Genomic DNA, 57,671 nt, shown 5'->3' on the forward strand with positions numbered 1-57,671 from the left:
TGCGTTTGAGTGGTTTCGCTTTATAAGTCTTGCGACTAAGCTGATTGACTGCTTTCATACGGCGTGCATCTGTGTTCCAGATGACACCATCTATTCCAGGCGTTTTACTGCCTTTGTTTTGAGATACACGCTTAACCGCAAGAAGCTTAGCTGAGCGAGAATGAGTTAAGAGCCACTGTAAGGAGTTCACCTTACCGTATTTCTTTTCTCTAGTTGCTTTTGCGATACGCATTTGAAGCTTTAATACGTGTGCTTCAACGGATTTCCAGTCTATTGACTGCCATTGAGCACCGTCAGAAGATGCACTAATCTCTTTCGAGATCATCATTTGCTTTTCTCCTTAAATAAAGTTCTTCAAACTATCTCGCAAAGGGAGACCAGTCGGAAGTGGGCTCACTTTCGTGATCAAACATGAGTCTGTATCTACATCATTACAATGTAGCTTTCGCTTTTTCCGACCTCCTATACCTGCATCACTATCGGCCACTAAGGCTTTCCCAAAGGGAATGATACAGGCTTACCCTGTTCCGTATGTCACGTAAAATGTCAGCTTAGATGCCCACTATAGTGCGGAGAGTACTGCGATCACGAAAGAATACTGTCCAACTTCTTTCCGACTCTCATTGCCATTTTGGCCACAGCGTATTAACCACTTCCGCTGCTTCATCACATAACGCACCTTGGATGGATTCACATACGTTCATCATACTGACTACCTAGCACTCACCCGACTTGTGGTTTTCAGGAGGAACGTCCTCTCACGATTCTTTTCCCACTCAGCCCAACGGCCAAGTTTCGTTACATTGTCCGAGCCGCTGCTTTATTCAGGCTCGTAGGTTCATCTGGTGATACAGACGGTTCACTCATAAAGCGGTGAACAACGCTTCATACGACTTCAGGTCGCACGGACAGAAGAGTGTTAGGTTATTGTTCTATTTGGGGTGCTTGATATTAGGAAAAGTAAGTGCAATGCACTACTTTTAATAACAGTCTTCATGCTATTTCTAATATTTTCTATCAAGTGCTTATAATAGGTGTCGACTTCGCAAGAAAAATCGCGCTGTTAGGCACTTGGTTGCCAATAAGTAGATCTCAACATTTTTCCGAGTAACTCATTAACTTTCACATAATCGTACATAGCTTTTGAATGATATTTAGTCGCCTCATGCTCATCCTTTGCCATTAAACATTGGATACAAACGTCTTTAAAGGCTTGTAAACTAGTTCTAAGTTCATCATCAGAAATTCGCTGAATCAAGAGAGCTGTTTTGGCGCTTAAAGTGCGATTTTTATCGTCTAGTTCTTCAGGTATAGATTGACTCCACTTTCCTGTATCTTCAAAATTAATTTTATCGTATCTATAAATTTGACAACAAGAACGAAAATATTCAAAAAATTCAACCTGTAGATCAAGGATAGTCTCTCTTTGAAAAGCGTTTGCTACTTCTTGTCTTTCATGTTCTTTAGCTTTATTACTCAAAATATGAGAATTCCAGCTAGTTAACGCTGTTGTTGCAATACTTGCTAAAGCTCCAACAATTGTTCCAACAAAACCCCACGTAACAGCTTCCATTATCGTTTCCTAAATATTTCTAACGCCAAATTAATATGTTAAATACACCACTACCTAATCTATAATTCAAACAGATTCAAAACCAGAATATCCAACGTTGTGAGTCTGCCTAGATAGATGTCAGATCCGCGAAACATATCCTTATCTGTGATGCGACTAGACCCACCTAACCTTGGTGAACGCTGGGTTGGATGTCTTTATGTCACTACTTAATTCAACGAATAGTGCATACAGATAATGAAGATCTTTTTAATACGCGTGAAGCTTAATTATATCATTACTATTATTGACTCGTTATGACGACTTTTTGAACTCAATTACAAGCCAGTTATAATCATTACTGACTCTATGGTGAACAATAATATCCGGATAAACTGTCATTGCATTATCATCGTAAACATCAGTTTGTTCTGTACCAATATACAATTCTTTTGGGTCATGCCCATCTCTATTAAATTCACAGTCAACATCATAATGATCGAATTGGGCTTGCAGATACATTCCTATTCGATGAGTCAGAGAGCGTTCGTTCGCATTAACTTCTAACAAATATCGGTCACGAGCGATAAACTGCCTAAAGGAATTAATTACAAGCTGTGAAACTTCAGGGTTTCCTCTAAGCTTTGTTTCAATTTCTTCGTTCATAAGTTCTCAATCGCATAACGCCAGCCATAGTTTCATTGTGAACAATTTTTCAAGATCACCAAACTTCATCAAAACTACCGATTGTCAACTTGATGACCCTGTTATGGCTACTTTTTAGAATATAACATTTGCTCATTTAACTCTGTGTATTCTGATAAAATATCAGGGGAATACGGATACACCATAGTCCCTCCGGTTTCGGGTCGACGAAGAGCTATTTTTTGCATCATAGAAAATAAACCTGGCTGTTTGGCATAATAAAGACCGGGCCTATTATTGGGTGAGTTAATGACAGTGTTGAGAGTATGTTCGAAAAAAGTATAAACATGATCTTCTTGATCAGATTTAAGTTCAAATGCCTCATAGATGAACTTGACTTGCTCTTGTGGATAACCTCTGATTGTTCGTAAAACAGCCCCTGTACCTAAGACGAAAATACCATCTAATGAAGCTAGATTTGCGGAATTAGATTGAGGCCAGTGCTTTCTTGTAAACTCAATACGCTGTTCAATAGATAACTGCCCATCAACATCGTTCTCATAGAAATCATGAATAGTATCAAAATAGCGGAGCGGAAAAGAAAGATCGCTGCCATAAGCAAAAATGTACTTAGATATATTTATATTTTGTATATGAGGTGTTCTAACAAAATCAAATATACCATCGGAAGCTAACATTGCTTTCTTTAACGTATCGCTAGTTAATGTACTTTTTACTTCTATTACAACTCTACACGCTTCAGGAGGTACAATGACAAAGTCACCATCACGGAAAATGGCAGCATAGTCAACTGAATCCCAAACAATTATATCTTGCTGCTTAGATTTTATTTCTTTTCCATCAGGGTCAAGCGCAAGAATGAAGCCTGTACTAATTTCATATCTTTTGGGTAAAAGTTGTTTTAGTAAGATCCGTAGAAGTTCTTCTTTATAATTTCCAACCGATAACCAATGATCTCTACCAATTAGGAAATCCAAACGTTTCATTTTACTCTGGAGCTCATGACTATGAGAGCTAAAAAAACTCGATACATTACCTTCCAATGAATTCTCCTGTAACCATAAACAGTATATTAATAAGCATTCTTACTTTCGTACAAAAATATACGCATAAAAAACCTTTATCATACTAGATATAATCTATATATATCATGAAGTTGATAACAATTTTCACGCCTGACGCTCAATGAGAGGATGTGAAAAGTAAGAAATGTATTTAATCAGCCTTATTTAAAACAAAACTAATCCGAAACCACGTTAATATACTATGAATGAGTAAAAGGTCTAACGCATAAAGGGGCATTAACGAGTTTGAAATTGCTAACTCAACAGTTCTTTCGGGTAGCTATTCCGCTTATGAGAGTTACTAGGTGCCTCGGTGAACTGCCTCATGTCATCACTACTTCCAACGATATGAATTTCACTTTCTGCTCTTGTAATTGCCGTATAGAGCCATGCTCTATCGACTATTCTGCCATTTTAAGCCCTCAATTAGATTAGAAAATACAAAGAGTTGCATTTGGGTCTTTATTTACTTTCTTCTATACTCCGCATCGCCCTTTGAAAAATAGCCATTACATTTGGATCGCTTTGACCGATGTTGGCGATTTTTTGAATAAACGCTTGTAGATAACCGATTTCATCTTTTGCTACTTTTAATTCCGCTTCTAGCTGAATGATTTTTTCTGCTAAATCAATATCTTTTTGTAGATAGATAAGTAGATCAGTATTGTCAGCGGAAACAGGTTGCCCCTTGAGTGAGCGTTTTCTATCTTTGTATTCATTTTTTATATTGAGATATTTATCAAGTGTTTGCCGCGTCGTAGTGATCGCAAGGCTAGACTCAATTTTCGTGACTAATAAATCCCAAGTCAGCTTTCCTTCCCAACTTCTAATTAACGCTTGAATGGAGATTTGTTGATCAGTGTCTAATGATTTAGTTGCCATGTGTATTTCCCTATACTGATCCCAAAAAGCCTAAAAAGTTATCTTTAGCTGAGTCAGCTGAGTCGTTATTTGTTTGGGTTGTTGCAGCAAGAGCCGCTTGAAGAGCTTCTTTCGCATCAGGTAGCGATAGCTTACGTTCTGTTACTGTCTTGGTTTCTAAATCTGTAATTCGCATGACATTTGAACGAGTCAAAAAACGAACAATAGCCCCTTCTTTGATGGAGTCATCTGATAGCACTTCAATAAGACTCTTGAGCATACAAGTATTTTGGTAGTGGGTTTCATACCATTGCTGCATTCCTTCACTGGTTGCAAAGTTAATGGCCTCCTGAACTTGCTTTAGGTTGTGTTTCTGGATTGTTAAATCCTTATTTAGCAGTTCAATCGCATCTTTATCATGCGCAATATGGCATGAGGATGAACAGAGTGTGCATTGTGTTTCAAATTCCGTCATGTAAGTGCAAGGAATTAACGTTAAATCTTGGGTGCAAAAGCCGACCTCATTGACAAAAGTTGGGCTTAAGTTATCGGTGGCATCATCGTATTGAGCTTTACTCTGTAGGCGTTTGCCAACCTTATCTTGTACTTCTTCCTCGGTTTCTTTTTCATATAGAATATCACTGATCACTGAGGCATTTTGGGCATTAGTCGTATGAATATAGGTGAGTGTTTGCGCAGGGTTTTTACGGCCAGACAGCATCGTTATGAGTAAGTGGGGCAACCCCTTATTGGCTAGGTAGTTATTTTGCCAATGCCTGAATTGGTGAGGGGTGATTGCGAAACCTGTTGAGAAACCATGCCGCTCAAAGATGGTTGTGTAACCGTTTTTGCCTTTTTTGATGTTTCTATCAAAAAAAGTACTTACAGATTCGATGGGAACTAACAGGAAGTGAGAGGCTTGCTGAGTGCTTAATTGTTTTTCAGTATAGGTAAATAAAGCTTGCTCATAATCGACACGCTTGGTCTTAGCTTTATTGTACCCTGACATAGCTTGTTGATTAGTTGTAATGTAATGGTTTTGAAATTCTGCAACCGTCATTTCTGTTTGACCATTGAAATATTTACTCAATTGGCTTTTTATTTTGACACTAGCACCAACAAGTAAGGATGGATAAGGACATTGGCTTTTAATTTCTAGTTTATCGAATGGCAACAGCTTGGTGATGTGTTTGATAAATACAGGGGAATTTTTACGTTTTGTCGCATCAATCGCACCCTTGGTATCGCACGTAACACGGGCATAGCCGTCGCTGTCATCATAAAAGCCCAATAAAAAACCAAGCTGGATCAGGTTGGTCGGTTTACTGTCGTTGGGTTTGAGTGCATCTAGGTTTTTGGCACTTGGCTTAAACTCACCTAACACTTTTTTTAAACTTACGGTTGGGTTTTGATAAAACCTTGCTAATACTCTCGCTGGCTCAGTTACAAGAGCGGTATAGTGTAATGCTCGGTCTAGGCTTTCGGCCATTTCAGCATTGATATGATTCTGATAGTCTTTATATCCTTTTGAACCTCGCCAATTAAGGTAGTAGACAGTATTAATGTTGTTATTGACCACTTCATTATGGGCTTTCACGCGTTGCTTGGTTAGTAACACTTGCTCTGGTGCCGCTCGATTGGGGGACGACATCGCAAGTGCTGACATGGTGCAAACATAACTATCGAGTTGACTCGTTGTTGGATGAATGAGAGTAGCCCAAGAATTAGTATTCTCTTTATTCTTGATGTCTTGATAAGGCGGGATTGCATCATAAAAGATCGCCCCGAGTGCCAATAACGCCTTTTCATCAGGCAGTTTACTGTTTTCAGCCTCGATAGCGTCATCACCGCTTTTGTTTCTTGTCCCTTTATACTCTCTCGTTAGGTTCGGGAATTGACTGACAGGAAGCATCTTATGGGCTTTTAGCCACTCAAAAAATCCAGAAAGAGGCTTGATATTGTTCATTTCATCGATGGTGTTTTGAATCTCATCCAGACTGGAAGAAGCGATATCTTCATTAAGAGCAATAAGAAATTTTCTTGCCGCAGTGATTTTACCTCTCTTGTACTTGTTAGAATTATTTTCTTTTAGTACATCAAGAGCAAAGGCAAAGAGTAGATGGTGCGTATGTTCATCGAGCCTGTCTTTATCGGAAAAAGTTGAGTTAATATTGGCGCGGGGTTGATTATCGTTATTGAAAAGGAGGTTAATAGAGATGCCTTTGTTGCTGGTAAAGGTAACAGCAATGTCCTCCCACGTTGCTTGCTTTCCTGATGGCGCGGTAAAACCAAGTAACGGCTGTTTTTTCTTTTCGGCGATATAAGCGTGTTGATTGGTTATGTAACGGTTGAGTGTGTTCATTTTTCATCTCCAAGCTTAGCCGATTTTCTCTCTTCACAAATGGCTATAGTCGCCTTGATGTAAAGAATGATTTTCTTGAGGCGTTTGACTGTCGCAGGGTGTGCTGATTGACTATTTATCACCAGTTTTCTTTCCGCTTTATCAAGATATTGTTGATGGTTTGCCGTTTCTAGAGGTCTAAAGTTGTCGCAGGGATAACAGGCCATAGGCGCACCGCCTTTTGACTGACAACTGGAGCAGTTAGCAGGATTGAGTTTATGGCCAATTTCTTCATCAAACCTGCTTTTTACTTTGAAATCATCGTGCACTTGTAACTCTTTTACCGACAGGCTATCAAATCGCTTGATGATATGGTTCCCAGCATACGCCTCATCAACTTTAACTCGCTCTGAGGTTTTCAAATCAAGATAGGGGGTAATCGCATCAATGGTGACACCTGTTATAGCAGCAAGGTGGGCAGGGCTTAACCCATATTTTGCACCTTGGGTGAGAATGGTGTGTCGCCAGCGGTTGTTACCAAGTCGCAAAGAATCGTTTGGACATCTATCGCTGTTTGGCTTGAGTTTGCTTCCGAATAAATAACGTATATTGCTTCTAAGGGTGAGCGAAGTCATATGATAGGCTTTTGAGGTATCGCTATTGGAGATAAACAGTTTGGCTTTAGATTCGAAATTAGAGCTAAATAAGCTTTTGTCAGGCAATACAGGTAGGCGTCTCATGAGTTCTTTAGTCTCATCTTCACCTAATGTGATGTGTTGTATAGACAGCGAATGTAAAAGGAAGTGTTCATAAACCTGATAGTAACGCAAAAGCAGTCGAGAAAAGTCTGACTCTAGGCGGTGTGAGCGTGATTCCGCATCACCTCGAAATTGTCCATCCTTGCCTTTAAAGGTGCGAACGTGCAATTGCTCCACATCTGAGAACAAGTGTTGAGTAACGGGTTTCCAGTTAAGGTTCGGTTCTTTATGAGATAAAAAGGTTTCCCCTACAGGTAAAACATCACACCATTTAAGTTGCACAAGTTGGGTTGGTCGTCTTATCAGGGCGAGAAGTAACTGACTGGCTATGACATTCCGTAGTGCGGTAAACTTATTTTGCGATAGTATTTCCCCTTCTAATACTTGCTTCGTTTCAATTCTTAAGCTTTCAAGAATATTGTCGTGCTCAACTTCACTGTAAGCACCCGTTTTTGGGTCAAGAATGCTTTTCATTACACCTTGGCGCTTTAAATTTTCATCTTTAACTGTGTCATATAACGGTTGGAGAGTATGGCAGGTATAACCATTTCTTGGGTGGCATAGGGCGTATAAGCCATCTCTGACATTTTTCTTGTAAGTATCTAGTGTGAGCCACCACGCCTGAAAATCGTGAATGTCGAGATATTTTACAATGGATTTGAGGATGCTAACGTTGCTGTTTAGAGACTTATAAGTGTAATGCTTTGCGGCATGTGCTATTGCTAATCTTAAGTCCAGATAAGTATTGGTATTTAATTCATTCATCCAATTTAGATATAAATAGGATTTATAACCAAGCTCCCACGTATCTGAAAGCACATCAAAAGAGTAACCATCTTCTCTTGCATTGAATATGCGCTGACCATCGTACTCCTTTTTTAATGTTGCGATATGGCTATGACTCATGACCACCTCCTAACCTCGGAACAGCTTTAGATTGGGTTCTAGCGGAAATATCAGCCACAGTGACCGCCAGTTGATATTCGTTATAGACGGATGCCATTTTCGAGTCTTCAACCCAGCCCATTGCATATTTGCGTAAATCTTCAATTTTTTCAGGTGTTAACCCATGCTCTCTCGCCTTATCTTCAAAAACTTCATTCCATTTATGACGAAGCTTGTGAGGGTGGAGCTTGATACCTAATGCCTCACCAAATTTATCTACGATTTTGTGAATGGATTTATACGTGAGCGGTTGCCCTGATGTTGTCCCTTTTTCTGAGATGAACACAAAGTCATGTTCACGGGCGGTTGTATTTTCTGCTCGTACAGTTTGTATGTAGAGCTTGATAAGCTTCATTAACTCTGAGGAAATAGAAACCGATAGCGCTTTGGTTTTATTTGATGGGCGTTCTAACCTTGGATCAGTCGGATCATTGGGAGTTCTGGTCAATAGGAAGCGAGGGTTATCCCAATCGTCAATCAAGTCACTGACTTTTAGCTTTAAAACCGCACCAACACGAACCCCTGTGTTAATTAGGATTTGCATGATGAGTTGGTTTCTTAATTTGCTGGATTTAAATGGGTTCTCAGGTGAACTCTCTTTGATGATTTCAAGCAAATAAAAGAACTTATCTGAAGGTATTACCGACTCAAATGCATCTTTAACGATGGTGTTATTTTTACGTGTGCCGCCAATAAACGTGTCTATGTATAACTTAAACTTATTGAATTGGTCGTCCACTCTGGCTTGAGTATTAGTTGGCTCTTGATCATAGTGGTGGCAAACGAACAAGTATTCGATATAAGCCCTCAGTCGAATTAAGCGCTGACGTAATGTGTGTGCGGAAACTTGTGGTTGGCTATGTGAAGTCGCATGGATGGCATCTCTTATGCGCTTGTCAGAAATTGCTACGGTATTACTTTCATCAATAGTGCTTTCATTAGCATAAAGCTTGCACGATCTAACAAAATCATCGACCTCTTGCCTTGAAAGAAATTCACCAGAGCTGACACGCTCAACAAGATCGATACCTTGCTCGATAAAATAACAGTATAAAAATTTCAGCTCATAGGCGTATTTTTTTAGTGTATGAAAAGCTGGAGCTTGAGTGCTTGCTTTATTCTTTCTTGCCGAAAGTGGGGAGTTATGGTTTCCGTTAAGATAAGCATTAAGGTACAAGCAAGCGGGAAATACACCAGATCTTACAATGAGGGGAAAGCTGTACCCATCGGCATCTTTATAAATTTTTACTGCAACATTTTCACTTAATTCATTCATTACAAAATCACAAGTTGGTTACATATTAATCTAATATAGTTACACTTGGTGATTTTGTAAAGTAAAAAAAATGGCTCATTAAAGAGCCATCAGTAATTTAAGTGTATTTATTTCTTCTTTTTCTTTACACTTTCTTTTGGTGGAGAGTACTCACAGAGGTCCTCGATTAGGCAGCTGCCACAGCGCGGTTTTCTTGCAATGCAGGTATAGCGTCCGTGTAAAATTAACCAATGGTGAACATCAACTTTAAATTCTTTTGGCACAACCTTTAAGAGTTTCTCTTCAACTTGGTCGACGTTTTTCCCCATGGCAAATTTAGTTCGATTACAAACTCGGAAGATGTGAGTATCTACTGCAATTGTCGGCCATCCAAATGCCGTATTTAAAACAACATTTGCGGTCTTTCGACCAACTCCAGGTAGTGCTTCTAATGCTTCTCGGTTTTCTGGGATCTCGCCATTATGTTTATCTAAGAGAATACGGCAGGTTTTAATGACATTTTCTGCTTTAGAATTAAATAACCCAATGGTTTTTATATATTCTTTAACGCCGTCAACGCCTAAGTCGTAAATAGCTTGAGGGGTATTAGCAACAGGATAAAGCTTGTCGGTTGCTTTATTTACGCTGACATCGGTAGCTTGAGCTGAGAGTAATACCGCAATCAATAACTCGAAAGGCGTGCTCCAATGAAGCTCTGTTTCCGGGTGTGGGTTTTCAGCGCGTAAACGTTCAAGAATTTGGACGCGTTTTTGATTATTCATTTTCTATTCCAAATAAGGCTTATTGCAATATAAGTAGGGAGTGACAGAGTGAGCATCTGTCGTTGCAATTAAGCATTTTACTATTCCATTATTTTGTCGCGATATGTAATAAAAAGAAACCCAATAAGTATGATACTTATTGGGTTTGATCTTTAGTCTACGCTAGTGACGCGAGCACGTTCAACCGTTGGCTTTGATGCTTCTTTAGGCTGTTTTTGTTGACGGCGTTTATCAATCACATTTTTGGCCGCAATCATCAAACCGACACCAAGAAAGGCACCCGGTGGTAACATTGCAAGCAAGAACCCTGAATCAAAATGGAATACTTGGATTCGTAAAACTGATGCCCAGCTACCTAGTAGGCGATCAGCACCATCAAATAAGGTTCCTTTGCTCAATAGTTCTCGCATTGCGCCCAGAATGAATAGCGCAGATGTCATGCCTAACCCCATCCATAAACCATCGAGTACTGCTGGTAATGGTGCATTTTTAGAGGCAAAGGCTTCAGCGCGACCAATGATAATACAGTTGGTTACAATCAAGGCGATGAAGATCCCTAATGATTTGTATAAACCAAAAGTAAAGGCATTCATCAATAACTGTACGCAGGTTACGAGTGAGGCAATGATCATTACAAACACTGGAATACGGATCTCAGAGGGTACCCAGTGACGAATTAAAGACACAATTAAGTTTGAGCCTATCAGTACTAAAGTCGTCGCAAGCCCCAAACCTAAAGCATTTGTCACCGTTGATGAAACGGCAAGTAAAGGGCATAGGCCGAGAAGCTGAACAATGGTCGGGTTATTTAGCCATAAGCCATTTGCCATTAACTCTTTATTAGTTGTCATATCACTCACCTGCACAATCAAGTGGTTGGTTGATGATTTTATCCTGGTTTTGATCCCAGTATAACGAAATATTTTTTACTGCTTTGACGACGGCTCGCGGTGTTATGGTCGCACCTGTGAATTGATCAAATTCACCACCATCTTTACGTACTTTAAATGATGGGTCGTTATCACCATTTACCCGCTTACCATTAAAGCTGTAAATCCAGTTACTAACAGTGGTTTCAATTTTATCACCCAATCCTGGAGTTTCGTTTTGTTGTAATACACGAACGCCAGTGATCACGCCATTCATGTCTAAACCAACAATAATTTTAATTGCGCCGCTATAACCGTCAGGGGCAATCCCTTCAATTGCCACACCAACAGGCTTATTATCTTTTTTAGCGATATAAGCAGGCATCTGAGCCAATGTACCTAAACGCTTATGATCTCTTACTAAAGTACAACTTTTGTAGAGTAAGTTATCGTGGCTTGCTACGGGAATCACTTGGTTTAGAGTATCCAGTAACTGTACCCGCTGCTGCTCTGCTATACGATCTTCTGTTAGGTAGTTCGTCAGGGCTACTAGCGCTGTCGCTAAACACGCAAAAGTGGCAAGAATAGCACCGTTTTTTTTCATTGCATTAAACATGGCTGCTCTCTTAATTAGTGCCCGTAAGTACGAGGACGAGTGTAGTAATCAATAAGTGGTACACATAAGTTACCCAGTAAAACGGCAAAGGCAACGCCATCTGGGAAGCCACCCCATGTGCGGATCAGATAAATCATGACACCGATAAAGCCACCAAAAATTAAACGGCCTTTTACCGTCGTTGATGCTGTTACTGGATCGGTGGCAATAAAGAAAGCACCTAACATGGTTGCACCTGAGAATAGGTGCAACAACGGAGAGCCAGTCGTATCAGGATGAACAATGTAAACAAGGCTACTGATCACAAATAGTGACGTTAGCATAGCAACAGGGATATGCCATTGAATAACACGAAGCTTTAATAAGATTAAACCACCAACAAGGAAGCCCATGTTAATCCACTCCCAGCCAATACCTGCAATCGCGCCGTAAACAGGTTTTGTCATTGTTTCAGCCGTTGTAAACCCTGTGTGTAACGCTGTTTTTAGTGTATCTAGCGGTGTTGCCATCGTGTAACCATCAACTGACATTTTCAGTTGTGGAACACTAAATCCATCTTGAGTAAAGCCAGTAAAGATTGCATAAATACTATCCATAAAGTTAGCTGGTTGTGCACTCAATGATGCTGGTGGTAACCAGGTTGTCATCTGTACTGGGAATGAAATGAGCAGTACGACATAAGCAATCATCGCGGGGTTAAAGAGGTTTTGTCCCATACCGCCATAAAGGTGTTTTGCAATGACTATCGCAAAGAAAACACCAATAACAGTTAACCACCAAGGTGCTAATGGTGGGATTGATAAACCAATTAATACGCCAGTAAGCAGAGCTGTATTATCTCTTAAATAAGGTACAACAGGACGTTTACGCAGTTTTACAATAATCGCTTCAAATATGATTGCAGAAATAGATGCTAATACAATTTGGATCAGAGTACCGAAACCAAAGAAGTAGCATTGAGCAATAACGCCAAATACCGAGCATAATATAACTGTACGCATAATAGCGCTGGTGCTTCGGCGGTTATGGTCATGGGGTGAACTGGCAATATTAAACGCCACGGTTAATCTTCCTCAATGTTTTGTTGTTCTTTGGCGGCTTGTTGTGCCGCTTTTCTTGCTTTAGCGCGAGCGACGGCAGCAGCAACAGCGGCTTTTTTCGGATCAACGTTTTCAGCTTCAACTACAGGTTCAGGTGCTGATTCTGCTTGTGCTTCTGTTTGTTGTGCGGCTTTTCTTGCTTTAGCACGAGCGACGGCAGCAGCAACAGCGGCTTTTTTCGGATCAACGTTTTCAGCTTCAACTACAGGTTCAGGTGCTGATTCAGCTTGTGCCTCTGCTTGTTGTGCGGCTTTTCTTGCTTTAGCGCGAGCGACGGCAGCAGCAACAGCGGCTTTTTTCGGATCAACGTTTTCAGCTTCAACTTCAGATTCTGGTGCTGATTCAGCTTGTGCTTCTGTTTGTTGTGCGGCTTTTCTTGCTTTAGCACGAGCGACGGCAGCAGCAACAGCGGCTTTTTTTGGATCAACGTTTTCAGCTTCAACTACAGGTTCAGGTGCTGATTCTGCTTGTGCCTCTGCTTGTTGTGCGGCTTTTCTTGCTTTAGCACGAGCGACGGCAGCAGCAACAGCGGCTTTTTTCGGATCAACGCTTTCAGCTTCAACTTCATATTCTGGTGTTGATTCCGCTTGTGCTTGTTGTGCGGCTTTTCTTGCTTTAGCGCGGGCGACGGCAGCTGCGACAGCATCTTTTTTACTGTCATTTTCAGTAGCGGTTTGGTTATTTGCTGTAGCTTCTTTTTCAGCCTTACGTTCACGAGCTTGACGCTTACGCTCTTCACGTAATTTCGCCATTTCACTGTTATCTGGCAGGCTTTCTGAAGTTGCACCTTGTGCTGAAGCTGCTTGTTTTGCTTTTGCTTTTGCAATCGCTGCTGCAACAGCCGGTTTCACTTCTGCTGTATCTGCTTTAGCGGCTGCTGCTTGTTTGGCTTTTACGCGGGCAATAGCGGCAGCGACTGCATCATCACCCCCAGTTTTCGCCATTTCATCACGACGAGAATCAGCCGCTTTTTTAAAGCGGTTTTCACGTTCAGCCTTATCACGTTCCATGCGTGCTTGTTTGGCTTCAAAGCGTTGGCGAGCTCGTTCTGCATTCATTTCATCTTGGCTACGTGCCCAGATCTCAGCTTTTGCTTGGCGATAGTACTGAACAAGAGGGATCTCACTTGGACAGACATATGCACAAGCACCGCACTCAATACAATCTTGCAGATTATATTCTTCACACTTGTCGTAATTTTGATCCTTGGCGTACCACTGTAATTGCTGTGGGAGCAATGATGATGGGCAAACATCCGCACAAGCAGAACAACGGATACATGCCATTTCATAGGTATGTAATGGGAGTTCTTTGCGTTTTGGTGCCAAAATACAGTTTGTTATTTTGGTGATCGGTACATTGGAATGTGGGAGTGTAAATCCCATTAACGATCCACCAATGATCACACGAGGATGTTTTTTATCGGCTTTATAGCCAAACTTATCTAATAAGTAGGCAATCGGCGTACCTAACATAGCAAAAACATTACCACGTTTCTTAAAGGCTTCACCGGTTAGCGTAACAACACGCTCAATTAGTGGTTCACCGTCGATAATGGCGCGTTTAATTGCAAAAGCAGTACCTATGTTTTGCATGATAACGCCAACAGAAGTTGAACGTGACTGACTTGGTACTTCTCTGCCTGTTAAAATTTTAACTAACTGCTTTGAGCTACCAGATGGATATTTTGTTGGTACAACACGTATCAGAATGTTGTCTGCTTCGGTGACATGCTGCTCAAGGGCTTTAATCGCTTCAGGTTTGTTATCTTCAATACCGATGATTGTTAGCTTTGGGCTAATAATATGGCGAAGAATACGAACCCCTTCGATCACTTCTTCAGCATAATCGCGCATGAGTCGGTCATCGGCAGTAATATATGGCTCACACTCAGCCGCGTTGATAATTAAAATATCAACATTACCTAAACCGCCTTGAAGTTTTCTTGCGGTAGGGAAACCAGCACCACCTAATCCAGCGATACCACTCAAACGGATTGTTTCGATCAGTTCTGCGGGATCACGATCTTGATAATCGGCATAGGTTTTTTTCTCTCCCCAAGTATCGGTGTGATCTGGGTGAAGAACGATACATAAATCGCTTAAACCTGAAGGGTGAGCAGTCGTACGTTGTTCAATGGCTATTACTGTACCAGATGTAGGCGCATGCACAGGGACACACATTGCAATGTCACCTTGTGTCAGAGCTTGACCTTTTTGTACTTTGTCGCCAACAGCAACAATAATGTCACCTTTAGAACCAATATGCTGCTTAAGTGGTAAAACGAGTTCTTGTGGAATACCAGCACTAACGATAGGTGCTTGATTTGAGATTTTTTTATTTTCAGCGGGATGAATACCGCCGTGGAAATCCCACAACTTACCTTGTTTGATTTGCTCAATGATAGATAGCATAACTACGACTCTACCTTTTCTGTACTCGGTGCATCACTGATATTTACGATTGGAATTTGGTTTAGTTGCCATTTCCAATTATCAGGCGTTTCTTTAACTGGGATCATTTCGATACAGTCAGTAGGGCAGGGAGCAACACAGAGATCGCAACCTGTACATTCGTCTTTGATAACCGTATGCATAGATTTAGTGCCGCCAACAATGGCATCGACAGGGCACGCTTGAATACATTTAGTACAGCCAATGCACATATCTTCATGAATAAATGCGACTTTTTTAATGTTTTCTTCTGTACCTTGGGTTGAATCAGGAACATCAACACCCATCAAGTCAGCTAATTTTTCAATAGTAACTTGACCGCCAGGAGGACACTTATTGATCACATCGCCATTGGCAATCGCTTCTGCGTAAGGGCGACAGCCAGGATAGCCACATTGACCACATTGGGTTTGCGGAAGAATACTGTCGATTTGTTCAACAATAGGATCGGCTTCAACTTTAAATTTAACCGAAGCAAACCCAAGAATTAGTCCGAAAATGGCAGCCAGAATAACGATGGCAATGACTGCGATAAGGATCCCACTCATTACAATTTCACCAATCCAGTAAAGCCCATAAATGCAAGAGACATTAGCCCTGCGGTGATCATCGCAATGGATGCGCCTTTGAATGGCTCAGGTACATCAGCGGCAGCAATGCGTTCACGCATAGAAGCAAATAAAACAAGCACAAGTGAGAAACCCACTGCAGCACCAAAACCATAAATAACGGATTCAATAAAGTTATGACGCTCATTTACGTTTAATAAGGCGACACCTAACACCGCACAGTTAGTGGTGATAAGTGGTAAGAAAATACCTAATAAACGATAAAGCGTTGGGCTTGTTTTATGTACGACCATTTCTGTGAATTGCACAACAACGGCAATGACTAGAATAAAGCTTAGTGTGCGTAGGTACTGAATCCCTAATGGATCCAAAATGTAAGTTTCAACAAGATAAGCACAAACAGAAGCAAGCGTCAGCACAAAAGTGGTTGCTAAGCCCATTCCAATAGCTGTTTCTAATTTTTTAGATACGCCCATAAATGGACATAAGCCTAAAAATTTAACGAGTACAAAGTTGTTAACCAACACAGTACCAATAAGTAATAGGAGGTATTCAGTCATACCGGCTTCATTATTATTAAAAGAGATCTAAACATTATCTGATTTTGTTGCCGTTATAACAACTCCTGTGGTGTAGGGTTTTAGTGATTATTGTGTTTTTCATAAAGATAGATCATGAAATATAAGTTTTTAATTTAGTTACTACGGCTTTGTTTAGCTGTGCGATCAAAAAACACCCACTGCATATGACGCAGAAGTTATCAGTTTTTGGTTTTGTGTTTATTAATTGTTATTTGACTGTATGCCTTAGCCAGAAAGCTTGTGATGATGAGTTAAGTTTTCGCAAAATATGTTTGGATAGCTTGTAAAGCCGTTTTAAACCTCGTTTTATGTAAGGGCACTTGTGATCATCGTGTGAGATGATGGCATCATTGAATGAGCATAGGATAGATGTGATGGATATTTTATTATTGAGTAACGGTAAAATTGCAGGTAATACCCATGTAATGGAATTTGCGGGTGATGCAATTGTTGAGCAAGTTAAGCGAACTGGCGCTAAACATTTTCTTGTTATTCCTTATGCTGTGATTCGATCGAGTCATGATGATCGTGTGGCGATGGTACAAGCGACATTTGATCGTTTAGGTATTGATTGTGTTGCAACAGGTATTCATCAAGCAGCCGATCCAGTTAAAGCCATTGAGGAAGCTGAAGGAATTATTGTAAGTGGTGGTAATACATGGGTTTTAAATAAAAAACTTCATGACTTAGGTTTAGTTGGACCGTTACGTAAGGCGGTATTAGCGAAAGGTATTCCCTATATTGGTTGGAGTGCAGGTACCAATATTGGTTGCCCAACTATTCGTACCACTAACGATATGCCGATTGTCACCAGTGCAGTGCTAAGCTCACTTAACTTTGTTCCTTTCCAAATAAACCCGCATTATCTAGAAGCGTCGGTTGAAGGTCATATGGGAGAAACCCGTGATGAGCGTATTCAAGAGTTTTTAGAAGTGAATAAGCATGAGCCGGTTGTGGGGATTCCAGAAGGAACATGGCTGCAGTTATTAGATGGAGAGTTAAGCTACCACACAGCAAATGGTAAGCCATTAAAGCTATTCCAGTATGACGTTGAGCCTGTTTATTTTGAGGAAGGGCAAGATATTCAATTTATGATGGAATATAGCTGTTAATACATCAGACAATATTCTACTAAAGAAAAGCCAGCGTTATGCTGGTTTTTTTATAGTGGTTATGTGGAAGGCTTTCATTTTACAAAATTGCTCCCAGATGCTTATAAAATAATGCTTGATTTTTAGAATAGTAGATTTGACCAGTGTTTAACTTAGTTATCCACAAAAACTGTGGATAAGTGTGTTGATTTCATCTTGTAAACGTATTGGAGAGTGGTAGTTTGCATTCATCACTTTGTTATGTTTGAGAGGGATGATGATAAAAAGGTACTAATTTCAAATACTATTATTGACTAGATGCATATCTATAAGAGCCATTGTTAAGCAGACAGATATTACTGATGGTTGCTTTTCATTGAGCTAAAAAATTGAACAGAATAGGTATAAGCTGTGGATGTAAACGTTAATGTTTAATTGTTTTTTAAAGGTTAACGGTATGAAGCTTAGATGTTTCTTTGAAGGGGAGAGCATAATACGTGTTACAACATGGTCGGTCAATTGATCTGGATTCATTTTTCTGCTTTATATTAATATTTAGGTAATAATTTCATAAAAAGAGATAAAAAAAATCATATATTTTTTAATTTTTTTGCTCATTGTGAAATTCACCATTTAATAATATTAAATACAATATTGTTATTAATTAATGAGTTATGGTTTTATTTCTGCGGTGGTAAACATCAATATTCTGAAATTCAGAACGACATATAACCCTGGCTTATTTATCCTTCATTTATATTCACGTGGTAACTTTTACCTTGCCTGCCCTTCGCTTTATGATTCATTCCACATTAAGTTCCTGGATTCGAGTCAGGCATTTAAACTTATGATTTAAGATAAGGGTACTTAATGCCTACACGTCAAATTTAGCTTAACGTTTTGCTTATAAGTTGAGTTAGCTTTTTACAATATAATGTTGTTTGCTTCAATATTAGTTAGTTAAGACCCAAAGGGGGCTATTTACAGACTGTTGTAAATAGTTGTGGTCTTTTATTCTGTGAGTCATGTTTGGTGTTCAAACTCTTAGTATTCACTTAACTAATATTGAAGCTATTTTTTTATCTGCAATTTAGTTTCTTCATCGCAAGTATTTCCAGTAGTTGACATTACTAATGGTCTATCCACAATGTAAACAGTAATTTATTGCTGGATATGTAATTTATGAGCGACTTATTTTCTCTTGCTTCTGAATATTCACCATCAGGCGATCAACCTACCGCTATTGCTCAATTGGTTGATGGTTTAGATTCAGGACTAGCGCACCAAACGTTACTTGGCGTAACAGGTTCAGGTAAAACTTTTACCGTGGCTAATGTTATTGCCCAAGCTAATCGACCGACTTTGATCCTTGCACCAAATAAAACGTTGGCAGCACAGTTATATGGTGAGATGAAAGAGTTCTTTCCAAATAGTGCTGTAGAATACTTTGTATCCTACTATGACTATTACCAGCCCGAAGCGTATGTGCCTACAACGGACACATTCATTGAAAAGGATGCGTCGGTTAATGCGCATATTGAGCAGATGCGACTATCAGCAACCAAAGCATTAATGGAACGACGCGATGTTATTATTATCGCTTCTGTGTCTGCGATCTATGGTTTGGGTGATCCTGATTCTTACCTAAAAATGATGCTACATGTTCGGCGTGGTGATTTTCTTGATCAGCGTGACATTCTTCGTCGTCTGGCTGAGTTGCAATATACCCGTAATGATATGGCCTTTGAGCGCGGTACTTTTCGAGTTCGTGGGGAAGTGATTGATATTTTCCCTGCAGAGTCAGAAAAAGAAGCGATTCGTCTTGAGTTATTTGATGATGAAGTGGAATGTATTTCATCCTTTGATCCCCTGACTGGCAGTATCACGCATCGTGATATGCCGCGTACTACTATTTACCCTAAAACACACTATGTGACGCCACGAGAGAAAATCTTAGACGCGATTGAAGGGATAAAAAAAGAACTGGTTTTGCGCAAAGAGCAGTTTTTAGGAAACAATAAACTCGTCGAAGAGCAGAGAATTAGTCAGCGCACACAATTCGATATTGAGATGATGAATGAGCTAGGTTTTTGCTCTGGTATTGAAAACTACTCACGTTATCTTAGTGGGCGTGCTGAGGGTGAGCCACCACCAACATTGTTTGATTACTTACCTGCTGATGGCTTACTGATCATTGATGAATCACACGTAACTGTGTCGCAAATTGGCGCGATGTACCGTGGTGATCGCTCTCGTAAGGAAAACTTAGTTGAATATGGATTCCGTCTTCCTTCTGCGCTTGATAACCGACCGATGAAGTTTGAAGAGTTTGAATCGTTAGCGCCTCAAACGATTTATGTGTCAGCCACACCGGGTAATTATGAGATTGAAAAGTCGGGTAATGATATAGCAGAGCAGGTGGTACGCCCAACGGGATTACTTGATCCTGAAATTGAAGTACGCCCTGTTGGTACACAAGTGGATGATTTGCTTTCTGAAATACATATTAGAGAGAAAAAAGGTGAGCGAGTATTAGTTACAACCCTTACTAAGCGTATGGCAGAAGATCTCACTGAGTACCTTACAGAGCATGGTGTGAAGGTGCGTTACTTACACTCTGATATTGATACCGTAGAGCGGGTGGAAATTATTCGCGATTTACGATTAGGTGAGTTTGATGTGCTAGTGGGCATTAACTTATTGCGCGAAGGGTTAGACATGCCCGAAGTGTCATTAGTTGCGATTCTAGACGCTGATAAAGAAGGTTTTTTGCGATCTGAACGTTCATTAATACAGACGATTGGTCGAGCTGCTCGTAATATAGAGGGTAGAGCGATTCTGTATGGTGACCGTATTACAGGTTCAATGGCGCGTGCAATTAACGAAACCCAGCGACGTCGTGAAAAGCAAATTGAATATAACCTTGAGCACGGTATTACACCTCAAAAGTTGAATAAGAAAATTGGTGACATTCTTGAATTAGGCGCTCCAAGTTCACGAGGAAAGTCGCGAAATAGAGCGGCAGATCTTCACAAAGTGGCAGAAAGCAAAGGAACGTATTCAGCGCTTTCGCCACAAGAGCTCGAATCACAAATTCAAGTACTGGAAAAACAAATGTACGACTTTGCACAAAATCTTGAATTTGAACAAGCGGCAGAAACACGCGATAAGATCCATAAACTAAGGCAGCAATTTATCGCCAATAGTTAATTGGTTATTGGCTATTTTTCTTGTGGATCTTGAATTTTGGGTAAAAAAAAGCCAACCGATAAAAAAGGTTCGGTTGGCGTCATTGTTTTAGTGAAAAAAATCCACAAACAACGTCAGTTGGCTAGGTTGACTCTTAAATTAAGAGTCACGTTATATAAAGCATGTAGTGTGCCAACTTTTAAAAGTCGTATTTTTTTATACAATCCAGCGTGTTTTCTGTCTTTGGGTAGCACTTATTTGCTTGTGCTACAGCACAAATAAAAACAAATATTCGCAATTTGCGAATCAATTTGCGAGTCAATATGAGATAATTGAAAAAAAAGAAATCTATCCCCCATATTTTTTTCTATTGATTACAATTAGTTTAAGGGGCTTGTTTTAGGAGGAGCAATGGAGAGCAGAATGCAGCAACGCCAAGTATTAATGGTTGAAGATACAGCGTCAGTTGCGGCCTTGTACAAATCTTACTTAAACCCTCTTGGACTTAATGTAAGCATTGTTGGTACAGGGAAGGAAGCACTGAGCTTTATTCAAGATATAATTCCTGATCTAATTTTATTAGATCTCCGTTTACCTGATATGACGGGAATGGAAGTGCTTGAACGTGTGAGAAAAGAGCACGGTAATGTTCCTGTTGTAATAATGACTGCACATGGTTCGATTGATATAGCGGTTGAAGCTATTCGTTATGGCGCACAAGACTTTTTAATTAAACCTTGTGAGGCTGATCGATTACGAATTACGGTAAACAAAGCGCTTAAAGCCGAAAGTAAATCGAATACCAGTACTCAATCCAAGCAATCAGATGGAGCACAATACCAAGGATTTATTGGTAATAGTTTACCAATGCAGGCGGTATATCGCGTTATTGAATCTGCAGCTTCAAGTAAAGCGACGGTATTTATCACGGGTGAAAGTGGTACGGGTAAAGAAGTGTGTGCAGAAGCGATTCATGCAGCCAGCCCACGTCATGATAAACCGTTTATTGCTCTAAACTGTGCTGCTATACCTAAAGATCTCATTGAAAGTGAATTGTTTGGCCATGTAAAAGGTGCCTTTACAGGAGCTTCAACGGAGCGACAAGGTGCCGTTGAAATGGCACATCATGGTACGCTAATGCTTGATGAGCTATGCGAAATGGATCTTGATTTGCAAAGTAAATTGCTACGATTTATTCAAACTGGAACCTATCAAAAAGTCGGCTCATCAAAAATGAGTAGTGTTGATGTCCGTTTTGTTTGTGCAACTAACCGAAACCCTTGGGAGGAAGTGCAAGAAGGCAGATTTCGAGAAGATCTTTACTACCGTTTACATGTTATTCCTATCTCTTTACCGCCGTTACGGGAGCGTGGCGGAGATATTATAGAGATTGCTCATGCATTATTAGGTTTGATGTCGTTGGAAGAAGGTAAAAGCTTTAGTCGTTTTTCTGAGCCAGTTTTACGGTTATTTGAGTCCTACTCTTGGCCTGGTAATGTACGTGAATTACAAAATGTGATCCGTAATATTGTGGTTTTAAATACTGATGATGAAGTCAAACTTGAAATGGTTCCGCCGCCTATTAATTCAATTAACGGTGTAGAAATTGCATCTTATCCTAAGGCTCTACCTGAGAAAGTACAGAGAGAAAGCCTTGCTGATGAATCTATTTATTCACATGATCATCATAAAAATAAAATTGAGCCGCTCTGGGTTGTAGAAAAAAGAGCGATACAATGGGCGATTGATGCTTGCGATGGCAATATTCCAAGAGCCGCAGGCTTACTAGAAGTCAGTCCATCAACGATATATCGTAAATTGCAATCTTGGCAAGACACTAATACCAGTGCTAGGGAGATGGATTAAATGCCAACAACGATAAATTCTGAGACAATTAAACGCCTTGCTGATGAAGTTGGTGAGGACACCGTGTCATTGCTATTAAATGTTTTCAGTGATGAATTAGAACAGTATTCAAAGCAATTATCGGCACATCCTTCCGTTGATCAAATTGGCGAAATTAGCCATGCAATAAAAAGTAGCGCCGCAAGTTTTGGCGCGGACGATTTAGCATTAATGGCACAAGAATGTGAATATCGAGTAAAACAAGGACAAGATGATTGGATGATTGACCATTTGCCTGAATTTAGACAAATGGTCGAAGGTATGGTGGTTGAATATAAGCAACTAGCAGGAAACAATGAGCTTATCAACCGCATGCTTTAACTTGTCTCGGTCATGTCTCCACTCATGATTACTGGATGCAAGATCTTCAATTTGCAGATTAAATTTATTGTTTAAATCTGTATGAAGTTTATCGGTCAAGATTGTATCTATCTTGCGTCCATTCATTGCTCTTTCACACCAATGTAACATGGTCTCTAGTGACATTTTCCCAGCAGGGCCATGTTCCTTATCTAGGTTAGTAATAAACACGATTTGTGCGTTACTGTTTTTTAACGCGATACCTAAATCACGTAACAGTAAGATAGGCATAACGCTTGTTAAGAAACTACCAGGGCCGAGTAATATCAAATCAGCTTGATTGATTGCGTTTAAAGCTTCTTTTGTTGCCGGCACTGCGGGCTCAAGATAAAGACGTTTAGGTACTTCTTGTAATTCATCAACACTGGTTTCACCATTTATAATCTCGCCACTGTAGGTAATGGCAGCGAGATCTGATGGGTGTTCTGACATTGGAATGATCTGAGTTTCAACATTTAGCATATCTCGGATCAGATTAATGGCATCAAGTGGGCGAATTGAGAGGTTATCTAATGCTGTAAGCATTAAGTTACCGAGGTTATGACCATTCAACTCACCATTACCTTTAAAACGGTATTCAAAAATCATCGAACCAATCGATGGCTCTGTAATTAATTGATTAATACAGTTACGCATATCGCCCCAAGCAATACCGCCTTGGCAAGCTCTAATACGACCCGTTGAACCACCATTATCGGTTGTTGCGACAATACCCGTTACTTTTGAACCGTAACAAGAAAGCGAGGATAAGATCCGTCCTAGGCCATGACCGCCACCGATGGCAACAATATTCTTTTTCAATTTATCTGCCTTAAGTATAGTGTTGGCTTTTTAATATTGCTTATAAGCGTTCAGGTTATCAAAAAATGTATTGTATTGCATTTTTTGCTGTGTAAATTACCTGTGGTATCTCACTTAAAATAGATTAGTGGCTTGTTTTAATCATACTCATTAAATAATCGTAAGTATTCAAACAGGTTGGCTTATTGAGTAAATGCTGCTTATCGATAGTAGGTAACGGTAATATTTCTAACCAACGTTGACATAACCAGCTGAGGTTATTGAAGTCTTTGGATTTGTATAGCTCATCAAGATCAGGGAATTTTTCAAACATTTTCTTCAGCCGAATCGCAAGTAATTGTTGCTCTTTATTGATTGCGATTTCTTCCCAGCAGGGTAAAGGCGTCGTTTCTCCCCAAAAAACACCATCGGTTGTTTGTTTTATCGACTGGATCTTAAAGTTATTATGACCTGAAACGGTGAGTTTTATAAACGGGGAGCCTTGCTCTTGGTTGAAATCATCAATCGTGACACGAGTACCGATATGAAATAAATGTTGAGCTTCCTTTCGATTGCTATACATACAAATACCTAACCCATCTTTTGAAGCGAGTGCCGCTTTCAAGGTAGGTGTTTGATCGACTGGCGAGATATAGATTTGCATCCGACCAGTAGGAAGAACATGGCGCTTTTGAAAAAGTAGCGGTAATACTTTAGCCATAAGGAACTCCATAGTAAGATTAGCAATGCCTAGCTATGTAGACAATGCAAAACTAATGCCGACTAAAAGTTAAGGCGTTCACGTGGCTTTATCATTGAGTTCATGAGCTTTTAATCAAAGTGTGTCTGCTTTTGACTTAATTTTAAGTTAATCAAGCTTAATGTTGATTGCAGTTTGAAAATCAACATTTGCAAAATAACATTAGTTCAGTGTTATTTTTGACGCTCAATTATTGATAATGCCGTGTCGGTAGGAAGCAGTTCTAAATGCCCTAACTCATCAAAATACCAACCTTTTATGAGCCCTTTATCACGCATATCTATAAAACCATCAATGACTTGCTGAGCAGCATTTTGTGCTGACTCTGCATCAATACCGTCTTCTCGCTGTAAATAGAGAGCGATATCTTCGATTGAAGCCGATTCCATTATATTTGCCATAATACCCTCACTTTTATTGGTAAATTGTGGCTTAAATTATTAACTAGTATTGTCGTGATCTTACTCGAAAGGTAGAATACAGAGTGTTTTTTTCCAATATTTGTCAAATACGGAAAAACTCTGATACTTTTATATTAAGAAATGCTGTTGTGTAATATTATTTCAAGGAATGATTTGCTTTGCATAACTGCCATAACTCCGAGCATTTTTCACTAAGTTACTAAGTGATGTTGGACATTATATATACGTCCAAAAGTTGATAGGTGATTAATGCCAGTGACGATTTGTCACCAGGGTTTATTTAGAAATGAATTGACCTCCCGTATTTGGAAAGGTGTTCCGTGGCGAAACAATTAGAAGATAGTTTCCATCGTAAGTTTTACTACTTGCGACTCTCTGTTACAGATGTCTGTAACTTCAAATGTACCTATTGCTTGCCAGATGGCTATCATCCAACAGAAAAGAAAAAACCTTCTTTTCTAACATTGGATGAGATTCAGCGAGTTGCATCAGCGTTTGCTGAGTGTGGCACCAGTAAAATACGTATCACAGGTGGTGAGCCGAGTTTACGTCGTGATTTTACTGATATCATCAAAACGGTAGCTGAAATTCCTGGGATCAATAAAGTAGCGACAACCACTAATGGTTATCGTATGGCTAAGCACGTCCACGAATGGCGCGATGCTGGCTTAACGCATATCAATGTGAGTGTTGATAGTCTTGATCCTAAAATGTTTTATCAAATTACCGGTGAGAATATGTTCCATCAGGTAATGGATGGCATTGATGCGGCTTTTGATGCTGGCTTTGAGCAAGTTAAAATCAATACGGTACTTCTTAAAGACCTTAATTCACAAGAGTTACCTAAGTTTTTAGAGTGGATTAAAACTCGCCCAATTCAATTACGTTTTATTGAATTGATGCAAACTGGCGAAATGGACAGTCTTTTTCAAAATCATCACCTTTCAGGGGTGAGTATTCGTAATCATTTGATCGCTAATGGTTGGCTACTGAAAATAAAAGGTAGTAATGATGGCCCAGCACAAGTTTTTTGTCACCCCGATTATATGGGCGAAATTGGCTTGATCATGCCTTACGAAAAGAATTTCTGTCAAAGCTGCAACCGTTTACGAATTTCTGCGAAAGGCAAATTACATCTTTGTTTGTTTGGTGAACAAGGTGTTGAGTTGCGTGATTTACTGGCAAGTGATGATCAAAAAGAATTATTAATTGCACGTATTCAAGCAGGGCTAGGTGAAAAAGCGGTAAGCCATTTCTTGGATGAAGGCAAAACAGGTATGACGCCAAACCTAGCATCCATTGGCGGTTAATTCTGTCTACTTTTCCTAATTTTAGAGAACCTAGTTGAGATAAATATCTCTACTAGGCTTCGTATCGCTTCGTTGAGGAACGATTAAATAATGAATCAATTTACACACATTAATGCATCAGGTGAAGCCAACATGGTTGATGTTTCTGCTAAAGCGGAAACCGTTCGTGAAGCACGTGCAGAAGCTTTTGTTCATATGGCAGCAGAAACGTTAGAGCTGATTGTGTCAGGTCAGCATCATAAAGGTGATGTGTTCGCAACAGCGCGCATTGCTGGCATTCAAGCGGCCAAAAAAACATGGGATCTGATCCCACTTTGTCATCCGTTGCTACTTTCGAAAGTTGAAGTACAGTTAGAAGCGATTCCAGCTGAAAACAAAGTCCGTATTGAGTCTTGCTGTAAGCTAGCGGGTAAAACGGGTGTAGAGATGGAAGCATTAACTGCTGCTTCTGTTGCTGCATTAACGATTTATGATATGTGTAAAGCGGTACAAAAAGATATGGTAATTAGCCAAGTGCGTCTGCTAGAAAAAACAGGCGGTAAATCAGGTCACTTTAAGGTAGAAGCATGATTAAGGTTCTCTTTTTTGCTCAAGTAAAAGAGCTTGTAGGTACTGATAGCCTTGAAATTGATATGGTTTATTCTACAGCTGATGCGCTACGTGAAGCATTGGCAACACGTGGCGATAAATGGCAATTGGCATTAGAATCAGGCAAGTTACTTGTTGCTGTCAATCAAACTATTTGTTCACTAGATACGCCATTAACTGATGGTGATGAAGTCGCATTTTTTCCACCAGTAACAGGGGGATAAGTGATGATTTCTGTTCAGTTTGATGATTTCTCGGTTGCTGATGAATATGAAAAGTTAGCAGAAGGCACAGAAGCTGGTGCCGTTGTAACTTTTATCGGTAAAGTACGTGATTTTAACCAAGGTGATGCCGTAACGGGGCTATCTTTGGAGCATTATCCTGGAATGACGGAAAAATCGCTTCAAGAGATCGTTGATCAAGCACACCAACGTTGGCCATTGCTTAAAACACGTGTCATTCACCGTGTAGGTGATTTGGCATTAGGTGATCAGATTGTGTTTGTGGGTGTAACAAGTGCCCACCGTGGCGCAGCTTTTGAAGCGTGTGAGTTCATCATGGATTTTTTAAAAACCCGTGCACCTTTTTGGAAAAAAGAACAAACACCAGAGCAAAGCCGTTGGGTGGATGCTCGAGAAACGGATACATCAGCCGCTGAACGCTGGAAATAGCAAATGAATAAAAGAAAGGAGCCGCAAGGCTCCTTTTTTTTACTTATAAAGCAGTAGATGGTTCTAGGTTATTGCGATTGATCATTCTTCTTGTTTTTATCACGTGTTATCACGCTAGATGGTACGTAATTAGGGCGAAAACGTGATGGGCTTGGGCGTGACGCACAACCTACTGGTCTCATAGAATACTCTTTAAAATGGAATTAAGTGGGTTATTCTTTAATATTTTTTAAATAAAGCATAAATACTTTACATTAATAATATTACCCCTCTTTTTTATGTTTTGTATGTAAAATCATGGATAAACATGTCGATATAATAAAACTATCTATCAGTGAAATTGTTAATCATTTTTAGTTATTTAAAAATAAGAAATAAAGTTTTATGGCAGATTAGAGGCGAACTGTGTAGATGTGTGCCATATTTTAAATGCGGTTAGTTATTAAATAGAAATTAGTTGCTGGTGTTAGACCAAGCAGGATAAGTGGTAATTGAGGTCTACTGGCATAGCTTGACAGCGGAGGGTTCAATGAAGCACAGACGCGTATCTAATAAAAAAATGAAACAAATTATGCATGATATTGGTATGACAGATCAGCCAGAGGATAATGAGTCGCAATTGTTATTAGAGCAAAGAGAGCAATCAGTAAGTGACGATAAACAATTGATTCAGTTAGATAGCGAAAATAAGTAATTTCCACATATTTCTTATAATAGTTGAATAAAAAAGCATCGATAGTATCGATGCTTTTTTGTGCGTGAAACAAAAATGTAAATATAATGTTGCTTTAGTGTTTGGTTTTTTAGGTTTCATAAGCTGTATTTTGGGTTTTTATTGAGTTTATTTACTGCTTATTTGGTTATATGTTGGTTTTATATAGTGTTATTTTCTATTTTTTGAGTGTTTATAGAAATGAAACGTTAATTACATTGTTATTAATAGTATTAAAAACTAATGAATAGTGATCTTATTAGCATAAAGAAGCTTTTAATTGTTAAAATATGGTAAATATATTTATATTCTGGTAACGTTTTGAATAATTCTTCGGTTTGATCGGCCTGTTTTAGGATAAAAACTAGCCAATAAAGCTATTTAGAGTAGCCAAATGAAGAACGTCACGGACGTAATAAACTGATGTATTGGAGTAATGCATGTACAAGAATAAAATCACTCAAGCACTCATGATGAGTGCAAGTTTTGCCGTAGCCGCCACTTCTTTTTCTTCTTTTGCGGCACAAGTTCCCTCTGATGTAAAACTTGCTGATAAGCAAGAGCTTGTTCGCGGTAATGGAACCGAGCCAGAATCGCTAGATCCGCAAAAAGTATCAGGTGTACCTGAATCAAATGTTATTCGTGATTTACTTGAAGGGTTAGTAAACCAAGATAGTAAAGGTAACTTAGTACCAGGTGCCGCTAAGTCGTGGGATACAACAGATAATAAAACTTGGATCTTCCACCTTCGTGAAGATGCAAAATGGTCTAATGGCGATCCTGTAACAGCTGAAGATTTTGTTTATACATGGCGTCGTTTAGCGGATCCAAAAACAGCATCTCCTTACGCGTCATATATTCAAATGACAACAATGGCAAACGCCGAAGATATCATTGCAGGGAAAAAACCAGCAGATACATTAGGCGTTGAAGCGGTTGATACACATACTTTAAAAGTAACATTGGATAAGCCAGTGTCTTACTTCGCATCCATGCTTGTTCATACTTCAATGAAACCTGTAAATCAAAAAGCAGTGGAAAAGTTTGGCGATGATTGGACGAAAGTAGGTAACTATGTATCTAACGGTGCATACAAGTTAGATAAGTGGGTGGTTAACGAGCGTATTGTACTGACTCGTAATGAGAATTACTGGGATAACAAAGATACCGTTATTAACAAAGTAACGTTCTTACCGATTGAAAACCAAGTTGCTGCAATGAACCGCTTCTTAGCGGGTGAGCTAGATATGACGTACGAAATGCCAAACGAGCACTTTAAACGTCTGCAAAAAGAATACCCACAAAATGTGAAAGTTACGCCATATCTATGTTCGTACTACTACGAATTTAATATGACACGTAAACCTTTTGATGATGCAAACGTACGTAAAGCACTGTCATATGCCATTGATCGTGATGTATTGGCGAAATTTATCGTAGGTAAAGGAGAAACGCCAGCTTACAACTTTACACCATTGGCAACCAATGGCTTAGACGTTGATATGCCTGAGTACTCGAAGCTTGATCCAAAGCAACGCTTAGCGAAAGCAAAAGAGTTATTGAAAGCGGCGGGTTACGACCAAAATAATCCTCTGAAATTTAGCCTGCTTTACAATACATCTGAAAACCACAAGAAAGTGGCTGTTGCGATAGCTTCAATGTGGAAAAAAGGCTTAGGCGTTAGTGCAACGCTAGAAAACCAAGAGTGGAAGAGCTACCTCGATGCTAAACGTCAGGGGAACTTTGATGTTTCACGTGCAGGCTGGTGTGGTGACTACAATGAAGCATCAACATTCCTAGCTATTATGCGAAGTGATCATTCACAAAACTACCCGAAATATTCAAGTGCTGATTACGATAAAGCGATTGATGATGCGGTACTAGCAACAACAGATGCACAGCGTTCTGCTGATTATAAACAAGCTGAAGCAAAACTTGCTGCAGATATGCCTATCATGCCTATCTACCATTATGTCAATGCGCGCTTGGTTAACCCTCAATTAGGCGGTTACCCAATGGAAAACCCAGAAGATAATATCTACTCAAAAGATATGTACTTCACAGCGAAATAATTCGCGCTAAATAAAAATAATAATATGCAGCCTTCGGGGAATGAAGGCTGCTTTTGCACTCACAGCAATTACACGGTAGCGTTTATGTTTAAATTCATAGCTAAACGGATTTTAGAAGCCATACCGACTTTATTGGTATTGATCACAATTTCTTTCTTCTTGATGCGCTTTGCACCAGGTAATCCTTTTTCAAGTGATCGTCCTCTTCCACCTGAGGTTATGGCAAATATCGAAGCGAAATACGGCTTAGATAAACCAGTTTTAGAGCAATACACCACCTATCTTGGCAATATTGTCCAAGGTGATTTTGGTCCGTCTTTTAAATACAAAGATTTCACTGTTAACGAGTTGGTGGCAAAAGCCTTACCTGTATCGGCAAAAATTGGCTTCTTCGCCTTTATTTTTGCGTTAGTGATGGGGGTAGCTGTTGGCACTATTGCGGCGTTGAAACAAAATACCTGGCTCGATTATACAATTATGTCGACAGCGATGGCGGGGGTGGTTATGCCGTCCTTCATTCTCGCACCGGTTCTTATCTACATATTCTCGATTAAGCTGCAGTGGCTACCTGCGGGTGGTTGGCAAGACGGCTCTACAAAATTTGTGTTGCTACCGATGTTTGGTATGGCGCTTCTCTACGTCGCCACGTTTGCCCGTATTACTCGTGGTAGCATGATTGAAACGTTAAACAGTAACTTCATTCGTACTGCGCGTGCGAAAGGGTTAAGTTACCCTTACATCGTCATTAAACACGCTTTAAGGCCTGCACTTCTTCCTGTTGTTTCTTATATGGGGCCTGCTTTCGTTGGCATCATTACGGGTTCTGTCGTTATCGAAACCATTTTTGGTTTACCGGGTATTGGTAAGCTATTCGTAAATGCAGCGTTTAACCGTGATTATTCGTTAGTACTTGGTATTACTATTTTGATTGGTTCATTAACCATTATCTTTAACGCCATTGTGGATATTGTTCTCGCAACAATTGACCCTAAGATCCGTTACTAAGAGGCTAATAATTATGATGTTAATGAAAAAAGATAGTGTAGAAGCCTTAGAGAACTTTTCAGAAAACTTGGAAATTGAAGGCCGTAGTCTTTGGCAAGATGCGCGTGTGCGTTTCATGCGAAATAAAGCGGCAATGATTTCTTTAGCGATTTTATTCTTAATTACCTTTGCTGTTATTTTCGGTCCAATGTTTAGCCAGTATGCGTTTGATGATACTGACTGGTATGCGCTACATGCAGCGCCATCACTCGGTGCTGAAGGGCACTTTTTTGGTACTGATAGTTTAGGCCGTGACTTATATACTCGAACTCTGATTGGTGGGCGGATCTCACTGATGGTCGGTATTTTAGGTGCATTAGTCGCGGTGGTGATTGGTACGCTATATGGTGCCGCATCGGGATTCATAGGCGGTCGAACTGACCGTGTGATGATGCGTATTCTAGAGATTTTATATTCAATCCCATTTATGTTCTTCGTGATTGTTTTAGTGACGTTTTTTGGTCGTAACATCATGTTGATATTTATTGCGATTGGTGCCATTTCATGGCTCGACATGGCCCGTATTGTTCGCGGTCAAACCCTGTCTTTACGTGGTAAAGAGTTTATTGAAGCAGCCCATGTTTGTGGCGTGAGTCGCTGGCGTATTATCACTCGCCATATTGTGCCTAACGTCTTAGGTATTGTGGCGGTTTACTCAACGTTACTTGTTCCGTCAATGATTCTGACTGAATCTTTCCTTAGCTTCCTAGGCTTAGGGGTACAGGAACCAATGACAAGTTGGGGTGCTTTACTACAAGAAGGTTCACAAACAATGGAAGTGGCTATTTGGCAGTTGATATTCCCTGCAAGTTTCATGGTTGTGACACTGTTCTGTTTTAACTACGTGGGTGACGGCCTACGTGACGCATTGGATCCAAAAGATAGATAACTGGATGAAGCTGGTTGGCAACACATGCTGCTAGAACAATAAAGTTGATCAGCTTGCTTCATTATAAGGACGTAATATGAGCTTATTAGATGTAAAAGATCTGCGTGTCGAATTTACCACGCCTGACGGTATTGTTACTGCGGTTAACGATCTTAATTTCTCGCTGAACCTTGGAGAAACCTTGGGTATTGTAGGTGAATCAGGTTCAGGTAAAAGCCAAACCGTTTTTGCCATCATGGGGTTACTGGCGAAGAACGGTAAGATCAGTGGTAGTGCTAAATTTGAAGGTAATGAAATTTTAAATATGCCTGAAAAGGCGCTGAATAAAATTCGTGCAGAACAAATCGCGATGATTTTCCAAGACCCGATGACATCGCTAAATCCCTATATGAAAGTGAGCGATCAGCTCATGGAAGTATTAATGCTGCACAAAAACATGAGTAAGTCTGAAGCGTTTGAAGAGTCTGTTCGCATGTTGGATGCGGTTAAGATCCCAGAAGCACGTAAACGGATTGGCATGTATCCGCATGAATTTTCAGGCGGTATGCGCCAGCGTGTGATGATCGCAATGGCGTTATTGTGTCGTCCTAAGTTGTTGATTGCTGATGAGCCGACAACAGCACTTGATGTAACCGTTCAAGCACAGATCATGGAATTACTGAATGATTTGAAGAAAGATTTTAATACTTCAATCATAATGATCACTCACGATCTTGGTGTCGTCGCAGGAAGCTGTGACAAAGTACTTGTGATGTATGCCGGTCGAACGATGGAATACGGTAAGATCAATGATATCTACTATCAACCAAGCCATCCTTATACCGAAGGTTTATTGCGTGCTATCCCTCGTTTAGATACTGAAGGGGAGGAGTTACCAACTATTCCTGGAAATCCGCCGAATTTATTACGTTTACCTACGGGGTGTCCATACCAAGATCGATGTCATCGTGTATCAGCACGTTGTAAACAAGAGTCGCCGATCTTAACTCCGTTCGATGATGGTCGTTTACGCGCGTGTTTTTCTGATATGAGGGCATGGTAATGAGCACAGAAAAGAAATTATTATTAGATGTAAATGATCTTAAAGTTCACTTCAACATTGCAGCAAAATCTGCTTGGCCATGGACACCGCCACTTAAATTAAAAGCCGTTGATGGCATTAATATCCGTATTTATGAAGGTGAAACACTCGGTGTAGTGGGTGAGTCTGGCTGTGGTAAATCCACTTTTGCTCGTGCTGTTATTGGTTTAGTTGAAGCAACGGATGGGCAAGTGGTCTGGCTTGGTCAAGATTTGACAAAGTTGAAGCGTGAAGCTTTACGAGAGAAGCGTAAAGAAATTCAAATGATCTTTCAAGATCCATTAGCATCATTAAACCCACGTATGACGGTGGGTGAAATTATTGCAGAGCCATTAAAAGCGTTTTATCCAAAGCTTTCAGCTGATGATGTAAAGCAGCAAGTACAAGCGATGATGACTAAAGTGGGTTTATTACCTAACGTGATTAACCGTTATCCTCATGAATTTTCTGGCGGGCAGTGTCAACGTATTGGTATTGCGCGGGCATTGATCTTAAAACCTAAAATGATCATTTGTGACGAGCCGGTATCAGCACTTGATGTATCGATTCAGGCTCAGGTAGTTAATCTACTTAAATCGTTACAAAAAGAGATGGGTCTTAGTTTGATTTTTATTGCTCATGATCTTTCGGTTGTGAAGCATATCTCTGATCGTGTGTTGGTGATGTACTTAGGTAATGCGGTTGAGATGGGGGAAAGTGAAGCCCTATTTGCTGAGCCTCAGCACCCTTATACCAAGGCATTAATGTCTGCTGTGCCAATCCCAGATCCAGAATTGGAACGTAACAAGCATATCGAATTGCTTGAAGGGGATTTACCGTCACCAATGAACCCCCCTTCAGGCTGCGTATTTAGAACCCGTTGCCCAAATGCCACATCATTGTGTGCAGAGCAACAGCCGCAACTAAAAGGTAACGATGTTCATGCGGTGTCATGCTTACATGTAGCGTAAATTGTGTTTAATTACAAAAAGCGGCTTTCTATATAGAAGCCGCTTTTTTATTGGTAATTTTTCAGTTGCTCTGTGATGTTCTTATTTTGATACAGAATATGCACAGCGCGTTTTAACGCATTGTTTACGCTTTCATTCTTTGTGACTTCAATGCAATCTGCCGTGATATTCTTCTGTACATTATGCTCGCAAACACGACGTTGATTGATAATAATGAAAACCGATTGGCCATTAAATTTCAGTACTTAAACCGCAAGCAATAGCGGAAGATAAGAAAATATATTTGTCTTTGATCTCGCTAAAGCGGTTTTAAAATCAGAAGACATTAAATAGTTAGATGTTTTTTGCAAAATTCAGTCACTTTAAGAAGATATCTTAATTACAGGTCATACCGATTATCAAGGGAGTGATAGCTATAATGAAGCTTTATCGCTGCGTCGTTCACTTGCGATTGAAAGCTATATAAAAGTGCGAATTGATGAAAGTTATTATCAGTTTGAAGTGAAATATTTTGGTGAGAAGAATCCCATCGTGAAGGACACTGCTTAAAAGCTAATCATTGAACTGTTGTGGTTTGGTGATGTTCACGGAAGTCTAATGGATAAATTCGAGATAAAGAAAAGGCGAGAAAGGTCACCCTTCTCGCCTTTTTTAATCCCGTTTAGAACGACATTATAGCTTGTCAGTTAGCTTAACAGCATCACCAATGTAGTTTGCTGGTGTTAGCTCTTTTAGACGTGCTTTTTCATGCTCAGGTAGGTCAAGACCATCGATGAATACACGCATACCTTCGCCATCAACACGCTTACCACGAGTTAGCTCTTTTAGCTTCTCGTATGGCTTTTCGATACCGTAACGACGCATTACTGTTTGTACAGGCTCTGCCAATACTTCCCAGTTCTTATCAAGCTCTGCTGCTAACGCATCAGCGTTAACTTCTAGCTTGCTAATGCCTTTCAGTGTTGATGTGTAAGCAATAATTGCATAACCACAACCTACCCCTAGGTTACGAAGTACTGTTGAGTCAGTTAGGTCGCGCTGCCAGCGAGAAACAGGCAGTTTTTGTGCTAGGTGACCGAAGATAGCATTCGCTAGGCCAAGGTTACCTTCAGAGTTTTCAAAGTCGATTGGGTTAACTTTGTGCGGCATGGTTGATGAGCCGATTTCACCTGCAATCGTCTTCTGCTTGAAGTGACCTAGTGCAATGTAGCCCCAAACGTCACGGTCAAAGTCTAGAAGAATTGTGTTGAATCGTGCGAATGCATCGAATAGCTCTGCGATGTAATCGTGTGGTTCAATCTGTGTTGTGTAAGGGTTCCAAGTGATACCTAGAGAGGTCACGAACTCTTCACTGTATTGGTGCCAATCGATTTCAGGGTAAGCTGAAAGGTGAGCGTTGTAGTTACCTACAGCGCCGTTGATCTTACCAAGAATTTCAACGTTTTCGATTTGCTTGTATTGACGTTCCATACGATACGCCACGTTAGCCATTTCTTTACCCATTGTAGATGGAGAAGCTGGCTGACCGTGAGTACGAGTAAGCATTGGAATATCACGGAATTGATTTGCTAGATCTTTGATCGCATCAATCACGTTACGTACTTCTGGTAGCATCACTTTTTCACGTGCTTCTGTCAGCATAAGCGCGTGAGAAAGGTTGTTAATATCTTCTGAAGTACATGCAAAGTGGATGAATTCGTTAACAGCGTGAAGCTCTGGCACTTCAGCTACTTTTTCTTTTAAGAAGTATTCAACCGCTTTAACATCGTGGTTTGTTGTACGCTCAATCGTTTTAATGCGTAATGCATCTTCTTCACTAAACTCAGCGGCAACACGATCTAAGAATGCGTTAGCTTCAGGGCTGAATGCAGGAACTTCCACAATAGCGTCAGTAGCGGCTAATTTTTGTAACCAACGGATTTCAACGATTGTGCGGTACTTTAGCAGACCAAATTCACTGAAAATGCTGCGTAGTGCGCTTGTTTTACTTCCGTATCGGCCATCTACTGGGGAAACAGCAGTCAATGCTGACAGTTCCATATTGGGTCTCTCCTGATTTATAAGGGTTAAAACAATTTGTTCATCTAGCTAAGGGATAAGCCAAAGCTAGATGTTATGAATATTTACATCGTCGCTTTTAGTTACGCGCAAGCAAGATTTTTGCTTGCTCGATCATTTGTTTACGACCAAACAATAGGTGGCGACGTTTGCCGCCGACTTGACGCCACAGTACCGCACCACGAACAGCCGCTAGTAATAATGCACGGACTTTATGCTGTACGTGAGATTGTTGTAATTGCGCAGGTGTGCCTGATACTTGGATACGAGGGCCAAGTGGGCTAATAATATCGAGGTAAACACTCGCGATATTACTGAGCATTTGCTCGTCAAGTAGCTCGAAGTGATCACGCTGGCGTTTAAGCATATCAATGCGATCACCAAGCTGAGACATACTATCTCGACGACTTTCCAACTTACGTTCTAATGCCATCACACTGACTAAGTAGCGAGTAATTTCACTACCTGACGTGCTATTGTCGATATCACGCACCATGGACTCTAAGCCCATGCGTAGGTTTTCTTCATTTCCATAGACAGCAATAGTATTGTTTGGTGTTGTTTCAACAATACTATTTAATGTTGCGGCTAGAATATCGTTGTCACAGCTACCATTCTTGGCAACTTCCTGAACCAGTTTTACCGCTTGGCAAATACCAGCAAAGGCGATTGTTCGATCATAAACAGTGTAAGCCACGGTGAAACTCCTTTAAATTCGCTCTTCAATAATGCCGCCACCTAGGCAGATTTCACCGTTGTAGAATACCGCGGATTGACCTGGAGTAACTGCAATTTGAGGCTCATCAAAAATCACTTTAATGGTTTCATCATCCACAGGAATGATGGTGCAAGGAATGTCTTGCTGGCGGTAACGTGTTTTCACCGTACAAGCCATTGTTTCACGAATTGGTTGACGATCAACCCAGTGCAATTGCTTCGCAATTAAACCGTTTGATTTTAGGCGCGGGTGATCTTTGCCTTGGCCAACAATCAATAGGTTGTTTTTAACATCTTTATCAACCACATACCATGCATCTTCGTGACCATTACCACCTTTTTGACCACCAATATGTAAGCCTTTACGTTGGCCTAGAGTGTGGTACATCAAGCCTTGGTGTTCACCAATTTCTTTCCCTTCGTCAGCGGTAACAATTTTACCTGGCTGAGCGGGTAGATATTTGCCTAAGAACTCAGTGAATTTACGCTCACCGATAAAACAGATACCTGTTGAATCTTTTTTCTTCGCTGTAATTAAGCCTTGCTCTTCTGCAATGCGACGAACTTCTGGTTTCTCGAGTTCACCAACAGGGAATAAGCTACGTGCGATCTGCTCATGACTTAAGGTGTACAAGAAGTAGCTTTGGTCTTTGTTATTATCTACACCACGTAACATTTGTGGTTTATCGCCTTCCGCTGTCGGGAAGCTACGACGGGTGTAGTGACCCATAGCAATGTAATCAGCTTCAAGTACTTCGTCTGCAAATTCAAGGAATGCCTTAAATTTGATTTCCTTATTACATAGAATATCTGGGTTTGGTGTACGACCGGCTTTGTATTCAGCTAGGAAGTACTCGAAAACGTTATCCCAGTATTCTGCTGCAAAGTTAATGGTGTGCAGAGGAATACCCAGCTTGTCACATACAGCTTGTGCATCAGCGAGATCTTCTGCAGCAGAGCAGTATTCGTCGTTATCGTCTTCTTCCCAGTTTTTCATAAATAAGCCTTCAACTTGATAACCCTGTTGAAGGAGTAGGTAAGCGGATACCGATGAATCTACGCCGCCGGACATGCCGACAATGACTTTCTTTTGGCTGTTATCTGACATATTTCTCTTCAGTCGCTAATTTAGTGTTAAGAGCGTAATTCTAACAGAAAGCATTGAGCTGAAACAGATCGAGAGCAGAATCACACTTCAATAAATAAGTGACATAGCGCAATGCGCTGTCTTGTATCATTGCTGAAATTAAAAAATTACTACTAATACAATGGGTAATAGCCAAATAAGCCGTGAATATAAAGTATAAGTAGACTGTTTTTTTAGTTGCGCAAACGTTTGCTATTTAGGTCGATAATAATAGATATAGTGATGAATGTGTAGTTTTTTTGAAGAGAAAGAGTGTTTTACATTTTAGTTGGTAATCTGTGTGATTTGAGAGAAGAAACAATCACACAGATAAATAGCAGCGTTTACAATTGTTCACTGGTGGCTAATGTGACCTCTCGCCACTCACCAGGTGCAAGATCATTGACCGTCCATTGTGCCATTTGATGGCGAATTAGGCGTAATGTTGGATGGCCGATATGCGCGGTCATACGGCGAACTTGGCGATTACGCCCTTCTTTTAGTGTAATAGCAAGCCATGTCGTTGGAATGTTTTTACGTTCGCGAATGGGGGGATTACGATCCCATACCATTGGTGATTCAATGACTTCAACACCTGCAGGCAGTGTCATGCCGTCTTTTAATTCTACGCCATCACGTAAAGCTTGCAGATTAGCTTCTGTTGGTGCGCCTTCAACTTGTACCCAATACACTTTTGCTTGCTTTGATTTGGGCTGCGTTAACCTAGCTTGTAACACACCATCATTGGTTAAAACTAACAAACCTTCACTGTCTTTATCTAAGCGTCCAGCGGGGTAAACATCTTTTACTGGAATAAAGTCTGCAAGTGTACTGTCACCCGGTTCACCAGAAAACTGGGTCAAAGTGTTAAAGGGTTTGTTAAATAAAATGATCTTTTGTGGACCGCGAGCTCGCTTCGGTTTATTTAATTTTCTTGATGCCCTGCGCTCATTATTGGCACGTTTAGGTTGACGAATCATGGTATTTGGCTTCATAAATACTGCCGTAATGGAGATTTGTAGTATAGACAGGTCTATTATACGTGAAAATAACACAATTGGCGTACCGTTAAAATTTCAAGTATGATTTGCTCGCATCTTACAAAAAGATAACAAATGGACGCTAGGAGATTAAAATGGATAGTAAAGTAGTTGTACCAGTTGAAGGTCAGAAAATTACCCTAGATTCTGATGGTAAATTGGTCGTTCCTAACAACCCAGTCATTCCTTACATTGAAGGTGATGGTATTGGTGTTGATGTAAGCCCTGCAATGATTAAAGTTGTCGATGCAGCTGTAAAGAAAGCCTACGCTGGCGATCGTAAAATTGAGTGGATGGAAATCTACACAGGTGAAAAGTCTACACAGATTTACGGTGAAGATGCTTGGTTACCTCAAGAAACATTAGACTTTATCCGTGAATATAAAGTAGCGATCAAAGGCCCACTGACAACACCTGTTGGCGGTGGTATTCGCTCACTGAATGTAGCATTACGTCAAGAGCTAGATTTATACATCTGTGCTCGTCCTGTTCGTTACTTTGATGGTGTTCCAAGCCCACTTAAGCAACCAGAGCTAACTGACATGGTTATTTACCGTGAAAACTCTGAAGATATCTATGCGGGTGTTGAATTCCAAGCGGGCACTGCTGAAGCGGATAAAGTAATTAAATTCCTACAAGAAGAAATGGGTGCAACTAAAATCCGTTTCCCACAACAATGTGGTGTAGGTATCAAGCCTGTATCTGAAGAAGGCACTAAGCGTTTAGTTCGTGCTGCAATTCAATACACAATCGATAACGATCGTGACTCACTAACGTTGGTACACAAAGGTAACATCATGAAGTTCACCGAAGGTGCCTTCAAAGATTGGGGTTACGAAGTTGCGCTACAAGAGTTCGGTGCTGAACTACTTGATGGTGGCCCATGGATGACTCTAAAGAATCCAAATACGGGTAAAGAAATCATCGTTAAAGATTGTATTGCTGATGCATTCTTGCAACAAATCCTACTTCGCCCTGCTGAATACGATGTTATTGCAACGATGAACTTAAACGGTGATTACGTTTCTGATGCACTTGCAGCACAGGTTGGTGGTATTGGTATCGCACCTGGCGCAAACATTGGTGATGGCATTGCATTATTTGAAGCAACGCACGGTACTGCACCTAAGTACGCAGGTCAGGATAAAGTAAACCCTGGTTCACTTATCCTTTCTGCAGAAATGATGCTGCGTCACCTAGGTTGGGTTGAAGCTGCAGATCTAATTATTAGTTCAATGGAAGCTGCGATTAGCAACAAAACAGTGACTTATGATTTCGAGCGTCTAATGGATGGCGCAACATTACGTAAGTGTTCTGAATTTGCTGATGATATGATTGAACAAATGTAATTTAATCATTACATATAGATATGAGCCCAGCACTGCTGGGCTTTTTTGTATGCAAAAAACACAGTTTGTCTGCTTGTTAGGCATTCAGAGTAATGGTTCGTGCTTAACTTCTCAAAGGTGATATTTGGCTATGAGTCAATGGTTTTCATCGCTGATTATTTCGCATATGATGAAAACAGAGCAGGAAAATTGTTAAAAATATGTTTGTATTTGAGCGGTGGGGAGTGCTTTTTTAGTCATGCACTTTTTATTCATAATATGTTGGTATATTTCTCTGGTACAGAACAAGATTAGCGAATAACCATGTGGTGGGTGTACTTTTAATGTCCATTGAGGCATTGGATCATAGACAAGTAAACACATTATTATTATTGTCTGTTAATAATGCGGTAGATGTTGAGATAGAAGGGACTAAAAATTAAAGGCGAGAGAAACTCACCTTTATTATACACAATGTGGTAGATACAAGATTACTTAGCTTCATCACCTTCAGCGAGGATGATTTCGCTAGCATGATAGCCTTTGGGGCCTGTTTGCACTTCATAGTTAACTTGTTGTCCCGCCTTAAGTGTTCTATATCCTTCCATCTGGATTGTAGAGTAGTGGGCGAAGATATCATCTTCTCCATCCTCAGGGCAGATGAAACCAAAGCCTTTGGCGTTATTGAACCATTTCACTGTACCTGTTGCCATGCTATTACATCCCTCTTGCATTCAACTTCCATTTGGCATTAGCTATATACCAATACATTTGAATATTTGCATACTAATGCGTTTTGATGCAGATTATATCTACTACAGGTAACACTTTAGTAAAAAGAGCAAGTCAGTCAAGTGTTCTTTGTAACATTTTGATAAAATCTTTTTTGTTGGCTTCTCTATAGCCAGCTTGTGAACTAATGAACTAAGATGAAACTATGAGTAAGTTATACGAATGGATTAGCCCTGACTCCGATATTTTAGAAGAGGAAGAGATTCAGGTTAAGCCACCATCGATGTACAAAGTAATTTTGAATAATGATGATTACACACCGATGGATTTTGTGATAGAAGTGTTACAAACTTTCTTCTCCATGGATCTGGAGAAAGCTGCTCAGTTAATGCTAGCTGTACATTATGAAGGCAAAGCTATTTGCGGAACTTTCACGGCAGAGGTAGCAGAAACAAAAGTAGCGCAAGTAATGATGTACGCACGCGAACATGAACATCCGCTGTTGTGTACTATGGAAAAAGCATAATCTTTTTCCGGCACGCCATTTTTAGTGGTTTTTAGGGGAGGTGCCTTATGCTAAACAAAGAACTTGAAGCGAGCCTAAACGGTGCATTCGCCCGTGCGCGAGAAAAGCGCCATGAGTTTATGACTGTAGAACATCTATTGATGGCTCTATTAGAAAATGTAGCAGCTCAAGAGGCTTTATTAGCGTGCCGCGCTGATTTAGACCAATTGCGTCGTGAACTTGATTCCTTTATTGAACAAACTACGCCATTAATTCCGGTTGATGACGAAAGCCGTGAAACACAACCTACGCTAAGTTTCCAGCGTGTCTTACAACGTGCAGTTTTCCATGTTCAATCATCCGGACGTAGTGAAGTTACGGGTGCTAATGTTCTTGTTGCTATTTTTAGTGAGCAAGAATCTCACGCCGCTTACCTACTTAAGAAAAGTGATATTAGTCGTCTAGATGTCGTTAACTTTATCTCTCACGGCACTGTAAAAGACAGTGACAACGATGATGTTAATTCATCAGATATGGGAAATAACGAAGAGCAGCGCGCAGAAGCAAATTCTGAAGATAAGCTTGAGAACTTTGCAACTAACCTTAATCAGCTTGCAAAAGCGGGCGGTATTGATCCATTGATCGGGCGAGATAAAGAGCTGGAACGCACCGTTCAAGTGTTATGCCGTCGTCGTAAAAATAACCCATTACTGGTTGGTGAAGCTGGGGTCGGTAAAACAGCGATAGCAGAAGGGTTAGCATGGCGTATTGTTGAAGGACAGGTGCCAGAAATTATCAAAGATTGCGTGATCTATTCCCTGGATATTGGCTCGCTACTCGCGGGAACTAAGTATCGTGGTGACTTTGAAAAACGTTTTAAAGGAATTTTAAAGCAGTTAGAAAAAGAAGATCATGCAGTGCTATTTATCGATGAGATCCACACTATTATCGGTGCGGGTGCGGCATCAGGTGGTCAAGTTGATGCTGCAAATTTAATTAAGCCGTTGCTAAGTAGTGGCAAGTTACGTTGTATGGGATCAACCACGTACCAAGAGTACAGCAATATTTTTGAGAAAGAGCGTGCACTTTCACGCCGCTTCCAAAAGATTGATGTGATTGAACCATCTCTTGATGATACAACCAAGATATTAATGGGCTTGAAGCCGAAATATGAAGCGCACCATGAAGTACGTTTTACCAATAAAGCAATTCGTGCAGCGGTAGAGCTTTCAGCTAAATACATCAATGAGCGCCATTTACCAGATAAGGCGATTGATGTGATTGATGAAGCGGGAGCTCGTTGTCGTCTCGCTCCAGCTAATCGCCGTAAGAAAACGGTGAACGTGGGTGATATTGAAGCTATGATTGCAAAGATGGCACGTATCCCTGAGAAGTCGATTTCATCAAGCGATCGAGATGTACTTCAGCATCTTGATGACAAACTGAAGATGCTAGTCTTTGGTCAAGATAACGCCATTGATGTACTCACAGAGGCCATTAAGCTCAGTCGTGCAGGCTTAGGTGCTGAGAATAAACCTGTTGGTTCTTTCTTGTTTGCAGGCCCTACAGGTGTTGGTAAAACAGAAGTGACCGTACAACTTGCACGTACACTAGGCATTGAACTATTACGTTTTGATATGTCAGAGTACATGGAGCGTCATACTGTTAGCCGTTTAATCGGTGCTCCTCCTGGTTATGTGGGTTATGACCAAGGTGGTTTATTAACGGACGCCGTGATCAAAAATCCACATTCAGTAGTGCTACTGGATGAGATTGAAAAAGCGCACCCTGATGTATTTAATCTACTACTACAAGTAATGGATAACGGTACGTTAACAGATAACAATGGTCGTAAAGCGGATTTCCGTAACGTGATTTTTGTTATGACGACCAATGCAGGTGTGACCGAGACAGTACGTAAATCGATTGGCCTTATTCAACAAGATCATAGCCATGATGCGATGACTGAAATCAAACGTGTATTTACACCGGAATTCAGAAACCGTTTAGACAATATCATTTGGTTTAACCACCTAGAGAAAGATGTTATTGGTCAAGTGGTAGATAAGTTTATTGTTGAACTGCAAGCCCAACTTGATGCGCGTGGTGTATCGATGGAAGTCTCTGAGCGTGCACGTAACTGGATGTCAGATAAAGGTTACGATAAATCAATGGGTGCTCGTCCGATGGCGCGTGTAATTCAAGATAACTTGAAAAAGCCGCTGGCGAATGAATTACTGTTTGGTTGTTTAGTGAATGGTGGTTCTGTACGTGTTGACTTTATCAATGATGAGCTTGATTTCCAATTCAGTAGTGAGATGGAACCTGCGCATTAGTGATGAAATGCGATAAAACTAGAAAGCCGCAGGCTACTAAGTCTGCGGCGTTTTTTTATCTACGCAAAAAGATTATTTGATAGATAAAATAAAACCCAGCATTTAGCTGGGTTTCACTGCATCGTTAATTTTGAAAGAAAATTAACGTGCGCGGAAGACGATGCGACCTTTAGTTAGATCGTAAGGAGTCAGTTCCACAGTTACTTTGTCACCAGTAAGAATACGGATGTAGTTTTTACGCATTTTACCAGAGATGTGAGCAGTAACAACGTGACCGTTTTCCAGCTCAACACGGAACATTGTATTAGGTAGTGTATCTAGTACAGTACCTGCCATTTCAATTACGTCTTCTTTTGCCATTGAATCCTCTTAGGCTACCAGCCATTCATCTTGATCGGGCTGGATAATGCCTCGAAACTGTTTAAGTGTAAAGTTTAGGTGCTAATTTTACCCTTGCCAGTTGTCTTTGTCAGCTTTTGTTCGCGATTAATACGTATTTTCTACGTAAATTGACTTTTGTTTGATGTGTTCAGTTTGTATTGCTTTAGATTTAAGCAAACTTACTGCCATATACCATCGATAAGTTTTTGATGAGGGACAAAACGTGTTTTGTAATTCATTGCCTTACAAGCATCGATTTGAAATCCAGGATATAGCCATTGACGTTTTGATTGACGACAGAACGCTATTTGAAAAAGTACACATAAGGTTCCAAGTGAGAGAGAGTGCTCTGGTTCAAAAAAGCTATACACTGCGCTCAATGCGTCAGGAAATACATCCGTTACAGCAATGGCGATAAGTTTTTCATCTTCATAAACATGCAAAAACGCGGTTGCCATCCAAGGTGCTGTTACAAATTCAAAAAATTGTTCTTTATTGGCTGGAAACATGGATCCTGTGGAATGACGAAGACGGATGTATTTTTCATATAATACAAACCAGTTTTCATCTAGCTCTGTTTTAAATTCAAAGCGCAGCTTTCGCATTTGAGCTTGCTGACGCTTTTGACTTCTTGATGGTGTGAACCTTTGGCAATCAATACGTAAAGGTGTACAAGCTGAGCAAGCAGCACACATAGGTTTGTAAATGGCACGACTACTGCGACGGTAACCTGAGGCTATTAATACGTCGTAGCCTTCGGGTGATAGCCACTGTGGCTCTCTTACTACCCCTAAGCGTTCTGTTTGATTAGGTAAGTAACTGCAATTAGATTCTGGTGTTAGACCTATTTGTAGTGATAACTGATCCATTGGTTAGGCCTGTGCAATCGGTAATACGTGAGAAAGATAGGTTTCTACTGGCAGTATAATATCTCGCTGCTGGTAAAGATGGTCTAAAAATAGCGAACGCTCAAAGGTTTCTGCGCCTAAGGATTCAAGGTGTGGATTCATCATCTGGCAATCAATTAATGTACCGCCAAGCTCAGAGAAATAACGACAAAACTGCCATAATGCAATTTTAGATGCATTATCCGCCAATGAAAACATCGACTCACCGCAAAAAACAGTTCCTATTGCAACACCATAAAAACCACCTATAAGTTTTTCATTAGACCAGACTTCCACGGAATGACAAATACCTAATGTATGTAGTTTTTGATAGGCTGAAATCATTTCTTCGGTGATCCATGTTTGTTCAGGCCCTCGGCAACTTGCACAGTGGCGAATCACATCATGGCATGCCTTGTTAATCGTGACGGTATAGCCTGATTTACGGAAAAACTTTTTCAGGCTCTTACTTGGCATAAAGGCATGTGGATGAAAAACGCCACGAGGGGTAGGACTCCACCAGAGAAGAGGTTCACCTTCCGAAAACCAAGGGAAAATACCTTCACGATAGGCGGTTTGTAAGCGTTTGGGGCTGAGATCTCCTCCCATTGCCAATAACCCATTAGGTTCTGATAAGGCGTTTGACGGGTGAGGAAACTGGTAAGTGCTGCTATCGATCTCTGGTAAATAAATAGTCATACTTTACTGATAGTAGTGGTAAATCTTAAATGATTATATCGCAGTTGATGGTGAGATGAGACAGATAATAAAAAGGCGATACAGTCAGATATCGCCTTTATTTATTTTAGCTATTACAGTACTTAGATACGATTACACAATTCTGCATAACGACCGTTTTGTGCCAGTAATGCTTGGTGTTTACCGCGTTCGATGATCTCACCTTCATCCATTAAACAGATTTGATCCATTTGATCGAGTCCCACTAATCGGTGGGTGATAAAGAGTACGGTTTTATCTTTTGCATGTTCGAGTAACAAGGCTAATATTTGCTGCTCAGTTCGGCGATCAAGACCTTCTGTTGGCTCATCCATTAGTAGGATAGGCGCATCATGAAGTAGTGCGCGAGCGATACCTAAGCGGCGTCTTTCACCACCAGAGATTTGACGTCCACCTTCACCTAACCAAGTATCTAATCCTTTCTCTTCAAGTAGGGTTGATAGGCCGACTTGAATTAATGCCTCGGTAAATTCAGCATCAGTGCCGTTGGGTTTTGCTAACACAAGGTTTTCACGCAATGAACCATTGAAGATATCAACACGTTGGCTAACCACGGTAATTGCTTTACGTAGAGCACTTTCACTCCATGTTGGAAGTGGTTTGCCATCAATGGAAATTTGACCTTGTTGAGGATCCCAACTACGCGTGAGCAGTTGAAGTAAGGTTGATTTACCACAACCTGTTCGCCCTAGTAATGCCAGTTTTTCACCTTGTTTTAAGTCTATTGATACATTCTTCACAACAGTCTGAGTGCTACCGTAATAGGTGTAGCTGACATTTTCAATCTTTAGCTCACCTTGTGCATCACCATGGTAACCGTTTGGATCAAAGATCGTATCAGGTGTCGCTTCAATGATTTCATTTAAGCGTTTTGCTGACGTTATGGTTTGCCCTAGGTATTGGAAAGCACCAGCAACTGGCATCATCATCTCAAAGCTTGCCATGGTTGCAAATGCGACCATAGCTACAAATGGATCGGGCGCATGGCCACCAATACCATCAGCAGCAATCCACAGAATGACCACTAAGGTCCAGCCTGTGGCTGCCATCAACATACCATTTGCTAAGCCTGTTAAACTCGCCATTTTGCGTTGAGCTGCAAGCAGTTGGTCTTGCTCTGCTTCTGCTTGTTGGCGGTAACGAGGTTCTGCATTAAACAGCAAGAGTTCTGCATGGCCTTGCAACCAATCTAGTAGTTTTACACGGTAGTTCGCTTTTGCAACTGTCAGTTGCTCACCGTTACGTTTACCTAAGTGGTAAAACAAAATAGGCAATATAAACATTAATGAGAGCAAGATCCCACCAAGCGTTAAGCCAATCGTTGGATCAAACCATGATAAAAATGCGGTAATTGCAGCGATACCTAATACGCCAATCACTAAAGGACTAACCAATCTTAGATAGATGTGATCCATCGCATCAACATCAGCAACTAAACGGTTCAGCAAATCAGCATCACGTAGGTTCGCTTGACGGCCAGGGATCAGTGGTGTGAGTTTCCTAAAGAAAAATAAACGTAGATCAGCAAGGAGCTTAAACGTTGCATTGTGGCTAACAACGCGTTCCCCCCAGCGCCCTGCGGTACGAGCCATAGAGAAACCACGAACCCCAGCCCCTGGTAACATGTAGTTGAATGTTTCTCTCGCTATGGTTAAACCCGCAACAGCAGAAGCGGCAATAAACCAGCCGGATAGGGTTAATAGACTAATAGCGGCAAGAATTGTAGCTAAACCTAAGAGCATACCGAGTGTTAAGCCAAACCAGTGCTTACGGTAAAGTTTTAGGTAAGGGATTAAATCACGCATCGAGATCCCTCTTATCTGTATGGCTTAGCATATCTGCCAGTAAGCCATGTTGACTGATTTCTACGAACGAACCGTTTTGAACAAGTTGGCCATTCTCCATTACAAGAACACGATCCATAGCATGTAGTTGATCTAAACGGTGGCTAACCATCAATGTGGTATGTTGCTCAACAGCACGACCTAAACTTTCAAGGACTAAGCGTTCACTGTTAGCATCAAGGCTGGCTGTGGGCTCATCTAAAATCCAAAACGCACCTTGTTGTAACATGGCGCGAGCAACAGCAATACGCTGCGCTTGACCTACAGATAAACCACCGGAACGATCACCAACATGATGTTGATAACCTTTTTCTAAGCGATTAATGAATTCGTCAGCGTAAGCTTCTTTTGCTACTTGAGTCACTTTGGCTTGTTCCGCGAATTGATCACCTAATGTGATGTTTTCATAAATCGTACCGTGAACAAGTAACGGGTTTTGACCAACCCAGCTAATCGCTTGACGCCATTCACTGTGGTTAAGCTCTTTCAATTCAATCCCATTAACTTTTATACTGCCGCGATAGGGTAGGAACCCCAATAAGGCGTTTAATAAACTGGTTTTACCTGCACCACTAGGGCCAACCAATGCCACATGCTCATTGGCATTAATATCAAATGTCAGTGGACCTGCAAGCTTTTGACCTTCAGGACTTAATACTTCTAATTCGGTCACTGATATTTGTATTTTCTCTGGCGTTGTTAATGTTTTAGTGCCATCCGTCATTTCGTCTGCTTCAATATTTAGAAACTCAACGATAGATTCTGCCGCACCAATAGCTTGTGCCTTGGCATGATAGAAAGTACCAAGATCACGTAGCGGTTGGTAAAACTCGGGCGCAAGAACCAGAATGAACAAACCAGTAAATAAAGTAATAGGGATACCGTAGTTACCGAAATTTAATTCACCGATAAAAGCAAAACCGAAGTAAACCGCAACAATAGCAACAGAAATAGCAGAGAAGAACTCTAATACTGCTGAAGATAAGAAAGCAAGACGAAGGACTTCCATTGTTCGTTTACGAAGTACGTGTGAAGCGGCATTCAGGTTCTCTGCTTCAGCCTCTGCACGATCAAATAAACGCAGGGTAGATAGCCCTTGAAGACGGTCGTAAAAGTGCCCTGATAAGCGTTGTAATGCCTTAAAATTTCGGCGGTTAGCATCTGCAGCACCTAAGCCAACCAGTGCCATAAATAAAGGAACAAGTGGTGCGGTGAGTAAGAATATTAACCCCGCTGCCCAGTTTAAGGGGAAAACGACAAATAAAATAACGACAGGAATAAGAACGGATAGTGACATCTGGGGTAGATAGCGAGCAAAGAAATCTTGCATTTCTTCTACTTGCTCAAGAACAAGACTTGCCCATGTGCCAGCAGGTTTCCCTTTAATATAAGCGGGGCCTAAGTTTTGTAAGCGGTTAAGAATTAATTGGCGTATATGTAACCGTATTTGTTCGCCGCAACGGTAACCAAAAATTTCTCTTCCCCAACTACATAGGGAACGCAAACCGATAATAACAAATAAACCAATAAATTGATTAATAAGAGAGTATTTATCAGTATGTTCAATAATCAGTTGATGCAGAATACTTGCAAGTAATGCTGCTTGTCCAACAAGCAGTAAACCAGACAAAAAGCCTAATCCAATACTTAGCATAAGCCAGCGTTTGGCTAACTTACTTTGGGATTTAAGCCATTTGGTTAAATCTCGATGTAATTGTTTATCCATATAAGGGGTTCATTACGGTATTAACGGTGGGTAGCTCATAGTTAAATGGTGAGCATACATTTAACTATGAGATAAACAAACCGCCACTTATTAAGTTGCGGTTTGGACGTTTACTGATTATTGGGCGTCAAGATAGCGTTCAGCATCAAGCGCAGCCATACAGCCAGTACCTGCAGAAGTAATTGCTTGGCGGTAGTTATGATCCATAACGTCACCTGCTGCAAAAATGCCTTCAATGCTTGTTTGTGTTGCATTACCATTTAAGCCTGACTGCACTTTAATATAGCCATTTTCCATGTCTAATTGACCTTCAAAAATAGCTGTATTTGGCTGGTGGCCAATTGCAATGAACACACCCATAACGTCTAACTCTTCAGTTGCGTTAGAGTGAGTGTCTTTTAGGCGAAGACCCGTAACACCCATATCATCACCAAGCACTTCATCTAAAGTACGATTTGTATGCAGTATGATATTGCCATTAGCGACTTTATCCATGAGACGATCAATCAGAATTTTTTCTGAGCGGAAAGAATCACGACGGTGGATAAGGTGAACTTCAGAGGCGATATTTGATAGATAAAGCGCCTCTTCAACAGCTGTATTACCGCCACCGACAACTGCTACTTTTTGACTGCGATAAAAGAAACCGTCACAAGTCGCACATGCAGAAACGCCACGGCCTTTAAATGCTTCTTCTGATTCTAAGCCAATGTATTTTGCTGAAGCGCCTGTTGAGATAATTAGCGCATTACACGTGTAAGTATTGCTTTCACCTTTTAATAAAAAAGGACGTTGGCTGAAATCCGTTTCAACAATGTAGTCGGTAATAATTTCCGTATTGAATTTTTCTGCGTGTGCTTTCATGCGATCCATTAGCGCAGGACCGGTGAGATCATCAGCATCTCCAGGCCAGTTTTCCACTTCTGTCGTCGTAGTTAATTGACCGCCTTGCTGCATACCAGTGATCATCACAGGGTTTAAATTTGCACGTGCTGCATATACTGCAGCGGTGTAGCCCGCAGGACCAGAACCAAGGATGAGCAGTTCACAATGTTTTACGTTACTCATTTCTTCTCCAGGCTGAATGAGATTATTGTTATTGAGAATTGATTGTAGGTAAATTGCAGACGTAAAGGAAGAGTCGAATTAAGAATAGGTTATTGCTAATTTGTCGTTATATATGAAAAAAAAACGTTAAGAAAAGACAAAGAGGTTAATAAATAAAACGTTACATAGGTCACAAAAAAATACGAAAGAAAATGAATAAGTAAAAAACATAAAATTGAAAAATCAGATTATATTTTTATCGCGTCATTTTTTTATTATCAATTGTTTTATATTTAACCGCGTTAGCTATGTCGAATGTACAGGTTGATGCATAATTTGTTTTTAATCTTTTGATTTTTAATGATAATTTTATTGTTTTTTATTGAGAATAAAAGAAATAACGTTAGCAAAGAAACCTTGATTAAAAAATGCTCGACTAGATATTAGGTGTTTTTATATGGTTAATTATTCATATGATAATGCTCTTTGTCGCAAATAGAATGGAGTCAAAGATACATGTTTTAGGTGTTTTTTATGCGTTTTCGTAGTGATTAATACGAATTTTACTGCTGTTTTACTTTGACAATCATTTCTTATCTGGTAAAAATTTCTATAACTACATAATGATGCGCACCTGAAATTATAGGATAGGCGGGTGATAAATATTCAATTTTTAGCATGCGGCAAGACTGTAGCTGGCAATATTGTGCAAGGAACATGAGCGGGTAGTGAATTATAAAGCTCAAACTGCCATGAAAATAATGTTAAGCAGTCAATTTGTCTAGGTTACATGTCAATTTATAGGTGATTATTGATCATTAATTTTGACTTTTGGCTTATTTGATTCTAAAAATAGATAAAATGTAGTATATTTTTTTGCAAGGAAGTAAGAAGGTGGAATAAAAAATGGTAGATACCAAAAAGAAACCATCCAAGGAATTGGATCGCATTGACCGTAATATTTTGAATGAACTTCAAAAAGACGGCAGAATTTCAAATGTTGAGCTATCAAAGCGTGTTGGTTTATCCCCAACACCTTGTCTTGAGCGTGTACGTCGTTTAGAGCGTCAAGGTTATATCAGTGGTTATACTGCATTGCTTAACCCACAGTTTCTTGATGCTTCATTATTAGTGTTTGTAGAAATCACACTAAATCGCGGTGCACCAGATGTATTTGAACAGTTCAATAAATCAGTTCAAGAGCTTGAAGATATTCAAGAATGTCATCTTGTTTCTGGTGATTTTGACTACTTATTAAAAACACGTGTATCTGATATGTCAGCATACCGTAAGCTTCTTGGTGAAACCTTGTTGCGTCTACCGGGTGTAAATGACACGCGTACGTACGTTGTAATGGAAGAAGTTAAACAGTCAAATAATCTAGTGATTAAAACACGATAAGTGTATTTCTGAGTATAAGCAGAATAAATAAACGAGCGGCTATTTAGCCGCTCGTTTTGTTTGTACGATATGTTAATTTATTCATAGTGGTGGTTAATTGGACAAAAAGTGAATCAAATTGACATAGTGATGAATTTTTTTATCTATTGGGCGTCTAAAATAGCTATCTGTACCTTATTATCTGGGGCGAGAGAAAATTTTTCACTAAAAGCTTTTTCGGTACACAGACAATGCACGCATTTAGTATAGAATAGTGGCATTGAGACAATGACATTGTATTTCTTATATTTAGCTAAACTTTATAGCGCATTTGGCTATAGATATTAGTATTATTCGATGAATGTCTTAGATTTCTGGCAAAATTTTGAGTTTTATAGAGACATCGGAGTTATCCTTGAGGAAAATTAAAGGTAAAAAACTGTCCCAGATGCGTTTGTCAGGTACACAACGCATTGTTGAAGGTTTTTTAATCATCAGTATTTTAGCTGCTATTTATATTATGGTGGCATTGGTAACATTTAACCCTGCAGATCCATCATGGTCACAAACTGCTTGGGAAGGGGTTGTTCAGAATAAAGCTGGCGCGTTTGGCGCTTTAGTCGCTGATACATTCTTCTTCAGTTTTGGTTCATTAGCCTATGTTTTTCCTGCCTTAATAGTCTTACTTGGCTATTATTTATTTCGTCGCCGTTCAAAAAGTTTATCTCACGATTATATGGTTTACGGCACTCGTCTTTTAGGTCTAATTTTATTGCTATTAACTAGCTGTGGTCTTGCTGATTTAAACTTTGACGATATTTGGTACTTTTCATCGGGTGGAGTCGTGGGAGATGTTGTTTCAAACATCTCTATGCCATTGCTTAATGTGCTTGGTACAACATTAGTATTAATGTTTATTTGGGCTATTGGCTTTACATTGTTCTCGGGTATTTCATGGATATCAATTGTTGATACATTAGGTGAGAAGACGCTTGCTTCGTTAACATGGTTTTTAAATAAATTCCGCTCAGATAAACATGAGGTTATGCGACCTTTTGCAACCGAAATCCCTGATGAATCAGAAATGCCTTACATGGCACACATAAGTGACGTTGATGATGAAGATGACCCGTTATTATCATCTTATGTTAATAACGAACCATTAGATAATAATGCAAAAGAAGTCGAATCTTCACCTTATAAGATTGTTCGACCGAATTCTGATGTGACACGTGACCCGTTGTTAGAAACGAGTGAACCTGTTGTCAGCCCGCCCGCGGCACAACCGCAACCAGCTGTTCAACAACCTGTTGTAAGTCAGCCAGTGGTACAACCGCAAACTGCTGTTCAACAACCTGTTGTAAGTCAGCCCGCGGCACAACCGCAACCAGCTGTTCAACAATCTGTGATAAGTCAGCCCGCGGTACAACCGCAACCAGCTGTTCAACAACCTGTTGTAAGTCAGCCAGTGGCACAACCGCAAACTGCTGTTCAACAACCTGTTGTAAGTCAGCCAGTGGTACAACCACAAGCAGCTGTTCAACAACCTGTTGTAAGTCAGCCAGTGGTACAACCGCAAGCTGCTGTTCAACAACCTGTGGTAAGTCAGCCTGTTCAACAGCAACAAGAGACAGTTCAGCAGCCAGCTACTCAGCCTCGTGGTCTTTCGATTGAGGATTTAGAACGTGAACTGGATAAAAATGAAGATTTTACTGTTCCAGTGGATGAGTATACGCAAAGTGCAATTGAAGCGGCTGAATCAGCAGTAACTGCTGCTCCTGCTTATCATTCTTCACAGCAGAATGTCGCTGAACTAAGTCAAGCTGAAGAATCTATGTCTGTTCAACAGACAACACCAGTAGCGTCGCAAGTTGTCGCTCCACAACCAACAACATCACAGCCAGTTCCTGGAAGTGATATTGAAATTGGTGTGCAAGATGGTATGTCTGAACTAGAGCGTGGTGAAGCGGTAGCGTTAACACCAGAACAAAAAGAAAAAGCCGATCAGGAAGCGTTTTTACAAAATATTCGTGATTTACAAAAAGAACAAGCGCATTTGGCTGGATTAGATAATCCGTTTTTAATGCAAACAGAAGTTGATCTTCCGGCGCCAACGTCACCAATGCCGACATTAGATTTATTGCAACCAGCGCGTCGCACTGTGGAGCCTGCTTCTGAAGAAGAGCTGCAAGCGACAGCTGCGTTAATTGAATCTAAGTTAGTTGATTATAAAATTAAAGCGCAGGTGAAAGGGATTTATCCGGGGCCAGTTATTACCCGCTTTGAATTAGATTTAGCGCCAGGTGTGAAAGTCAGTCGCATCTCTGGTTTAGCAAAAGACTTAGCGCGTGCGTTGTCTGTGATGGCTGTACGTGTCGTTGAGGCTATTCCGGGTAAACCATATATTGGTTTAGAACTGCCGAACAAAGGTCGAGAAACGGTATACATGTCTGAAGTGGTCGCCAGTGAGCGTTTTCAGAATATGGATGGTCCATTACCGATTGTTTTAGGTAGCGATATCGCTGGTGAAGCTGTTGTGGCTGATCTAAGTAAAATGCCTCACTTACTGGTTGCGGGTACGACGGGATCGGGTAAATCAGTTGGTGTAAACGTCATGATCTTGAGCTTACTATACAAGTGTAAGCCGGAAGATTGTCGCTTTATTATGATCGATCCAAAGATGTTGGAATTATCTATTTATGAAGGTATACCGCATCTATTAACGGAAGTCGTAACTGACATGAAAGATGCCGGCAATGCTTTGCGTTGGTGTGTTGGGGAAATGGAACGTCGTTACAAGCTCATGGCGAAATGTGGAGTACGTAACCTAGCGGGCTTCAACGATAAGTTAGAGGAAGCGGCAGCGGCGGGTTTCCCTATTCATGATCCATTATGGCAGCCAGGCGATACCATGGATGAATACCCACCATTACTTGAAAAAATGCCGAGTATTGTGGTTATCATCGATGAATTTGCTGACTTGATGATGGTTGTTGGTAAGAAAGTTGAAGAGCTTATCGCGCGTCTCGCTCAAAAGGCACGTGCGGCAGGTATCCACTTAGTACTTGCTACTCAGCGCCCATCTGTAGATGTTATTACCGGCTTAATTAAAGCAAATATTCCTACGCGTATGGCATTTACGGTATCGACCAAAACAGATTCACGTACCATTCTTGATCAAGGTGGTGCAGAATCCTTGCTTGGTATGGGTGATATGCTGTACTTACCACCAGGTCAAAGCCATACAACACGTGTTCACGGTGCATTTGCATCGGATGATGATGTACATAACGTGGTGAATGATTGGAAAGCGCGTGGTAAACCACAATATATAGATAGTATTCTAAGCTCAGACCAAGGTTCAGAAAGTCTATTGCCGGGTGAAACATCCACTGGTGGTGATGATGATATCGATCAACTGTTTGATGAAGTAGCTGCATTTGTCACTGAAACGCGTCGCGCATCAGTATCGGGTGTTCAGCGCCGGTTTAAAATTGGTTATAACCGCGCAGCGCGAATTGTTGAGCAATTAGAAGCGCATGGCATTGTTAGTCCACCGGGGCACAATTCAAACCGAGAAGTACTAGCACCTGCGCCAGTACAGATCCACGATTAATGAATAAACCGACACCTTGCTGTCAGTAAATTTATAGCGTAATTTAAACCGCTGCGCATAGTATGTTCGGCGGTTTACTTTAATAGAGGTAAGCGAATATGATGAAAAAGTTATGGCTAAGTATATTAGTTGCCGTTCCAATGCTTGCAACAACAAGTGCTTGGGCTACGCCACAACAAGCATTAAGTAGCCGACTTGATAAAGTTAATGCCTTTAGTGCTAACTTTACTCAGAAAGTGATAAGTCCTGACGGTGAAATATTGGTTGATGGGACTGGCGATTTATCCATTAAGCGCCCTAATTTATTCCGTTGGGATACTAAAACACCGGATGCAAGCTTGTTAGTCTCCGATGGTAAAACAGTATGGTATTACAGCCCATTCGTAGAACAGGTCACGGCAATGTGGCTAAAAGATGCCACAGAACAAACACCGTTTGTTTTGTTAACACGTAATAATGAAAAAGACTGGTCGCGTTATAATGTGAAGCAATTAGTAGATACTTTTACCTTAACGCCGAAAGATAAAACCTCTTCGATGAAAGAGTTTATCGTGACAGTATCTAAAGATGGTCAAGTGCGTAATTTCTCTGTAGTTGAGAGTGACGGGCAACGCAGTAACTACACATTATCTAAATTTACACGTACTACACCAGCAGCAGACTTATTTAAGTTTACGCCACCGAAAGGGGTAGAACTGGATGACCAACGTCAATGAAAAAACAATCGATATGATGCTATGAGTTAGCGTGTATGTATTGTTTATCTAAATTGTATAGGTGGCTGTTAGCCACCTTTTTCTGTTTATGGGAGTGGTTATTTTGAATAACTTCAGCCTTGATTTTTCTTCTGATTTCAGGCCGCTAGCCGCAAGAATGCGACCTCGAACAGTAGAAGAATATATCGGTCAGCAACATATTTTGGGGCAAGGAAAACCCTTACGTCGAGCCTTAGAAGGCGGGCAACTACATTCAATGATTTTGTGGGGGCCACCGGGTACAGGAAAAACGACATTAGCAGAAGTCGCTGCACATTATGCCAACGCTGAAGTAGAGCGTGTGTCTGCTGTAACATCTGGTATTAAAGATATTCGAGCTGCAATTGATAAGGCTCGTGACAATAAAATGGCGGGACGTCGCACTATTTTATTTGTTGATGAGGTGCATCGTTTTAATAAAAGTCAGCAAGATGCGTTTTTACCGCATATTGAAGACGGTACTGTAACATTTATTGGTGCAACGACGGAAAACCCATCGTTTGAGCTTAATAATGCATTACTCTCTCGCGCTCGAGTTTATAAGTTAAAGTCACTTGAGGATGATGAGATCTTGCAAGTGATTGAACAAGCATTAACGGATAAAGAGCGAGGGGTAACTGAAACGAATTTACACTTTGCGGATGATATTAAAGAAAAATTAGCTGAGTTTGTTCGTGGTGACGCGCGTATGTCTTTAAATTATCTTGAGCAGCTTATTGATATGGCTGAAGAAGATGATGAAGGCATTAAGCAAATAACGGTCGAATTATTGGCGGAAGTCACAGGCGAAAAGGTTGCGCGCTTTGATAACAAAGGTGATCTTTGGTACGACATGATCTCAGCGGTGCATAAATCAATTCGAGGTTCTAATCCTGATGGTGCTTTGTATTGGTTTGCACGTATGCTCCAAGCAGGCTGTGATCCGCTATATGTGGCTCGTCGCCTATTAGCTATTGCTTCAGAAGATATTGGTAATGCTGATCCTCGTGCGATGCAAGTCGCGGTTTCTGCGTGGGACTGTTACACCCGTGTTGGCGCTTATGAAGGTGAGCGAGCCATAGCACAAGCGATTGTGTACTTAGCTTGTGCGGCGAAAAGTAATGCGGTTTATGTGGCGTTTAATCTTGCCAAAGCTGATGCGCGCGAATTTCCCGATTTTGAAGTCCCTCATCATTTACGTAATGCGCCGACCAAGTTAATGAAAGAATTAGGTTATGGT

General features: G+C 40.5%; 51 protein-coding genes and 1 riboswitch (1 of these 52 running past the window's edge). Of the genes, 22 read left to right on the forward strand and 29 right to left on the reverse strand.

Annotation, left to right across the window (positions count from 1 at the left end):
* The 15 genes from C9J42_RS02795 to rsxA form a co-directional block, all read right to left on the reverse strand.
* Positions 1–328: reverse transcriptase N-terminal domain-containing protein (locus C9J42_RS02795; RefSeq protein ID WP_199188150.1), on the reverse strand; the 328-nt coding region annotated here is incomplete at its 3' end.
* 735 nt (positions 329–1,063) lie between these two features.
* On the reverse strand, positions 1,064–1,573 hold the full coding sequence (locus C9J42_RS02800) for a hypothetical protein (protein WP_107301636.1): 510 nt from the start codon (positions 1,571–1,573) through the stop codon (positions 1,064–1,066).
* A 294-nt stretch (positions 1,574–1,867) separates the two neighbouring features.
* A complete protein-coding gene (locus tag C9J42_RS02805) occupies positions 1,868–2,218 on the reverse strand; it encodes a hypothetical protein (RefSeq protein ID WP_107301637.1) in 351 nt (116 codons plus the stop codon).
* A gap of 107 nt (positions 2,219–2,325) precedes the next feature.
* The gene (locus tag C9J42_RS02810) at positions 2,326–3,261 is read right to left on the reverse strand and encodes a DUF6602 domain-containing protein (protein WP_107301638.1); all 936 of its coding nucleotides are present in this window, start codon (positions 3,259–3,261) and stop codon (positions 2,326–2,328) included.
* A 483-nt stretch (positions 3,262–3,744) separates the two neighbouring features.
* Positions 3,745–4,164: a hypothetical protein gene (locus tag C9J42_RS02820; RefSeq protein WP_107292160.1), complete on the reverse strand. Its 420-nt coding sequence runs from the start codon at positions 4,162–4,164 to the stop codon at positions 3,745–3,747.
* A 10-nt stretch (positions 4,165–4,174) separates the two neighbouring features.
* Positions 4,175–6,505, reverse strand: coding sequence for a hypothetical protein (locus tag C9J42_RS02825; RefSeq protein ID WP_107301639.1), 2,331 nt, complete (start codon positions 6,503–6,505; stop codon positions 4,175–4,177).
* The gene (locus C9J42_RS21680; RefSeq protein WP_107301640.1) at positions 6,502–8,148 is read right to left on the reverse strand and encodes a hypothetical protein; all 1,647 of its coding nucleotides are present in this window, start codon (positions 8,146–8,148) and stop codon (positions 6,502–6,504) included. Before C9J42_RS21680 ends, C9J42_RS02825 begins: the two co-directional genes overlap by 4 nt.
* Positions 8,138–9,463, reverse strand: coding sequence for a site-specific integrase (locus tag C9J42_RS02835; RefSeq protein WP_107301641.1), 1,326 nt, complete (start codon positions 9,461–9,463; stop codon positions 8,138–8,140). Before C9J42_RS02835 ends, C9J42_RS21680 begins: the two co-directional genes overlap by 11 nt.
* A 107-nt stretch (positions 9,464–9,570) precedes the next feature.
* The gene (nth, locus tag C9J42_RS02840; RefSeq protein ID WP_107292156.1) at positions 9,571–10,224 is read right to left on the reverse strand and encodes an endonuclease III; all 654 of its coding nucleotides are present in this window, start codon (positions 10,222–10,224) and stop codon (positions 9,571–9,573) included.
* Positions 10,225–10,376: 152 nt separating this feature from the next.
* Positions 10,377–11,075: an electron transport complex subunit E gene (locus C9J42_RS02845; protein WP_107206148.1), complete on the reverse strand. Its 699-nt coding sequence runs from the start codon at positions 11,073–11,075 to the stop codon at positions 10,377–10,379.
* Between the two features lies 1 nt (position 11,076).
* Complete coding sequence (rsxG, locus tag C9J42_RS02850) at positions 11,077–11,709, reverse strand: electron transport complex subunit RsxG (protein ID WP_107206149.1); 633 nt, start codon at positions 11,707–11,709, stop codon at positions 11,077–11,079.
* A gap of 14 nt (positions 11,710–11,723) precedes the next feature.
* On the reverse strand, positions 11,724–12,770 hold the full coding sequence (gene rsxD, locus C9J42_RS02855; RefSeq protein WP_107259673.1) for an electron transport complex subunit RsxD: 1,047 nt from the start codon (positions 12,768–12,770) through the stop codon (positions 11,724–11,726).
* Between the two features lie 2 nt (positions 12,771–12,772).
* The gene (gene rsxC, locus C9J42_RS02860) at positions 12,773–15,223 is read right to left on the reverse strand and encodes an electron transport complex subunit RsxC (RefSeq protein ID WP_107301642.1); all 2,451 of its coding nucleotides are present in this window, start codon (positions 15,221–15,223) and stop codon (positions 12,773–12,775) included.
* Between the two features lie 2 nt (positions 15,224–15,225).
* Positions 15,226–15,810: an electron transport complex subunit RsxB gene (gene rsxB, locus C9J42_RS02865; RefSeq protein ID WP_105059814.1), complete on the reverse strand. Its 585-nt coding sequence runs from the start codon at positions 15,808–15,810 to the stop codon at positions 15,226–15,228.
* On the reverse strand, positions 15,810–16,391 hold the full coding sequence (gene rsxA / locus C9J42_RS02870) for an electron transport complex subunit RsxA (protein WP_045083337.1): 582 nt from the start codon (positions 16,389–16,391) through the stop codon (positions 15,810–15,812). Before rsxA ends, rsxB begins: the two co-directional genes overlap by 1 nt.
* A gap of 395 nt (positions 16,392–16,786) precedes the next feature.
* On the opposite strand from rsxA, the gene pepE reads away from it, so the two are divergent.
* The 4 genes from pepE to C9J42_RS02890 all read left to right on the forward strand — a co-directional run bounded on the left by pepE (position 16,787) and on the right by C9J42_RS02890 (position 22,918).
* The gene (gene pepE / locus C9J42_RS02875; protein WP_107206152.1) at positions 16,787–17,524 is read left to right on the forward strand and encodes a dipeptidase PepE; all 738 of its coding nucleotides are present in this window, start codon (positions 16,787–16,789) and stop codon (positions 17,522–17,524) included.
* 1,161 nt (positions 17,525–18,685) lie between these two features.
* The gene (gene uvrB, locus C9J42_RS02880; protein WP_107206153.1) at positions 18,686–20,713 is read left to right on the forward strand and encodes an excinuclease ABC subunit UvrB; all 2,028 of its coding nucleotides are present in this window, start codon (positions 18,686–18,688) and stop codon (positions 20,711–20,713) included.
* A 402-nt stretch (positions 20,714–21,115) separates the two neighbouring features.
* Positions 21,116–22,558 carry a quorum-sensing sigma-54 dependent transcriptional regulator LuxO gene (luxO, locus tag C9J42_RS02885; RefSeq protein WP_107206154.1) on the forward strand — a complete coding sequence of 481 codons (1,443 nt, stop codon included), beginning with the start codon at positions 21,116–21,118 and terminating at the stop codon, positions 22,556–22,558.
* Positions 22,559–22,918 carry an Hpt domain-containing protein gene (locus C9J42_RS02890; RefSeq protein ID WP_107206155.1) on the forward strand — a complete coding sequence of 120 codons (360 nt, stop codon included), beginning with the start codon at positions 22,559–22,561 and terminating at the stop codon, positions 22,916–22,918.
* Here C9J42_RS02890 and yvcK read toward each other — a convergent pair.
* The 3 genes from yvcK to C9J42_RS02905 all read right to left on the reverse strand — a co-directional run bounded on the left by yvcK (position 22,880) and on the right by C9J42_RS02905 (position 24,898).
* Entirely contained in the window at positions 22,880–23,776 is an 897-nt protein-coding gene (gene yvcK, locus C9J42_RS02895; protein WP_107245893.1) for a uridine diphosphate-N-acetylglucosamine-binding protein YvcK, read from the reverse strand. The two genes, C9J42_RS02890 and yvcK, sit on opposite strands and share 39 nt — an antisense overlap.
* A 106-nt stretch (positions 23,777–23,882) precedes the next feature.
* A complete protein-coding gene (locus C9J42_RS02900; protein ID WP_107206157.1) occupies positions 23,883–24,458 on the reverse strand; it encodes an LON peptidase substrate-binding domain-containing protein in 576 nt (191 codons plus the stop codon).
* Between the two features lie 212 nt (positions 24,459–24,670).
* Entirely contained in the window at positions 24,671–24,898 is a 228-nt protein-coding gene (locus tag C9J42_RS02905) for a hypothetical protein (RefSeq protein ID WP_107206158.1), read from the reverse strand.
* 184 nt (positions 24,899–25,082) lie between these two features.
* Positions 25,083–25,251, forward strand: a riboswitch (molybdenum cofactor riboswitch).
* On the opposite strand from C9J42_RS02905, the gene moaA reads away from it, so the two are divergent.
* From moaA to C9J42_RS21685, 11 genes are all read left to right on the forward strand, one after another.
* Positions 25,225–26,229, forward strand: a complete 1,005-nt coding sequence (gene moaA / locus C9J42_RS02910) for a GTP 3',8-cyclase MoaA (protein WP_158259265.1) — start codon at positions 25,225–25,227, stop codon at positions 26,227–26,229. Its footprint overlaps the riboswitch before it by 27 nt.
* A 90-nt stretch (positions 26,230–26,319) precedes the next feature.
* Positions 26,320–26,799, forward strand: a complete 480-nt coding sequence (gene moaC, locus C9J42_RS02915; RefSeq protein ID WP_005368821.1) for a cyclic pyranopterin monophosphate synthase MoaC — start codon at positions 26,320–26,322, stop codon at positions 26,797–26,799.
* Positions 26,796–27,041 (forward strand): molybdopterin synthase sulfur carrier subunit, encoded by a 246-nt coding sequence (gene moaD / locus C9J42_RS02920; protein ID WP_107206160.1) that lies wholly within the window; start codon positions 26,796–26,798, stop codon positions 27,039–27,041. Before moaC ends, moaD begins: the two co-directional genes overlap by 4 nt.
* Positions 27,042–27,044: 3 nt before the next feature.
* Positions 27,045–27,488: a molybdopterin synthase catalytic subunit MoaE gene (gene moaE / locus C9J42_RS02925; RefSeq protein ID WP_199189316.1), complete on the forward strand. Its 444-nt coding sequence runs from the start codon at positions 27,045–27,047 to the stop codon at positions 27,486–27,488.
* A 529-nt stretch (positions 27,489–28,017) separates the two neighbouring features.
* Positions 28,018–28,182: a hypothetical protein gene (locus C9J42_RS02930; RefSeq protein WP_199187014.1), complete on the forward strand. Its 165-nt coding sequence runs from the start codon at positions 28,018–28,020 to the stop codon at positions 28,180–28,182.
* A gap of 458 nt (positions 28,183–28,640) precedes the next feature.
* The gene (locus C9J42_RS02935; RefSeq protein WP_107287148.1) at positions 28,641–30,272 is read left to right on the forward strand and encodes an ABC transporter substrate-binding protein; all 1,632 of its coding nucleotides are present in this window, start codon (positions 28,641–28,643) and stop codon (positions 30,270–30,272) included.
* Between the two features lie 84 nt (positions 30,273–30,356).
* Positions 30,357–31,277, forward strand: a complete 921-nt coding sequence (oppB, locus tag C9J42_RS02940; protein ID WP_107206163.1) for an oligopeptide ABC transporter permease OppB — start codon at positions 30,357–30,359, stop codon at positions 31,275–31,277.
* A gap of 16 nt (positions 31,278–31,293) precedes the next feature.
* Complete coding sequence (gene oppC / locus C9J42_RS02945; RefSeq protein ID WP_107206468.1) at positions 31,294–32,205, forward strand: oligopeptide ABC transporter permease OppC; 912 nt, start codon at positions 31,294–31,296, stop codon at positions 32,203–32,205.
* Positions 32,206–32,281: 76 nt separating this feature from the next.
* Positions 32,282–33,247, forward strand: coding sequence for an ABC transporter ATP-binding protein (locus C9J42_RS02950; protein WP_107206164.1), 966 nt, complete (start codon positions 32,282–32,284; stop codon positions 33,245–33,247).
* Positions 33,247–34,236: a murein tripeptide/oligopeptide ABC transporter ATP binding protein OppF gene (gene oppF / locus C9J42_RS02955; protein WP_107206165.1), complete on the forward strand. Its 990-nt coding sequence runs from the start codon at positions 33,247–33,249 to the stop codon at positions 34,234–34,236. The genes C9J42_RS02950 and oppF overlap by 1 nt, the downstream gene beginning before the upstream one ends.
* Before the next feature lie 378 nt (positions 34,237–34,614).
* Entirely contained in the window at positions 34,615–34,785 is a 171-nt protein-coding gene (locus C9J42_RS21685; protein ID WP_304589615.1) for an OmpA family protein, read from the forward strand.
* Between the two features lie 123 nt (positions 34,786–34,908).
* Here C9J42_RS21685 and purB read toward each other — a convergent pair whose 3' ends face one another.
* The 4 genes from purB to C9J42_RS02980 form a co-directional block, all read right to left on the reverse strand.
* Positions 34,909–36,276 (reverse strand): adenylosuccinate lyase, encoded by a 1,368-nt coding sequence (gene purB, locus C9J42_RS02965; RefSeq protein ID WP_107206166.1) that lies wholly within the window; start codon positions 36,274–36,276, stop codon positions 34,909–34,911.
* Between the two features lie 97 nt (positions 36,277–36,373).
* Positions 36,374–36,991 carry a high frequency lysogenization protein HflD gene (hflD, locus tag C9J42_RS02970; RefSeq protein WP_005368793.1) on the reverse strand — a complete coding sequence of 206 codons (618 nt, stop codon included), beginning with the start codon at positions 36,989–36,991 and terminating at the stop codon, positions 36,374–36,376.
* Between the two features lie 12 nt (positions 36,992–37,003).
* Positions 37,004–38,119: a tRNA 2-thiouridine(34) synthase MnmA gene (mnmA, locus tag C9J42_RS02975; protein WP_107206167.1), complete on the reverse strand. Its 1,116-nt coding sequence runs from the start codon at positions 38,117–38,119 to the stop codon at positions 37,004–37,006.
* A gap of 362 nt (positions 38,120–38,481) precedes the next feature.
* On the reverse strand, positions 38,482–39,132 hold the full coding sequence (locus C9J42_RS02980; protein WP_107206168.1) for a pseudouridine synthase: 651 nt from the start codon (positions 39,130–39,132) through the stop codon (positions 38,482–38,484).
* A gap of 140 nt (positions 39,133–39,272) precedes the next feature.
* Here C9J42_RS02980 and icd point away from each other — a divergent pair, with 140 nt between their 5' ends.
* Positions 39,273–40,526, forward strand: coding sequence for an NADP-dependent isocitrate dehydrogenase (gene icd, locus C9J42_RS02985; RefSeq protein WP_107206169.1), 1,254 nt, complete (start codon positions 39,273–39,275; stop codon positions 40,524–40,526).
* Between the two features lie 470 nt (positions 40,527–40,996).
* On the opposite strand, the gene cspD is transcribed toward icd, so the two are convergent.
* On the reverse strand, positions 40,997–41,218 hold the full coding sequence (gene cspD, locus C9J42_RS02990) for a cold shock domain-containing protein CspD (RefSeq protein WP_005368784.1): 222 nt from the start codon (positions 41,216–41,218) through the stop codon (positions 40,997–40,999).
* Between the two features lie 224 nt (positions 41,219–41,442).
* On the opposite strand from cspD, the gene clpS reads away from it, so the two are divergent.
* Both clpS and clpA read left to right on the forward strand, forming a co-directional pair.
* The gene (gene clpS, locus C9J42_RS02995; RefSeq protein WP_006646582.1) at positions 41,443–41,763 is read left to right on the forward strand and encodes an ATP-dependent Clp protease adapter ClpS; all 321 of its coding nucleotides are present in this window, start codon (positions 41,443–41,445) and stop codon (positions 41,761–41,763) included.
* Between the two features lie 47 nt (positions 41,764–41,810).
* On the forward strand, positions 41,811–44,078 hold the full coding sequence (gene clpA / locus C9J42_RS03000; protein WP_105059833.1) for an ATP-dependent Clp protease ATP-binding subunit ClpA: 2,268 nt from the start codon (positions 41,811–41,813) through the stop codon (positions 44,076–44,078).
* 141 nt (positions 44,079–44,219) lie between these two features.
* Here the strand turns inward: clpA and infA are convergent, their stop codons facing one another.
* The 6 genes from infA to trxB all read right to left on the reverse strand — a co-directional run bounded on the left by infA (position 44,220) and on the right by trxB (position 50,722).
* The gene (infA, locus tag C9J42_RS03005; protein WP_005368778.1) at positions 44,220–44,438 is read right to left on the reverse strand and encodes a translation initiation factor IF-1; all 219 of its coding nucleotides are present in this window, start codon (positions 44,436–44,438) and stop codon (positions 44,220–44,222) included.
* Between the two features lie 200 nt (positions 44,439–44,638).
* Complete coding sequence (locus C9J42_RS03010) at positions 44,639–45,328, reverse strand: arginyltransferase (protein ID WP_107287147.1); 690 nt, start codon at positions 45,326–45,328, stop codon at positions 44,639–44,641.
* A 3-nt stretch (positions 45,329–45,331) separates the two neighbouring features.
* Positions 45,332–46,045 carry a leucyl/phenylalanyl-tRNA--protein transferase gene (gene aat, locus C9J42_RS03015; RefSeq protein WP_107245901.1) on the reverse strand — a complete coding sequence of 238 codons (714 nt, stop codon included), beginning with the start codon at positions 46,043–46,045 and terminating at the stop codon, positions 45,332–45,334.
* Between the two features lie 122 nt (positions 46,046–46,167).
* Entirely contained in the window at positions 46,168–47,889 is a 1,722-nt protein-coding gene (gene cydC / locus C9J42_RS03020) for a cysteine/glutathione ABC transporter ATP-binding protein/permease CydC (RefSeq protein ID WP_107206172.1), read from the reverse strand.
* Complete coding sequence (cydD, locus tag C9J42_RS03025; RefSeq protein ID WP_107206173.1) at positions 47,882–49,654, reverse strand: cysteine/glutathione ABC transporter permease/ATP-binding protein CydD; 1,773 nt, start codon at positions 49,652–49,654, stop codon at positions 47,882–47,884. The genes cydC and cydD overlap by 8 nt, the downstream gene beginning before the upstream one ends.
* Before the next feature lie 117 nt (positions 49,655–49,771).
* Entirely contained in the window at positions 49,772–50,722 is a 951-nt protein-coding gene (trxB, locus tag C9J42_RS03030; RefSeq protein WP_107287146.1) for a thioredoxin-disulfide reductase, read from the reverse strand.
* Between the two features lie 885 nt (positions 50,723–51,607).
* Here trxB and lrp point away from each other — a divergent pair.
* The 4 genes from lrp to C9J42_RS03050 all read left to right on the forward strand — a co-directional run.
* Positions 51,608–52,102 carry a leucine-responsive transcriptional regulator Lrp gene (gene lrp / locus C9J42_RS03035; RefSeq protein ID WP_005368765.1) on the forward strand — a complete coding sequence of 165 codons (495 nt, stop codon included), beginning with the start codon at positions 51,608–51,610 and terminating at the stop codon, positions 52,100–52,102.
* A gap of 427 nt (positions 52,103–52,529) precedes the next feature.
* Positions 52,530–55,697, forward strand: a complete 3,168-nt coding sequence (locus C9J42_RS03040) for a DNA translocase FtsK 4TM domain-containing protein (RefSeq protein WP_107301643.1) — start codon at positions 52,530–52,532, stop codon at positions 55,695–55,697.
* Between the two features lie 98 nt (positions 55,698–55,795).
* Positions 55,796–56,413: an outer membrane lipoprotein chaperone LolA gene (gene lolA / locus C9J42_RS03045; RefSeq protein ID WP_107206176.1), complete on the forward strand. Its 618-nt coding sequence runs from the start codon at positions 55,796–55,798 to the stop codon at positions 56,411–56,413.
* Positions 56,414–56,501: 88 nt separating this feature from the next.
* Positions 56,502–57,671: the 5' portion of a replication-associated recombination protein A gene (locus tag C9J42_RS03050; RefSeq protein WP_279615362.1), read on the forward strand. It continues 186 nt past the right edge of the window; the window shows 1,170 of its 1,356 coding nt (coding positions 1–1,170); the start codon lies at positions 56,502–56,504; its stop codon lies beyond the right edge, outside the window.

This window comes from Photobacterium sp. GB-56, from assembly GCF_003026105.1.
Lineage (GTDB): Bacteria > Pseudomonadota > Gammaproteobacteria > Enterobacterales > Vibrionaceae > Photobacterium.

Excerpts from the sequence above, each read along its gene's own strand:
- C9J42_RS02800 (WP_107301636.1), bottom strand. The coding sequence starts at position 1,573 with ATGGAAGCTGTTACGTGGGGTTTTGTTGGAACAATTGTTGGAGCTTTA.
- C9J42_RS02805 (WP_107301637.1), bottom strand. The coding sequence starts at position 2,218 with ATGAACGAAGAAATTGAAACAAAGCTTAGAGGAAACCCTGAAGTTTCA.
- C9J42_RS02820 (WP_107292160.1), bottom strand. The coding sequence starts at position 4,164 with ATGGCAACTAAATCATTAGACACTGATCAACAAATCTCCATTCAAGCG.
- C9J42_RS02825 (WP_107301639.1), bottom strand. The coding sequence starts at position 6,505 with ATGAACACACTCAACCGTTACATAACCAATCAACACGCTTATATCGCC.
- C9J42_RS21680 (WP_107301640.1), bottom strand. The coding sequence starts at position 8,148 with ATGAGTCATAGCCATATCGCAACATTAAAAAAGGAGTACGATGGTCAG.
- C9J42_RS02835 (WP_107301641.1), bottom strand. The coding sequence starts at position 9,463 with ATGAATGAATTAAGTGAAAATGTTGCAGTAAAAATTTATAAAGATGCC.
- nth (WP_107292156.1), bottom strand. The coding sequence starts at position 10,224 with ATGAATAATCAAAAACGCGTCCAAATTCTTGAACGTTTACGCGCTGAA.
- C9J42_RS02845 (WP_107206148.1), bottom strand. The coding sequence starts at position 11,075 with ATGACAACTAATAAAGAGTTAATGGCAAATGGCTTATGGCTAAATAAC.
- rsxG (WP_107206149.1), bottom strand. The coding sequence starts at position 11,709 with ATGTTTAATGCAATGAAAAAAAACGGTGCTATTCTTGCCACTTTTGCG.
- rsxC (WP_107301642.1), bottom strand. The coding sequence starts at position 15,223 with ATGCTATCTATCATTGAGCAAATCAAACAAGGTAAGTTGTGGGATTTC.
- rsxB (WP_105059814.1), bottom strand. The coding sequence starts at position 15,810 with ATGAGTGGGATCCTTATCGCAGTCATTGCCATCGTTATTCTGGCTGCC.
- rsxA (WP_045083337.1), bottom strand. The coding sequence starts at position 16,391 with ATGACTGAATACCTCCTATTACTTATTGGTACTGTGTTGGTTAACAAC.
- pepE (WP_107206152.1), top strand. The coding sequence starts at position 16,787 with ATGGATATTTTATTATTGAGTAACGGTAAAATTGCAGGTAATACCCAT.
- uvrB (WP_107206153.1), top strand. The coding sequence starts at position 18,686 with ATGAGCGACTTATTTTCTCTTGCTTCTGAATATTCACCATCAGGCGAT.
- luxO (WP_107206154.1), top strand. The coding sequence starts at position 21,116 with ATGCAGCAACGCCAAGTATTAATGGTTGAAGATACAGCGTCAGTTGCG.
- C9J42_RS02890 (WP_107206155.1), top strand. The coding sequence starts at position 22,559 with ATGCCAACAACGATAAATTCTGAGACAATTAAACGCCTTGCTGATGAA.
- C9J42_RS02900 (WP_107206157.1), bottom strand. The coding sequence starts at position 24,458 with ATGGCTAAAGTATTACCGCTACTTTTTCAAAAGCGCCATGTTCTTCCT.
- C9J42_RS02905 (WP_107206158.1), bottom strand. The coding sequence starts at position 24,898 with ATGGCAAATATAATGGAATCGGCTTCAATCGAAGATATCGCTCTCTAT.
- moaC (WP_005368821.1), top strand. The coding sequence starts at position 26,320 with ATGAATCAATTTACACACATTAATGCATCAGGTGAAGCCAACATGGTT.
- moaD (WP_107206160.1), top strand. The coding sequence starts at position 26,796 with ATGATTAAGGTTCTCTTTTTTGCTCAAGTAAAAGAGCTTGTAGGTACT.
- moaE (WP_199189316.1), top strand. The coding sequence starts at position 27,045 with ATGATTTCTGTTCAGTTTGATGATTTCTCGGTTGCTGATGAATATGAA.
- C9J42_RS02930 (WP_199187014.1), top strand. The coding sequence starts at position 28,018 with ATGAAGCACAGACGCGTATCTAATAAAAAAATGAAACAAATTATGCAT.
- C9J42_RS02935 (WP_107287148.1), top strand. The coding sequence starts at position 28,641 with ATGTACAAGAATAAAATCACTCAAGCACTCATGATGAGTGCAAGTTTT.
- oppB (WP_107206163.1), top strand. The coding sequence starts at position 30,357 with ATGTTTAAATTCATAGCTAAACGGATTTTAGAAGCCATACCGACTTTA.
- oppC (WP_107206468.1), top strand. The coding sequence starts at position 31,294 with ATGTTAATGAAAAAAGATAGTGTAGAAGCCTTAGAGAACTTTTCAGAA.
- C9J42_RS02950 (WP_107206164.1), top strand. The coding sequence starts at position 32,282 with ATGAGCTTATTAGATGTAAAAGATCTGCGTGTCGAATTTACCACGCCT.
- oppF (WP_107206165.1), top strand. The coding sequence starts at position 33,247 with ATGAGCACAGAAAAGAAATTATTATTAGATGTAAATGATCTTAAAGTT.
- purB (WP_107206166.1), bottom strand. The coding sequence starts at position 36,276 with ATGGAACTGTCAGCATTGACTGCTGTTTCCCCAGTAGATGGCCGATAC.
- mnmA (WP_107206167.1), bottom strand. The coding sequence starts at position 38,119 with ATGTCAGATAACAGCCAAAAGAAAGTCATTGTCGGCATGTCCGGCGGC.
- C9J42_RS02980 (WP_107206168.1), bottom strand. The coding sequence starts at position 39,132 with ATGAAGCCAAATACCATGATTCGTCAACCTAAACGTGCCAATAATGAG.
- icd (WP_107206169.1), top strand. The coding sequence starts at position 39,273 with ATGGATAGTAAAGTAGTTGTACCAGTTGAAGGTCAGAAAATTACCCTA.
- cspD (WP_005368784.1), bottom strand. The coding sequence starts at position 41,218 with ATGGCAACAGGTACAGTGAAATGGTTCAATAACGCCAAAGGCTTTGGT.
- clpS (WP_006646582.1), top strand. The coding sequence starts at position 41,443 with ATGAGTAAGTTATACGAATGGATTAGCCCTGACTCCGATATTTTAGAA.
- clpA (WP_105059833.1), top strand. The coding sequence starts at position 41,811 with ATGCTAAACAAAGAACTTGAAGCGAGCCTAAACGGTGCATTCGCCCGT.
- infA (WP_005368778.1), bottom strand. The coding sequence starts at position 44,438 with ATGGCAAAAGAAGACGTAATTGAAATGGCAGGTACTGTACTAGATACA.
- C9J42_RS03010 (WP_107287147.1), bottom strand. The coding sequence starts at position 45,328 with ATGGATCAGTTATCACTACAAATAGGTCTAACACCAGAATCTAATTGC.
- aat (WP_107245901.1), bottom strand. The coding sequence starts at position 46,045 with ATGACTATTTATTTACCAGAGATCGATAGCAGCACTTACCAGTTTCCT.
- cydC (WP_107206172.1), bottom strand. The coding sequence starts at position 47,889 with ATGCGTGATTTAATCCCTTACCTAAAACTTTACCGTAAGCACTGGTTT.
- cydD (WP_107206173.1), bottom strand. The coding sequence starts at position 49,654 with ATGGATAAACAATTACATCGAGATTTAACCAAATGGCTTAAATCCCAA.
- trxB (WP_107287146.1), bottom strand. The coding sequence starts at position 50,722 with ATGAGTAACGTAAAACATTGTGAACTGCTCATCCTTGGTTCTGGTCCT.
- lrp (WP_005368765.1), top strand. The coding sequence starts at position 51,608 with ATGGTAGATACCAAAAAGAAACCATCCAAGGAATTGGATCGCATTGAC.
- C9J42_RS03040 (WP_107301643.1), top strand. The coding sequence starts at position 52,530 with ATGCGTTTGTCAGGTACACAACGCATTGTTGAAGGTTTTTTAATCATC.
- lolA (WP_107206176.1), top strand. The coding sequence starts at position 55,796 with ATGATGAAAAAGTTATGGCTAAGTATATTAGTTGCCGTTCCAATGCTT.